A 57,671-nucleotide genomic window follows, 5' to 3' on the forward strand; every position below is an offset into this window, starting at 1 on the left:
ACCGGCTCGCCGCCGACCTCGGCACCAGCCCCTTCGCCCTGCTGCGCGCCTTCCGGGCGGCGTACGGCATGCCGCCGCACACCTGGCTCACCGACGCGCGGGTGCGCCGGGCCATGCACCTCCTGGAGGCGGGCACCACACCCGCGGAGACGGCGACCGCCGTCGGCTTCACCGACCAGCCGCATCTGAACCGGCATTTCACCCGGATCGTGGGGGTCCCACCGGGCGCGTACCAGCGAGAGCGCGCAAAAACGTACAAGACCGGGCGCGGTCGTACCTCGTAGCGTCAGCCGGGTGACAAGGGAACAGACAGTACTCACGGACAACCGTGCAGAACCGGAACCGAGACCGGATTCGGCCGTCATCAGGGACGCGCTGGGCGTCGGTGTCGCGGTCGGGCTCTCCGGGTTCGCCTTCGGCGTGACCTCGGCGGGCTCGGGTATGAGCCTGCTGCAGACCTGTGCCCTCAGCCTGCTGGTTTTCACCGGGGCCTCCCAGTTCGCGCTGGTCGGCGCGCTGGCGGCGGGCGGCAGTCCGTTCGCGGCCGCCGCGGGCGCCTTCTTCCTCGGCGTCCGCAACACCTTCTACGGGCTGCGGCTCTCCCAGCTGCTGGCCCTGCCGCGCGCGGTGCGGCCCTTCGCCGCGCACTGGGTGATCGACGAGACGACGGCCGTCACTCTCGCCCAGCCGACGCGGCGCGCGGCCCGGATCGGGTTCACCGCCACGGGCCTGACCCTGTACGTGCTGTGGAACCTCACCACGCTGCTCGGCGCGCTGGGCGCGGAGGCGCTCGGCGACACCGCCGCCTGGGGCCTCGACGCGGCCGGGCCCGCGGTCTTCCTGGCGCTCCTCGCCCCCATGCTGCGGACGGCGACGGAGCGGGTGGTCGCCGGGCTCGCCGTCGTCCTGGGGCTCGGACTGCTGCCGCTGCTGCCGGGCGGGGTCCCGGTGCTGGTCGCCGCGTTCGCGGCTCCGGCCGTGCTGTTCCTCAAGGGGCGTGCTGCCGGAGGTACGAGCGGCGCGGCGAACGGAAGGACACCGGAGAAGAGGGCACCCGGAAGAGAGGCACCCGGGAAGGACGTATCCGGGAAAGAGGCACCCGGGAAGGACGTATCCGGGAAAGAGGCACCCGGGAAGGACGTATCCGAGAAGGAGACACCGGAGAAGGAGACACCGGGGAAGGGGAAGGAAAGTTGAGCGTCTGGATCGCGATCGGGGCGACGGTCGTCGGCTGCTACCTCGTCAAACTGCTCGGGCTGCTGGTGCCCGCGGGCACGCTCGAACGGCCGGTCGTCAAACGGCTGTCCTCGCTGCTCCCGGTCGCCCTGCTGGCGGCCCTCACCGCTCAGCAGACCTTCGGAAGCGGCCAGCACCTCACACTGGACGCCCGGGGCGCGGGGGTCGCGGCAGCGGCGCTCGCACTGGTACTGCGCGCCCCGTTTCTGGTCGTCGTCGGAGCCGCGGTCGTGGTCACCGCCGGGGTGCGCGCACTGGGCTGAGCCGGCGTGCCGGATCCCCCGCCTGCGCGCCCCCGTGTGCCGTCGCACGCCCTGGGAGTGGGTGAGGGACCGAGGGAGGGGCGCGCGTCAGGCGACCTCGCGGCCGTGGGCCCGCAGCGTCAGCAGCGCCTGGACCGTCACCATGGGCCGCGCCTCGATCTGCGGACCCGGCGCCCAGGAACGCCAGTTGACGGGCCAGCCGCCGTCCTGTCGCTGCTCGTCCGCCAGGAAGTCCAGCGACCGGGACATCTCCTCGTCGGTGAACCAGCCACGGGCCAGCGAACCCGGCCCCCGCGCGTAGTCGTAAGGGAAATGCTGTTCCCCCGGCGCGTACCCCGGCGCGACCGGGTACGACGCGCGGTCCTCCGGATCCAGCACGGCCAGCCGCTGCTCCCGCACCTGCCGGCCCAGCCGGTCGGCCGCCGCCTCGGCCCGCGACCGGTCGGGGACACCGTCCAGGAAGGCGACCGCCGCCTGGATCTCGTACGGGTGGGAGTGCTCCAGCGCGTCGACCGCCTGCCAGCAGAAGTCGGTCGCCCGGAAGAGCCAGGCGTGCCAGACCTCGTTACGGTGCAGCACCCCCACCACGGGCCCGGTGGCCAGCAGCTCGCTCGGCGGGTCGTCGACGACCGGGATGAACGGCGCGCACGGATAGCCGCGCTGCGAGGGGTGGACCGCGGGCAGCGCCCCGTCCCTGGTGGACACCTCGGTCAGATACCGGCACACCCGCTCCACCCGCATCCCGCCGCAGCGCCCTACGGAGTCGAGCACGTGCAGCGCGTGCGCCGTGTGCAGGGGCTGGCTCACCGGCCCGCGCAGATCGGGTTCGAGCCCGTGCCCGTACCCGCCGTCCTCGTTGAGGTGGGCGGCGAGCGCGGCCTCCACGGCATCGGCGCGCCCGTCGAGGAAGTGGTACGCGAACCTCCGCTGTTCCAGCACCCGGGCCGTCAGCCAGATGAAGTGCTCGGCACGTTCGAGAGGAGATGCTCCGGTTCCAGCCATGTTCCGAAGGTAGAGCGGAAAAAGCTCAGGGCAAGGGCGACGGGCGAGGCTGCACTCTCAGGGGCTGGATACTGAAGTCATGCGGTTGACGATTTTCTGGGAGCGGATGGCGGAGCACTTCGGCGAGGCGTACGCCGACTCGTTCGCACGCGACCATGTGATGGCGGAGCTGGGCGGCCGTACGGTGCACGAGGCACTGGCCGCCGGCTGGGAGACGAAGGACGTCTGGCGGGGTGTCTGCGCGGCGGCGGGCATCCCCGAGGACCGGCGCTGAGCACCGGGGGCCAGGGGGCGTGCGGCCGCCCGTCACACGGGTACGCGAGACTGGGCGGGTGCGACCGGCCGGCTGTGCCGCCTACAGGCTGATCCACGTGCGGCCCGTGCCGCGTGCAGCCGTGCCGCCTGCTGTCTGTGCGACCGGCCTTGACGGACCCGGACATGACAGGCGGGCCATGACGGACCGGCCATGACAGCCCTGGCGCATGACCGGTCCGACCGGTCAACCGACCTGACCGCGACCTGACTGATGACCGACTGACCGATGACCGACCTGACCGATGAGACTGCCGAGGACCAGATGACCCCGGACGAGACCGCCACGGACCGGACGACCGGCGACCGGACGACCGCGGACCGGGCCCCCGGCGCCGCCCCGCCCTCTCCCGCCGCCGAGCCCGGCGGGCCCGCGACAGGAAGGGGCCGGGCGTCGATGCCCCGCTGGCTGCCGAAGGCGATGGTGCTCGCCCTCGCTCTCGTGGCCTGCTTCCAGCTGGGCAGCTGGGCGTTCTACCAGCTCATCGGCTTGCTGACGAATATCCTCATCGCGTTCTTCCTGGCTCTGGCGGTCGAGCCGGCGGTGGGGCGCATGGCGGCGCGCGGTATGCGCCGTGGTCTCGCCACCTTCCTGGTCTTCTTCGGGGTGGCGCTCGCGGCCGCCGGATTCGTCTTCCTGCTCGGCTCGATGCTGGCCGGACAGATCGCTGACATGGTCGAGGAGTTCCCCAAGTACCTGGACCTGGTGATCAACTGGACCAACCACACCTTCCACAGCGAGCTGTCCCGGGTGCAGGTCCAGGACAGCGTGCTGCACTCGGACTGGCTGCAGAAGTACGTCCAGAACAGCGCGAGCGGTGTGCTCGACGTGTCGACCACTGTGCTGGGCGGCCTCTTCCGGCTGCTGACGATCTTCCTGTTCGCCTTCTACTTCGCGGCCGACGGGCCACGCCTGCGGCGCGCGCTGTGCTCCGTACTGCCGCCGTCGAAGCAGACCGAGGTGCTGCGGGCCTGGGAGATCGCGGTCGACAAGACCGGCGGCTACCTCTACTCGCGCGGTGTGATGGCGCTGATCTCCGGCGTCGCGCACTACGTCCTGCTGGTCGCGCTGAACGTGCCGTACGCCCCCGCGCTCGCGGTGTGGGTCGGTCTGGTCTCCCAGTTCATCCCGACCATCGGCACCTATCTGGCGGGCGCTCTGCCCATGCTGCTCGCCTTCACGGTGAACCCCTGGTACGCGCTGTGGGTGCTGGTCTTCGTGGTGATCTACCAGCAGTTCGAGAACTACGGACTCCAGCCGAAGCTCACGGCGAAGGCCGTCGACATCCACCCCGCGGTGGCCTTCGGCTCGGTCATCGCGGGGACCGCGCTGCTGGGGGCGGTCGGTGCGCTGATCGCCATCCCGGCGGTGGCGACCCTCCAGGCGTTCCTGGGGGCCTATGTGAAGCGGTACGACGTGACGGACGACCCGCGCGTCCACGGCAGGCGCGGACCGGGGAACGTACGCGGGCTCCGGGACCCGGCCGCGGTGCCCGCGAGGATCAGGAGCTCCCTGCTCCGGGGACGGATCCCGCGGCCGGGGAACAGCGACGAGGACACAGTCGGCTGACACGGTCGGCTGACCCGGCCGCTGGACCACGGCCGCGCCGAGGACGCGCCGGACACGGGGCCGGACTCGGGCCGGACACCCGCGTGGCGCGCTTGACAGTAAAATCGAACAGCCGTTCTTATGGGGTTCTGGCCCGGTACTCGGACGAGTTGTCGACTGTGTTGTCCACCGAGTTGTCCACAGGCGGGACGGGCTTCGGAGCCCATTGTCAGTGGCAGGGGTTAGCGTCATTGACGTGAAGCGATCGACTCAAGCAAATCGGGTGGAACCCATGGCAGCAGGCAACGACCGCGAGAAGGCGCTGGACGCCGCTCTCGCCCAGATTGAACGGCAATTCGGCAAGGGCGCGGTCATGCGCCTGGGCGAGCGGCCCAACGAACCCATCGAGGTCATCCCCACGGGGTCGACCGCGCTCGATGTCGCCCTCGGCGTCGGCGGACTGCCGCGTGGCCGGGTGGTCGAGGTGTACGGTCCGGAGTCCTCCGGCAAGACGACGCTGACGCTGCACGCGGTGGCGAACGCCCAGCGGCTCGGCGGCCAAGTGGCCTTCATCGACGCGGAGCACGCGCTGGACCCCGAGTACGCGAGGAAGCTCGGCGTCGACATCGACAACCTCATCCTGTCCCAGCCGGACAACGGCGAGCAGGCGCTGGAAATCGTCGACATGCTGATCCGTTCCGGCGCGCTCGACCTGGTCGTCATCGACTCCGTCGCGGCTCTGGTGCCGCGTGCGGAGATCGAGGGCGAGATGGGCGACTCGCACGTGGGTCTGCAGGCCCGGCTGATGAGCCAGGCGCTCCGCAAGATCACCGGCGCGATGAACCAGTCCAAGACCACCGCGATCTTCATCAACCAGCTCCGCGAGAAGATCGGCGTCATGTTCGGCTCTCCGGAGACCACCACCGGTGGCCGGGCGCTGAAGTTCTACGCCTCGGTCCGGCTCGACATCCGCCGGATCGAGACCCTGAAGGACGGCACCGACGCGGTCGGCAACCGCACCCGCGTGAAGGTCGTCAAGAACAAGGTTTCGCCGCCCTTCAAGCAGGCCGAGTTCGACATCCTCTACGGCCAGGGCATCAGCCGCGAGGGCGGTCTGATCGACATGGGCGTGGAGAACGGCTTCGTACGCAAGGCGGGCGCCTGGTACACGTACGAGGGCGACCAGCTGGGACAGGGCAAGGAGAACGCGCGGAACTTCCTGAAGGACAACCCCGATCTCGCCAACGAGATCGAGAAGAAGATCCTGGAGAAGCTGGGCATCGGTGTCCGGCGGGAGGCCGAACTCGGAGCCGAGCCGGAGGCGGACGCCGCAGGCGCCGTTGTGGCCGACGAGGCAGCGAAGACGGTTCCCGCTCCGGCGGCCGGTGGCAAGGCCAAGGCGGCCAAGACCGCCGCGGCCAAGAGCTGACCCGTGGTCCGGAGAACCGAATGGCCGGAGGCCAGGAACTCCGGGGGCGGGGACGGACACGGGGACAGCGGCTGCGGGGACGAGTACAGGGACAGCGACGGAGCCGGGGACGGAGGAGCGGGACCGCGGCGCCAGCGGTCACAGCAGAGGCGGTCCCAGCGGACGCGGTCCCAGGACCAGGAACCGCAGAAGCCTCAGGACCCGGCGGAGCAGGCGCGGGCCATCTGCCTGCGCCTGCTCACCGGGACTGCACGCACCCGTAAGCAACTGGCCGAAGCACTGCAGAAGCGGGATATCCCCGACGAGGTGTCCGAGGAGGTGCTGTCCCGCTTCGAAGAGGTCGGGCTCATCAACGACGCGGCTTTCGCGGACGCCTGGGTGGAATCCCGCCACCATGGGCGGGGGCTCGCCAAGCGGGCGCTCGCTCGGGAGCTCCGTACGAAGGGCGTGGACTCCGCGCTCATTGAGGACGCCGTCGGACAGCTGGACTCCGAGCAGGAGGAGGAGACCGCCAGGGAGTTGGTCACCCGCAGGCTCCGTTCGACCCGGGGACTGGAACGTGACAAACGGCTGCGCCGTCTCGCGGGCATGCTCGCCCGCAAGGGATACCCGGAGGGTATGGCCCTGCGGGTGGTGCGGCGGGCGCTGGAGACGGAGGGCGAGGATCTGGCGGACCTGGAACACGGGGGGTTCCAGGACGACGGGTAGCCGGTCGGACCCACCGGCGCGCCTGCCGGGCGACGGCCGGCGCCCGGCAGGCGGACCGGTGGCCATCAGCCCCCGACAGCCGGGCATCCGTGCGGCGGGTGGCACACGGACCGGTGACACGCGGACCGGTGACAGATGGCAGCTCGGTGACAGGTGGCAGGTGACAGCCTCAGGGCCTGTCGACCGGGAGTCCGGCCGCGCGCCACGCCTGGAAGCCGCCGATGAGGTCGGTCGCCCGGTACAGGCCAAGCTGCCGCAGGGACGCTGCGGCGAGGGACGACGCGTATCCCTCGTTGCAGATCACCACGGTCCGCAGACCGTGGCCGGTGGCCTCCGGCGCACGGTGGCTGCCCTGTGGATCGAGCCGCCACTCCAGCTCGTTGCGCTCGACCACCAGTGCCCCGGGGATCAGCCCGTCGCGCTTGCGCAGGGCCGCGTACCGGATGTCCACCAGCAGCGCCCCCTGAGCCGCGGCGTCGAAAGCCTCCCGGGGACCGATCCGGTCGAGCCCCGACCGGACTCGTTCCAGCAGTTCGTCCACAGAGAGCGGTTCGTCCACAGGGTGCCGTTCGGGCGCAGGGTGAGGTTCGGAAACAGGGTGCGGTTCGGAAACAGGGTGCGTCTCGGAAACGGAGTGCGGTTCGGGCGCGGGGAGCGTTTCGGAAACGGGGTGCGGTTCGGGCACGGGGATCTCAGACGTGGGGGTGGGCAGCGGTTCGGGCACGGGGTTGCTCATTCCCATTCCCCGGGGCGCTCGACCTGTTCCAGGCGGAGGAGGGGGCCGCTGCGGCTGTAGCGGCGCATCAGCGGCAGCGGCGGATAGTAGGCATGCACCGAGACCGCGTGCTCGGCGGTCGATTCATTGAGCACCTGGTGCACATGGTGGGCGCCGAAGGCCCGCCCGGCGCCCGGAGTCAGCTGCCGGGTGCGGTCGACCCCGTCGGCGAGTTCGAGGGTCTTCCACCCTTCGGTGGGCAGCCGCGCGGCCAGGGAGTCCTCCTTGAGCACACCCGCCGCCGTGGCGAACGCGCCCCGGGAGCCGCCGTGGTCGTGCCAGCCGGTGCCGGTGCCGGGTGGCCAGCCGATCAGCCATGCCTCGCTCCCGCCCGGACCGTCCAGCCGGATCCAGGTGCGGCCCTCGGGGTCGAGCGGGAGCGAGCGGATGAGTTCGGAGTCGGCGGCGGTCCGGGTGACGAAGTCGAGGAGCCGGCTCGCGGTGGGCGCCGCCGTGCGCGCGGGCGCAGCGGCGGACAGGGGTGCGGAGAGAGACATGATGACCGTCCGGAATGGTTCGCGGGTACGCGCCGCGCGGCACCCCGGAACAGCACGGGGCGGCGCAGGCGCGAAGGGAAAGGGCGAATCAGCTGGACGGACGACACGTGCAGCCCGCATAGCGGACGAGGTCCATATGGACCCTCCGCCACAGGCGCACATCGGTGTCGGTCACGCTCCGCAGTACACCATGTGCGCCTACGACGGTCAATTGACGTCCGCGGTGCTCTCCTCCCGGACCGCCGTCGCCGCCCCGCCCCGCGCGGCGTCGGCCGCTTCGTAGAGTTCGGCGGGGCGCACCCCGTTGAAGGCCGCCACCAGATGTCCGTCCGGACGTACCAGCAGCACCGTGTGTGCCGATGCGCCCGGATAGGTCTCGGCCACCAGGAGTTCGGCCTTGACCGGCAGCGCGCTCACCGCTGCGGCCAGCCTCGGCATGACGCCCGCCTTCATCCAGTGCCGCCGGTCCCACACCCCCGTACCCGGCGCGATCAGCACGACCAGCAGCTGCCCGCCCCCGAGCCGTTCACGCAGCCGCACGGCCGTACCGTCCGGCGCCGTGACCCGTACATCGGCGACCGGCGCGCCGGTCCGGGTGCCCACCGCGGTCTGTGAGGGGGTGTGCGGGGGCGCCAGGGGCGAGTGGGAGTACACCGGGGGCGCGCCCAGCGCACCGCCGCCCAGATGGCCGTCCGCGAGCAGGGCGTCGTGTCCGCGTGCCCTGCCCGGCAGATACGCCCGCAGCCCACCGCCGCCGCGCAGTATCGGCAGTGACTGGTCAGCGGCGCGCAGCCGGGCGGCGACAGCTGTCCGGCGCTCTGCCTGGTAGCTGTCGAGCAGCAGCTCGGACGCCCCGTGGTGCCAGGTCTGTGCCAGCTTCCAGGCGAGGTTGTCGGCGTCCCGCAGCCCCTCGTCCAGCTCCTGGGTCCCGAGCGCGCCCAGCAGATGCGCCGCGTCGCCGGCCAGGAACGCCCGCCCCACCCGCCAGCGCCTGGCGAGCCGGTGGTGCAGGGTGTAGACGCCGGTGTCGATCAGCTCGTACGGGGGTGTCTCGCCGCCGCACCAGCCTGCCAGCGCGGCACGGACCCGCGCCACCAGCGCCTCGGGGGTGACCAGTTCGGCGCGTGGCGGCAGCAGCCAGTCGATCCGCCAGACGTCGTCCGGCAGCGGACGGGCCGTCACCTCTTCGCCTCCGGTCCGCCAGGGCGGCAGCCGGTGCAGCAACGCTTCGCCGGGCCAGGGCAGTTCGGTGCGCAGGGCGGCCACGGCGTGCCGCTCCACCGCGGTACGGCCGGGGAAGCGGATGCCGAGCAGTTTGCGGACGGTGGACCGTGCGCCGTCGCAGCCGACCAGGTGGCTGCCGCGCCACCAGGTGCCCTGCGGGCCCGCCGTGTGCACGGTGACGCCGCTGCCGTCCTGTTCGACGGTGTCCACCCGGCTGCCGGTGACCAGCTTCACCTGTTGCCGCTTCGCCGCCGCGGCCCGCAGCCCGCGGGTCAGTGTGTGCTGGGGCAGATGGAACGGCGATGGCTCGCCCGGGCCGTGACCGGGGCCGTCGAAGCTGTCGTACTCCCTGTACTCCCTGTACTCCTTGTACGCCTCGTGTGCCTCGAACTCGTCGGCCGGACCCGCCCTGTTGGGCCCTCCGGAGCCCCTGGCGCCGTCGGAGCCATTGCTCTCGCCGGTCTCCCCAGCCCCGTGAAACCCGTGCGGGCCCACTGAGCCGGATGGGGCGGCGGTGTCCGAAAGGGCGTCGAACCCACCCGGCCGACCGGCCGCACCGGGGCCGCCGATGCCACCGGCCGGGCCCTGGGCCGCCGATGTGCCGGGTCCGGTGGAGAACCGGCCCGGCTCGTCGAAAACGACCCGCTGCATCTGCTGGCTCCGCCTGACGGACCGCCAGGCGGTCCACCGCGCGGTCTCGCCCGGGGCCGTCGCGCAGCCGATCCGCCCCAGGAAGTCGGCGGTGTCCGGGCGCAGTACGACGGTACGCGCCGGGCGGGGGGCCTGCTCGCCGTCCCCCTCGTCGAGCACGACGGAGGGGACATCGCGGGCGGCGAGTGCCAGGGCCAGCGCGAGCCCGACCGGGCCCGCGCCGACGATGATCACCGGGTCCACGGTGCGGCCCCTCGGACCCGTGCGGAGAAGTGGCTGATGACAGATAGAGCCCGGTGCGCGATCACAGAACGTATGCAACCCACTGCGGGTGCTTGCGTCAAGTGACGGCGGGACAGGGCGCAGCCACCACCCCCGGTCAGCCCCAGGGGCCGCCACCGGTCAAGCCCCAGGGGCTGACCCCGGCCGAGCCATGAGGTCCGCCGCCGGTCAGTCCCAGGGCCCGCCCCCGGCCGAGCCCTGAAGGCCCGCCGCCGGTCAAGTCCAAGGGCCCGCCGCCGGTCAGACCCCGGCCGTGCCGCCCCCGACCGCGTCGGACGCGCCCGTCACCCCCGGGGGTACGGCCGCGGGCCCCACGGCGATCCCCGTCTTCGCCCGCCGCCCGCGCTTCTCGATCCAGGTGGCGAGCGCCGAGAGGAGCAGGCACATCGCCAGATAGATGGCACCGATGACGACGATCGTCGAGACGTACGGGTACTGCCCGTTGACCGGTGTGTTGCTGGCGATCAGGCGTGCGGTCGCCAGCAGCTCCGGATAGAGAATGATGTAGCCGAGCGAGGTGTCCTTCAGCGTGACGACCAGCTGGCTGATGATGGTCGGCAGCATCGCACGGACGGCCTGCGGCATCAGCACCGTCGCCACCACCTGCGACTTCCGCATCCCCAGGGCGTACGCGGCCTCGCGCTGCCCCTTCGGTACGGAGTTGATGCCGGCCCTGAGCACCTCGGCCTGCACACAGCCGTTGTAGACGGCAAGGCCCAGCGCCAGCGCCCACATCGAGTAGTCGGTGAGGAACCCGACCCAGATCGCGTAGATGGTGATCAGCAGCGGGATGGAGCGGAAGACCTCGATGAACGCGGTCGCCACCCACCGCACCGGACGGTGGTCGGAGAGCCGGCCGACGACCAGCACCACACCCAGCACCAGCGACCCCGCCGCGCCCAGGGCGAACGCCTTGAGCGTGGCGACGACGGCGTCGGCGATGTTGGTACGGATGCCGCTGTAGTTGAAGATGTCCCACATGCCGCCGTCGAGGTCCCCCTTGCTGGAGAGCCGTACGACGGCGACGACGATCAGCGCGACGATGGCCGCACTGCCGAGGACCGAGTAGATCCGGTTGCGTACGACGGCCTTGGGGCCGGGTGCGTCGTAGAGCACGCTGGCACTCATCGGGCGACCTCCATACGGCTCTCGACGAGGCGGAAGATGCCGCTGATCGCGAAGGTGATGATCAGGTAGCCGATGGCGACCCAGATGAAGAGGGGGACGATCCCGTACCCCAGGTCGCTCATGGCCTTCTGCCAGCCGAAGAGTTCGGTGACGCTGAAGGCACCGGCGATGGCCGAGTTCTTGGTGAGCGCGATGATGATGCTGCTCAGCGGGGCGATGACGGTGCGCGTCGCCTGCGGCAGCACGATCATCCGCAGGGTCTGGGCGAAGCTCAGACCGAGTGAGCGGGCCGCTTCGGCCTGGCCCACCGGGACCGTGCTGATCCCGGACCTGATGGCTTCGCAGACGAACGACGAGGTGTAGAAGCCGAGCGCGAGCGATGCCAGCAGGAAGGGACTCATCCCCGGGAAGAAGATCTCGGGGACCACGAAGGTGGCGACGAGGAAGAGCAGCGTCAGAGGGGTGTTCCGCAGGATCGTGACCCAGGCCGTCCCGAAGAACCGCAGCGGCGGCACGGGCGAGACCCGGAAGCCGGCGATGACGATGCCGAGGACACAGGCGATGACCGTGCTGATGACGGTGATCTCCAGGGTTCCTATGAAGCCGTCGCGGAACGCCGAAAAGTGGTCGAAAAGTACGTTCATGAGGTCTCCGCGTCGGCGGGCAGCAGCTGGAAGACAGGGGGCCTGGCGCCCCGTACCCGGGTACGGGGCGCTTCGGCGCTTACGGTCAGGCGGTACCGGCGGGCCGATGGGTTGCGGCGCGCGGTGCCCGGTGGATCAGTAGCGCTCGACGGCCGGCGGCGCGACGTACGAGGATCCGGACAGGCCCAGGGTGGCGTCGTAGATCTTCTTGTACGTGCCGTCCTTGACGTGCTTCTCCAGGGCCGAGTCCATGAAGTCGCGCAGCGCCTTGTCGTTCTTGCCCATGCCGACCCCGTACGGCTCCTCGGTGAACGGCTTGCCGACCACCTGGAGCTTCTTCGGGTTCTGGGCCGCGTAGCCCTTGAGGATCGCGTCGTCGGTGGTGACCGCGTCGACCTGCTTCGTCAGCAGCTCCTGCACACAGTCGGAGTACTTGGCCAGCTCGGTGGTCTTCGCGCCGTACTTCGGCTTCTCGATCTCCGCGAGCGGGGTGGAGCCCTTGATCGAGCAGACCTTCTTGCCCTTCAGGGTCTCCGGACCCGTGATGGCCTTCTCGTCCTTGCGGACGAGCAGCGAGGCGCCCGCCTTGTAGTAGGGCCCGGCGAATCCGACGAGCTTCTTGCGCTCGTCGTTGATCGTGTACGTACCGACGAAGTAGTCGACCTGGCCCTTGGCGATCGCGGTCTCACGGATACCGGAGTCCACGGTCTTCCACTCGATCTGGTCCTTCGAGAAGCCCAGGTCCGCGGCGATCATCCGGGCGATCTCGACGTCGAAGCCGGAGCGCTCCTTGGTCGACTGGTCCTCGAAGCCGAGGTACGGCTGGTCGGCCTTCGCGCCGATCACCAGCTTGCCGCGCTTCTTGGCCTTCTTGAACGTGGGGGAGTCGAGGGAGACGTTCTTGGCGACCGTGTAAGTGGGGAGCTTGGGGGCGTCGGCGGCGCCGGGCTTCGCCGCGCCGTTGTCGCCGGCCGAGCCCGACTTGCCGCCGCAGGCGGTACCGGTCAGAGCGAGCACGGCGATCGTCGCGAAGGCGGCGGACTTACGGAACTTCATGCTGAACATCCTCTGTTTCGGCGCCCGTTGGACGTCTGTCTCATCAGTGGTGAAGGATCTTCGACAGGAAGTCCTTGGCGCGGTCACTGCGGGGGTTGCTGAAGAACTGCTCCGGGACGGCCTCTTCGACGATCTTTCCGTCGGCCATGAAGACGACCCGGTTGGCCGCGGAGCGCGCGAATCCCATCTCGTGGGTGACGACGATCATCGTCATGCCGTCACGGGCCAGCTGCTGCATGACCTCGAGGACCTCATTGATCATCTCGGGGTCGAGCGCGGAGGTCGGCTCGTCGAAGAGCATGACCTTCGGGTCCATCGCCAGCGCCCTGGCGATCGCGACACGCTGCTGCTGGCCGCCGGAGAGCTGCGCGGGGAACTTGTCGGCCTGGGCACCGACACCCACCCGGTCCAGCAGCGCACGCGCCTTGTCCTCGGCGGCCTTCTTCTCGGTCTTGCGCACCTTGGTCTGGCCGAGCACCACGTTCTGCAGAACAGTCTTGTGCGCGAAGAGGTTGAACGACTGGAAGACCATGCCGACATCGGCACGCAGCCTGGCCAGCTCCCGTCCCTCGGCGGGGAGGGGCTTGCCGTCGATCGTTATCGCGCCGGAGTCGACTGTCTCCAGACGGTTGATGGTGCGGCACAGCGTGGACTTACCGGACCCCGAGGGCCCGATGACGACCACGACCTCGCCGCGCGCGATGGTCAGGTCGATGTCCTGGAGCACATGCAGCGCGCCGAAGTGCTTGTTGACGTTGCTCAGTACGACCAGGTCGTCCGCTACCGGCAGGGGGTCTTCGGCTGATTCGGCGGACTCGGTCACTGGCACTCCGCTCATCGGCTGTTCGCTCCGTCCTCCTCGACCGCAAGTGCGGTCGTGGTTGGAAGGACAGTAATGAGGCGCTCCTACCAGCGTCATTACATCTGAGCGGAAATTGAGCATCACGATCTGGTTGCACGTGGGCACGGGCCGGACACTCCTGGTGAAGGACGCCGTGATCCGGAGTACCGGGTGCGTAACGGAAACCGCCGGAATCCGGAACCCTCTTGACTGGTGCGGCGGCCATCGGCGTGGATGCCTGGATACGGCTGGATTCTGCCGGGGCACGGAACCGGATCCGGATCATCAGACGTACCGATAACGAGAGGGGCCCATGAGACTGCTGCTCGTCGAGGACGACAACCACGTGGCCGCCGCCCTGTCCGCCGTACTGGCCAGGCACGGCTTCAAAGTCGTGCACGCCCGCAACGGCGAGGAGGCGCTCCGGTGCCTGCTGCCGGACGACCAGGAGCCCTTCGGCGTCATCCTGCTGGACCTCGGCCTGCCCGACCTGGACGGCTACGAGGTCTGCGGCAAGATCCGCAAGCGCACCGACACCCCGGTGATCATGGTGACCGCCCGGGCCGATGTGCGGTCCCGTATCCACGGCCTCAACCTCGGCGCCGACGACTACGTCGTCAAGCCCTACGACACGGGCGAACTGCTCGCCCGCATCCACGCCGTCAGCCGGCGCAAGAGCGCGGGCGACGACACCGGGCCGCTCCCGGCCGCCGCACTCCGGGTCGGCCCCGTCGAGATCCAGTTGCCCACCCGGCGCGTCAGCGTGGAGGGCGGCGAGATACAGCTCACCCGCAAGGAGTTCGACCTGCTGGCGCTGCTCGCCCAGCGCCCCGGCGTCGTCTTCCGCAGGGAGCAGATCATCAGCGAGGTCTGGCAGACCAGCTGGGAGGGGACCGGCCGCACCCTGGAGGTGCACGTCGCCTCGCTGCGCTCCAAACTGCAGCTGCCCGCCCTGATCGAGACCGTGCGCGGCGTCGGCTACCGCCTCGTCGTCCCGGCCTGAGGCGCGTCGGGCCCGTGCGCGCACGACTGCTTCCGCTGCTCATCGTCCTCATGGCCGGGGTGCTGCTCGCGCTCGGCTTCCCGCTCGCGCTGAGCGTGGCGGCCGCCGCACAGCAGAAGGTGGTCGTCGACCGGATCGACGACACCGCGCGGATGGCCGAGGAGGCCCAGTTCGTCACCGAGATACCGGCCAGCGAACAGGAGCGGCACGACACCCTCCAGGAGGAGCTCGACCGCTACCAGACGGTGTACGGCATCCGGGCCGGCGTCTTCTACCGCGACCGCGTCGCCATGGCCGCGGCCCCGCGGTCCTGGCAGGTCCCGGTCAGTGGAGAGGGGCGGACCGCCTTCGAGGACGCGCTGGCCGGACGGCGCAGCCGGGACCCGGCGCAGATCTGGCCCTGGCAGCAGGGGCGGCTGATCGTCGCCTCGCCCGTCGTCAGGAACGGCGATGTGATCGCGGTGGTGGTCACCGACTCGCCCACCGACCAGATGCGTTCGCGCACCGTCCGCGGCTGGCTGCTCATCGGCGCGGGCGAGGCGGGGGCGATGCTGCTCGCCGTGGGCGCCGCCTTCCGGCTCACCGGCTGGGTGCTGCTTCCGGTACGGACCCTGGACGCCGCCACCCACGGCATCGCGACCGGGCTGATGAACTCACGCGTCGCCTCCGGCAGCGGCCCACCCGAACTGCGCCGTCTGGCACGGTCGTTCAACGAGATGGCCGACAACGTCGAGGACGTGCTGGAGCAGCAGCGCGCCTTCGTGGCGGACGCCTCGCACCAGCTGCGCAACCCGCTCGCGGCGCTGCTGCTGCGGATCGAGCTGCTCGCCTTCGAACTCCCGGAGGGCAACGAGGAGATCGCTTCCGTACGCACCGAGGGCAAGCGCCTGGGCCAGGTACTCGACGACCTCCTGGACTTGGCGCTGGCCGAGCACACGGCGGCGGAGCTGCGGGTCACCGACATTGCCGAGCTGGCGGCCGAGCGGGTCGCGGCCTGGCGCCCGGTCGCGGAGGCCAAGGGGGTCCGGCTCACCGAGGGGGGCTCCGCGGCGGTCACCGCCTGGGCCGACCCCGTCGCGCTCTCCAGCGCCCTGGACGCAGTGATCGACAACGCGCTGAAGTTCACCCCGGAGGGCGAGGAGGTGCGGGTCGAGACCGCTTCCGACGGCTCCTCGTCCCGGATCACGGTCGCCGACGGCGGACCGGGCCTCAGCCAGGACGAACTGGCCCGGATCGGCGACCGGTTCTGGCGCAGCGGCCGCCATCAGAACATCAAGGGCTCGGGCCTCGGTCTCTCCATCTCGCGTGCCCTGCTGACGGCGGGCCGCGGCTCGATCGCCTACCGGCAGAACGAACCGCACGGGCTCCGGGTGACCGTGACGGTGCCGCGCACCGCGCCGGACAGCTGACCGTACGGTCAGGGCTTGACCGACCGGTAGTAGCTCCGGGCGCCCTCGTCCAGCTTCAGCGGGTCCGTGTAGATCGCGGTCCGTACGTCGACCAGCTGCGCGGCGTGCACCTGCATGCCGATGCGGTCGCGGCTGCGGATCACGCTGCGGGTGAAGCCCTCGGTCAGCTCCGGGTCCTCGCGGTCGGTGGTGACCAGAACGTTCGCAACCGCGATGGTGGGTACCGGGGCGCCGTTACGGGCCTGGCGGTAGGCGTCGGCCGGCATGACGGCCGAGCGGTAGTAGCGGGTGGTGCCGCCCGCCGCGTGCAGCCGGGTCACGAGATCGTCCAGCGGGACCAGCCGGATCGGATGGCGCGCCGCCAGATCACGTACGGCGTCCGTCGGCAGGCCACCCGACCAGAAGAACGCGTCGATCCTGCCCGCCGCAAGCAGCTCCGGGCTGGTGTCGATCCCCGCAGGTACGGCCGTGATGTCCTTGGCCGGATCGAGCCCGGCGGCCCGCAGCGCCCGGTCCGCTATCAGCCGCACACCGGAGCCGGGCTGGCCCACCGCGACCCGCTTGTGCCGCAGGTCGGCCGCGCGCCTGACCGTGGAGCTGTCGTCGACGGCGAGCTGCACGTAGTCGTCGTACAGCCGCGCGCAGCCGCGCAGCCGGCCGGCGCCCGGCTTGCCGTCCTCGATGTACTTCGCGATCGCGTCGGCGGTCGCGATGGTGAAGTCGGCCTGGCCCGTCGCCACCCTGGCGAGGTTCTGCTGGGAGCCCTCGCTGGGCTGGAGGCGGATGTCCACTCCGGGCAGGTCGTGCGCGAGCGTGGGGCTGAGCAGCTTCCCGTAGAGCTGGTAGACACCGGTCCGCACACCCGTACTGAAGGTCACGGTCCCGCGCGGCGACGGCGGGCCGATGGGCAGCAGCCACCACATCAGCAGCCCGGCGGTCACCAGGACGGCCACCGTGCCCTGGAGGGCGCGACGGCGGCTGATGCGGGACAGGGCCTTGGGCATGCGCGCGATCCTGCCAGTTCACGCCCCCGGCGAACAGGGGAGTGGGACAGCGGACGGGCGGGCCGCTTGCCGCGCCGCCGGCCCCACCGTCCGGAATTATTGAGTCCGGTTCATGGCTGTCACTATTGACCTTGATCACCAGCCGGCAGCCGATTGCCGCTGGACCGTGCCCCGGAGGCCGCAGTGACGTCGAGCCGAACTGTCGGACAGATGATGTCGACCAATGTCGTACGGGTGCAGCGGGGAACGTTCCTCAAGGAGATCGCCCGGCTGCTCACCGAGCACCGTATTTCGGCCGTTCCCGTCGTGGACGACGACGACCGGCCGGTGGGCGTGGTCTCCGAGGCCGATCTGCTCCGCAAACAGCTGGGGCTGACCGCGCTGCTGCCCGCCCTCCGGCAGGAGCCCGACCAGCGCTCCAAGACCGAGGCGACCACCGCGGAAGGGCTGATGACCAGCCCGGCGGTGGTCGCGTACCCGGACTGGACGATCGTCGAGGCCGGGTGGCTGATGCAGGCCAGGAGCGTCAAACGGCTGCCGGTCGTCGACGACACCGGCCGGCTGGCCGGTGTGATCAGCCGCAGTGATCTCCTCCAGGTCTTCCTCCGCCGTGACCGCGCCATCCAGGAGGAAGTACTGGAAGGTGTCCTGACCCGGACCCTGGGCCTGTCGCCCTCCGCGATCACGGTGGACGTCAGCGACGGCCATGTCATGCTCAGCGGCCTGGTCGAGCGGCGGAGCGTGATTCCGGCCGCGGTGCGGCTGTGCCGCGGTGTGGACGGAGTGGTCGAGGTCTCCGAACGCCTGCAGTACGAGGTGGACGACAGCACCGGCGGGAGTTAGCCGGACCGCCGCGGCGCCGGACGGAGCCCGGCGGGCCGGCCCCTCGTACGGCCGGGGCCCGGCCCACGCCCGGCACCGCCTACCCTGGTGACATGACCGCGCAGGACGCCCTGAACCGAAGTTACGAGATCCGCACCTACGGCTGCCAGATGAACGTCCACGACAGCGAACGGCTGTCGGGACTTCTGGAGGACGCCGGATACGTCCGCGCGCCGGAGGGCGCCGACGGGGATGCCGATGTCGTCGTCTTCAACACCTGCGCGGTGCGCGAGAACGCCGACAACAAGCTGTACGGCAACCTCGGCAGGCTCGCGCCGATGAAGACCAGGCGCCCCGGCATGCAGATCGCCGTCGGCGGCTGCCTGGCCCAGAAGGACCGGGACACCATCGTCCGGCGCGCGCCGTGGGTCGATGTCGTCTTCGGCACCCACAACATCGGCAAGCTCCCGGTGCTGCTCGAGCGCTCCCGGATCGAGGGCGAGGCCCAGGTCGAGATCGCCGAGTCGCTCGAAGCGTTTCCCTCGACGCTGCCGACCCGCCGCGAGAGCGCGTACGCCGCGTGGGTCTCGATCTCCGTCGGCTGCAACAACACCTGCACCTTCTGCATCGTCCCGGCGCTGCGCGGCAAGGAGAAGGACCGCAGGCCCGGCGACATCCTCGCCGAGATCGAGGCGCTGGTGGACGAGGGCGTCTCGGAGATCACGCTGCTCGGCCAGAACGTCAACGCGTACGGCTCGGACATCGGCGACCGCGAGGCGTTCTCCAAGCTGCTGAGGGCCTGCGGGAAGATCGAGGGGCTGGAACGGGTCCGCTTCACCTCGCCGCACCCCCGTGACTTCACTGACGACGTGATCGCGGCGATGGCCGAGACGCCGAACGTGATGCCCCAGCTCCACATGCCGATGCAGTCCGGTTCGGACACCGTCCTCAAGGCGATGCGCAGGTCCTACCGGCAGGAGCGTTTCCTCGGGATCATCGACAAGGTGCGGGCCGCCATCCCGCACGCCGCGATCTCCACCGACATCATCGTGGGCTTCCCCGGCGAGACGGAGGAGGACTTCCAGCAGACGATGCACGCGGTCCGCGAGGCGCGCTTCGCGCAGGCGTTCACCTTCCAGTACTCCAAGCGTCCCGGGACCCCGGCCGCGACCATGGAGGGCCAGGTCCCCAAGGAGGTCGTCCAGGAGCGCTACATGCGGCTCTCGGCGCTCCAGGAGGAGATCTCCTGGGAGGAGAACAAGACCCAGGTCGGCCGCACCGTGGACGTCATGGTCGCCGAGGGCGAGGGCCGCAAGGACGGCGCGACGCACCGCCTCTCCGGGCGCGCGCCCGACAGCAGGCTGGTGCACTTCACCAAGCCCGACACCGAGGTGCGCCCCGGCGATGTGGTGACGGTGGAGATCACTTACGCGGCCCCGCACCACCTCCTCGCCGAGGGCCCGGCCAAGGCGGTACGGCGCACCCGGTCCGGGGACGCCTGGGAGAAGCGCAACACCGTGGCGGCTGCCAAGCCTGCCGGTGTGATGCTCGGGCTGCCGGGCATCGGCGCTCCGGCACCGGAGCCCGCCGTGGCCGGAGGCTGTGGCTGCGACTAGGGCCTTTCGTTCGGATCAGGCCGGATCAGTGCCCCCGCGAGCCGGGGCCTTGGCCGGTCGCCGGCCCGGCGGACTAGGCTGCGGATCATGCTCGTAGCCGCCGCCGTGTGCCCCTGCCCGCCCCTGCTCGTGCCCGAGGTGGCCGCGGGTGCGGCGTCCGAACTCGACGCTGCCAGGGCAGCCTGCCTCGACGCCGTAGGGGTGCTCGCCGCGGCCCGGCCCGATCTGCTGATCGTCGTGGGACCCGCAGGTGCCGAGAGCCGGGGCCCGCACCCCGAGGGCGCCACCGGCTCGTTCAGCGGCTTCGGTGTGGACCTCCGGGTCAGGCTGGGTACGTCGGACGCCCGTGGCGGACGGGAACTCCCGCCCTCCCTGTCGGTCGCCGCCTGGCTGCTGAGCCGCGCGGAGTGGGCCGGCGCACCAGTCGAGGGGCTGGGCGTCGGCGAGCCGCTGGAGCCCGCACGCTGCCTGGCGGCCGGACGGGAACTGGCCGGCCGCGCCGAACGGGTCGCCCTGCTGGTCATGGGCGACGGCAGCGCCTGCCGCACCCTCAAGGCACCCGGTTACCTGGACGAACGCGCCGCCGGATTCGACGCCGCCGCCGCGCGGGCCCTGGGCACGGCGGATGTGGCAGCGCTGAAGGGCCTGGACGCCGCGCTGGCGTACGAACTGCAGGCCGCGGGCCGTGCGCCCTGGCAGGTCCTCGCCGGTGCGGCCGAGGGCACGGAGCCGGGCGGACAGCTGCTCTACGACGACGCTCCGTACGGGGTCGGGTACTACGTCGCCACCTGGTCCTGAGGACAGCCGGCTCCGAAACGCGGCGGGCGGCCGTGGAGCGGGATGCTCCACGACCGCCCGCCGCGCGGTGCCGGATCAGGAAGCAGTGGGCGGCTTGGACGTACCGCCGTCGTCCTTGTGCGCGAGCCGCTCCAGGGCCTCCTTGGCCTTGCCGGTGCCCGACTCGATCTTGTCGCTGTACTTGCCGTTGGTCCGGGCGTCGACCGTGTGAGCGGCCTTGTCCAGCCCCTCCCCGATCTTGTCGCCGTGCTGCTCGGCCAGGTCGGAGACCTTTTCCTTGGCCGGTCCGAGCTTGGCTTTCACATTGTCCAGGAATCCCATGGCCTACCTACTTCCCTCTGGAGGGCGGTCTACTTGCGAACGCCCTCGCCGGCTTCATTGTCCGCGGCCGCGGACGCGGACTGCTGACGCGGGATCTCCACACTCTCGACGGTACCGGCCGCGGCGTCCTCCGCGGGCGCCCCCGGCACGGGCTCGTCGGCCAGGTTCTCCGGCGCCGGCTCAGGGGCGGGCGCCTCGACCGGCTCCCCGGCCGGCTCCTGGCCCGGGGCTTCGGTGCCTGCTTCCACAGCCGGCTCCACGACTACGTCCTTCGTCTTCCGGCGAAACACTGCAAAAATACCCATATTCACTCCATAACGTACTCGTGTGAGCGAAATTCCTCGCCGCCCGGAGCGCCTGATTGCGCCGACCGGGGCCACCGGTCGAAAGCCGCCGGCCGGAACCTCGGAAGAGGAAACGAATCCGGGCACCCGGCCGTCACGTAACTCATTCGGGGACAGGCCCCCGGGTTTGCGAGACTGAGCCTGTGAGAAGTGCAGCTCCCGCAGCGCGGGTCATCGCCGTCGTCGGTCCCACCGCGGCCGGAAAGTCCGATCTGGGCGTCGCCATCGCCCGGCATTTCGACGGCGAGGTGGTCAACGCCGACTCCATGCAGCTCTACCGGGGCATGGACATCGGCACCGCCAAGCTGACCCTGGAAGAGCGCGGCGGTGTCCCGCACCACCTCCTGGACATCTGGAGCGTGACCGAGGCGGCCAGCGTCGCCGAGTACCAGCGGCTCGCCCGTGCGGAGATCGACCGGCTCCTCGCCGCGGGCCGGACGCCGGTCCTGGTGGGGGGCTCCGGGCTCTATGTCCGCGGGGCCATCGACGCGCTGGAGTTCCCCGGCACCGACCCCGGCGTACGGGCACGGCTCGAGGAGGAGCTGGAGCGGCACGGCCCCGGAGCGCTCCACGACCGGCTGGCCGCCGCCGACCCGGAGGCCGCTGTGGCGATCCTGCCCAGCAACGGCCGCAGGATCGTCCGGGCCCTGGAGGTCATCGAGATCACCGGGAAACCCTTCACCGCCAATCTGCCGGGCCCCGACCCCGTCTACGACACGGTGCAGATCGGCGTCGACGTCGCCCGCCCCGAGCTGGACGAACGTATCGCCCTGCGCGTCGACCGGATGTGGGACTCCGGCCTGGTGGACGAGGTCCGCGCGCTGGAGGCCCACGGGCTCCGCGAGGGGCGCACCGCATCGCGCGCCCTCGGCTACCAGCAGGTGCTCGCGGCGCTCGCGGGGGAGTGCACCGACGACGAGGCGCGCGCCGAGACCGTGCGCGCCACGAAGCGCTTCGCGCGCCGCCAGGATTCATGGTTCCGGCGTGATCCACGGGTGCACTGGCTCAGCGGCGCGGCCGCCGACCGGACGGAACTTCCCGGGCGGGCGCTGGCCTTGGTCGAACGGGCGGTCACAGCCTGATCACGTGATGGCATCGGGACGCTCAGCCCGTCAGTTCGCGGTCGGGGGGCGTGCCATCATCGATTTGCGATCGACAGTGGAGTCCGAGTGGGGAGGGCGTGTGGCGATGGAGGCCGGCCCTCGCGACAGCGAACGCGACGTGGAACGTGCCGACGCCCCGGGACACCCCGAAGAGGGCCCGCGGCTCAGCCCCGACGGACCCGACGCCCAGGACATCTCCGATGCGGCCCCCGAGGTCGAGGTCGAACTGCGGCCGCAGCGCAGGCTGCGCATCTGGCAGCTCGCCCCGATCGTGGTGCTGGCCGCCGTCGGATCACTGATGTTCGCGTTCCCGCTCGCCTTCGAGTTCGGTGACGGCGGCCCGGTGGTCGCCATGCTCGGGCTGCTGATCAGCTGCTGCGCCGCGGGCTGGGGCATGATGGCGGCCCGCCGCGTCGGCTACACCTGGCCCGGTCTGCCCGCCAGAGGCTCGGGGGCGCGCCCCGACTGGCGGATGGCCGGCCTCTACGTCCTGGCCTTCTGTGTGATCGTGGCGCTCGCCGTGGGGCGCGTGGCCCGGCTGCGCTGAGCGCACCCGGCCGCCCCGGTCCGGGCCCACCTCGTACGATGGCGGGGTGACCACCTCGCAGATCGCCTTCCTCAAGGGCCACGGGACCGAGAACGACTTCGTGATCGTCCCCGACCCGGACAACGTCATCGACCTGTCCGCGTCCGCCGTCGCCGTGCTCTGCGACCGCCGGGCGGGGATCGGCGGCGACGGCCTGCTGCACGTCGTACGGTCAGCCGCGCACCCGGAGGCCCAGGCGATGGCCGGCGAGGCCGAGTGGTTCATGGACTACCGCAACGGAGACGGATCCACCGCCGAGATGTGCGGCAACGGCGTCCGTGTCTTCGCCCGGTACCTCCAGCGCGCCCAACTGGTGGAGGACGGGGGCCTGGCCATCGCGACGCGCGGCGGAGTGAAGCGGGTCCACCTCGCGAAGAACGGCGACATCACCGTCTCCATGGGCCGGGCCGTGCTCCCCGCCGACGGGGTGACCGTCACGGTCGGCGACCGGGCCTGGCCCGCGCTGAACGTGAACATGGGCAATCCGCACGCCGTCGCCTTCGTCGACGACCTGGACGACGCCGGACCCCTGCTCTCCGTACCGCAGTTCGAGCCCGCGTCCGTCTACCCGGACGGTGTCAACGTCGAGTTCGTCGTGGACCGGGGCGAACGCCACGTCGCCATGCGGGTGCACGAGCGCGGCTCCGGCGAGACCCGGTCCTGCGGTACGGGCGCCTGCGCCGTCGCTGTCGCTGCGGCCCGCAGGGACGGCACCGACCCCGCGCTCACCGGCGAGCCCGTCACGTACACCGTCGACCTCCCCGGCGGACGTCTGGTGATCACGGAGCTGCCGGACGGCGGGATCGAGATGACGGGCCCCGCGGTGATCGTCGCCGAGGGCACCATCGACGGCCTGTTCAGGGAGACCGCCCTTTCACGCGGGGAAACGGAAACGGCCCCCTCCTAGACTTCGCTCGAATGGGTGATCCGTTTCACGCTGGGCGGGAGCGGGCGGGCACCACGTGGTGGGCTCGGTAGCATCAAGCACCGGCCCGGAGCGCCCAGTCGCAGCCAGTCCACCGCCGGTCGACACTGCCGGAGGTGCCATGAGTGCAGAGGCCGCCAGCCCCAACGGTGCGTCCCCGGAGACCCGTCCGGTGGACAACCCGGGCCGCAGACGCGGCCGCGCCCGCATCGATCTGCGCAGACTGGGCCGTGCAGCACTGTTCGGGCCCGCCTCGCGCGGCGGGCTGCCCGATGCCATCGGCCATGTCGCCGACGCGCACCGGGCGCACTTCCCCGATGCGGACCTCGCCGTCCTGCGCCGGGCGTACGTCCTTGCTGAAACGTCCCACCGCGGTCAGATGCGCAAGAGCGGCGAGCCCTACATCACGCATCCCCTCGCGGTGACCCTGATCCTCGCCGAACTCGGCGCCGAGACCACCACATTGACCGCATCGCTCCTGCACGACACCGTCGAGGACACCGAGGTGACGCTCGATCAGGTGCGTGCGGGATTCGGCGACGAGGTCTGCTATCTGGTCGACGGCGTGACCAAACTGGAGAAGGTCGACTACGGGGCCGCCGCCGAGCCCGAGACCTTCCGCAAGATGCTGGTGGCCACCGGCGACGACGTCCGGGTCATGTCGATCAAGCTCGCCGACCGGCTGCACAACATGCGCACGCTCGGCGTGATGCGCCCCGAGAAACAGGTCAGGATCGCCAAGGTCACCAGTGACGTCCTGATCCCGCTGGCCGAACGGCTCGGTGTACAGGCGCTCAAGACCGAGCTGGAGGATCTGGTCTTCGCGATCCTGCACCCGGCGGAGTACGAGATCACCCGTGCCCTCATCGCCGCCCAGGACGCGGCCGCCGACCCGCTCGCCGTCATCGCCGACGACGTCAGAAGGGTCCTGAGGGACGCGGGCATCGCCGCCGAAGTCCTCATCAGGCCACGCCACTTCGTCTCCGTCCACCGGGTCAGGACGAAACGCGGCGAGCTGTGCCCCACCGACTTCGGCCGGCTCCTGGTGCTCGTCGGTGAGGACGCCGACTGCTACGGAGCACTGGGCGAGCTGCACACCTGTTTCACACCGGTCGTCTCCGAGTTCAAGGACTTCATCGCCTCGCCCAAGTTCAACCTCTACCAGTCGCTGCACACAGCCGTCGCCACGCCCGGCGGGGACGTCGCCGAAGTCCTCATCCGCACCCACCTGATGCACAAGGTCGCCGAGGCCGGGGTCGTCGCGCTCGGCAACCCGTACGTGCCGCTCGACGGCCCGCAGTCCGCCGCCACCATCGCCCGCGCCGCCGCCGGCACCACGGACGGCGAACGCGCCGACCCCACCCGTCCCGGCTGGCTCTCCAGGCTCCTCGCATGGCAGGAGTCGGCGCCCGACCCCGACACGTTCTGGTCCACCCTCCGCGCCGACCTCGCGCAGGACCGGGAGATCACGGTCTTCAGGGCCGACGGCGGCACCCTCGGCCTGCCCGCGGGGGCGAGCTGTGTGGACGCCGCCTACGCCCAGCACGGCGAGAAGGCACACGCCTGCATCGGCGCCCGGGTCAACGGCCGTCTGGCGACGCTCAGTACGGTGCTCAGCGACGGCGACACGGTCCAGCTGCTGCTCGCCGAGGACACCGCGTCCGGGCCCTCACCCGACTGGCTCGGCCACGTACGCACCCCGGCCGCGCGCATCGCGATCACCGGCTGGCTCGACGCCCACCCGGAAGGCACCGCCGTGCCCGCGGCGGCACCCAGGCCGAGCGCATCGGTGACCGGCGGGGCGATGCGCAGAGCGGCCGCCGGAGCCGTCGTGGGCGTGCCGAACGCGACAGTACGGCTGGCCGGCTGCTGTACGCCGGTGCCGCCCGACGCCGTCACCGGATTCACCGTGCGGGGCGGCGCCGTCACCGTCCACCGCGAAGGGTGCCCTTCGGTGACCAGGATGCTGTCCCTGGGGCGGCCGCCCGTCGAGGTCAACTGGGGTGCGACGGGCGACTGCAGAGTCACCCTGGTCGCCGAGGCATTCGGACGGCCGCAGCTGCTCGCCGACCTCACCGAGGCCATCGCGACAGCGGGTGTCGCGGTCGTCTCGGCCACCGTGGAACCGCCGTCCGAGCAACGCGTACGCCACACCTACACGCTGCAACTCCCGGACGCGGCCGGGCTCCCCGCCCTGATGCGCACCATGCGGGACGTGCCGGGCGTCTACGACGTGAGCCGCGCCCAGCACCCCGCCACCGCCTGACCGGTATCCCGCCCGGCGCCCGTCGGCACGACCGCCTGACGACACGTTCGGGTGGCCCGGCGCGCTGCGCCGGGGCCTGCGCGGCAGGGGCTGATAGCCGTAGTCCATGCTGTTCATCTCCCGGCGCACGCGAGCCGTGCTGCTCGCGACCGCATCGGCGACCCTCGTCGCCGCCACGCTGCCCGCACCCGTCCCCCTCGGTATCGGCGACCCGCTCTTCCCACACCTGGGCAACCCGGGGTATGACGTCCTCTCGTACGACATCGGCCTCACCTACCCCGGCAGCAACACCAGACCGCTGGAGGCCGTCACCACGATCGACGCCAGGACCACGGCGTCACTGCGGCGCATCAACCTCGACTTCGCCCGCGGCACCGTCCACTCCGTGGAGGTGAACGGCAGGCGGGCCGGCTTCGCCTCCGCCGACGAGGACCTGGTCGTGACCCCGCGCAGCGCGGTCGGCGCCGGACGCCCGCTGCGGATCACCGTGCGGCACACCAGCGACCCGCGCGGCGCGGCGGACGGCGGCTGGATCAGGACCCCCGACGGTCTGGCCATGGCCAACCAGGCGGACGCCGCCCACCGGGTCTTCCCCTGCAACGACCACCCCAGCGACAAGGCGTTCTTCACCTTCCGGATCACCGCGCCGCGGAAACTGACCGTCGTCGCCAACGGCCTGCCGGGACCGCGCACCACCCGGGCCGGGCGCACCACCTGGACCTACCGCACCCGTCACCCCATGGCCACCGAACTGGCCCAGGTGTCGATCGGGGACTCGGCCGTCCTCCACAGGACCGGCCCGCACGGACTGCCGGTCCGCGACGTCGTACCGGCGGCCGACCGCAAGAAACTCGAACCCTGGCTGCGGAAGACACCCGCCCAGCTGGCCTGGATGGAGTCGAAGGCCGGACGCTTCCCCTTCGAGACGTACGGGGTTCTCATCGCCGACACGGACACCGGCTTCGAGCTGGAGACCCAGACCCTGTCGCTCTTCGAACGGCGGATGTTCACCGGGGAGTCCTTCCCGGAGTGGTACGTCGACTCCGTCATGGTCCATGAGCTCGCCCACCAGTGGTTCGGCGACAGCGTCTCGCCGCACAGCTGGTCCGATCTCTGGCTGAACGAGGGCCACGCCACCTGGTACGAAGCGCTCTACGCGGACGAGCACGACGGGAAGCCGCTGGACACCCGGATGCGCGACGCCTACCGCCAGTCCGACGGCTGGCGGGCGAGCGACGGCCCGCCGGCCGCTCCCAAGCCCCCCGTGCAGGGGCAGAAGATCAGCATCTTCCGCCCGGTGGTCTACGACGGCAGCGCGCTCGTGCTCTACGCGCTGCGCCAGGAGATCGGCGCGGCAGCCTTCTCGGCGGTGGAGCACGGCTGGGTCAGCGACTACCGCGACAAGTCGGCCACCAGCGCCGACTTCGCCGCACTCGCCTCACGGGTGTCAGGACGCGACCTCTCGGGATTCTTCCGGGGCTGGCTGTACGGGAAGAAGACCCCGCCCATGCCGGGCCACCCGGACTGGCGCAGCGCCGCGCCGTCGAAGCAGAGCGCCGCCCCGCCTACGAAGGCGCACAAGGGCTGAAACCCGGGTGACGGACGTGAGCGCACCATGTCACTATCGACGCGTCGGCGGCGCTGGCGGACCCGGTGCGGCCTCAGGGAATCATCGGCGGCCGTCACGCGTTGTGACTGACGAACGAAACTTTCTACCGGTTCGACGTAAGGATCCAATGACCTCCTCTTCTTCCACTTCCCAGGACGCGCACGAGCAGGAAGCGCACGAGCACGAAGCCCAGAGCTTCAACGAGAGCCTTCGGGCCGATGCCCTGATGGAAGAGGACGTCGCCTGGAGCCACTCGATCGACGGTGAGCGGGACGGCGATCAGTACGACCGCTCGGAGCGCGCCGCCCTCCGGCGGGTGGCCGGTCTCTCCACCGAGCTCGAAGACGTCACCGAGGTCGAGTACCGGCAGCTGCGCTTGGAGCGCGTCGTGCTGGTCGGCGTCTGGACCTCGGGCACCGCACAGGACGCGGAGAACTCCCTCGCGGAGCTGGCGGCCCTCGCAGAGACAGCGGGCGCGCTCGTCCTCGACGGCGTGGTGCAGCGCCGGGACAAGCCGGACCCCGCCACCTACATCGGGTCGGGCAAGGCGCAGGAGCTGCGGGACATCGTGCTCGAATCGGGCGCGGACACCGTGGTCTGTGACGGTGAGCTCAGCCCCGGCCAGCTGATCCACCTGGAAGACGTCGTCAAGGTCAAGGTCGTGGACCGCACGGCGCTGATCCTGGACATCTTCGCCCAGCACGCCAAGTCCCGGGAGGGCAAGGCGCAGGTCGCACTCGCGCAGATGCAGTACATGCTGCCCAGGCTGCGCGGCTGGGGCCAGTCGCTCTCCCGGCAGATGGGCGGCGCCGGTGCGGGCGGCGGTGGCGGTATGGCCACGCGTGGTCCCGGTGAGACCAAGATCGAGACGGACCGGCGCCGGATCCGCGAGAAGATGGCGAAGATGCGCCGGGAGATCGTGGAGATGAAGACCGGGCGCGACATCAAGCGCCAGGAACGCAAGCGCCACAGGGTGCCGTCGGTCGCTATCGCCGGGTACACCAACGCCGGCAAGTCCTCCCTGCTGAACCGGCTGACGGGCGCGGGGGTGCTGGTGGAGAACTCCCTGTTCGCCACCCTGGACCCGACCGTCCGCAAGGCCGAGACACCGAGCGGACGGCTCTACACGCTCGCGGACACCGTCGGATTCGTCCGGCATCTGCCGCACCACCTGGTCGAGGCGTTCCGCTCCACCATGGAGGAGGTCGGCGAGTCCGACCTGATCCTGCACGTGGTGGACGGTGCGCACCCGGCTCCGGAGGAGCAGCTCGCAGCCGTACGCGAGGTGATCAGGGAGGTCGGGGCCACCGATGTGCCGGAGATCGTAGTGATCAACAAGGCGGACGCGGCCGACCCCCTCGTCCTGCAGCGGCTGCTGCGCATCGAGCGCCGCGCCATCGCGGTGTCGGCCCGCTCGGGACAGGGCATCGTCGAACTGCTCGCGCTGATCGACGAACAGCTGCCCCGGCCGCAGGTCGCGGTGGAGGTGCTCGTGCCCTACACACACGGACAGCTCGTCGCCCGTGCGCACTCCGACGGCGAGGTCATCTCCGAGGAGCACACCCCGGAGGGCACTCTGCTGAAGGCACTGGTGCACGAGGAACTGGCCGCCGATCTGGCGCCCTACGTACCCGTGGCTTCCTGACGCACGCCAGGAGCGCTCCGCTCCGGCGCGCCGCGGAGCTTGCGGTGCGTCCGCCCGTACGCACAACGGCCGAGGGCCCGTCGTTCTCCCCTCGGGGGAACGACGGGCCCTCGCCCATTGCCGGCTGTACGGCCGGTGGACCGCCGACCGTACAGCCGGCGCGCCCTTACTGGTTCGCGTACCGGTCGCTCATCGCCCGGTAGAGCTGCTCCGCACCCTGGCCGAGCCGCGGGCCCGCCAGCCAGCCCGAGGTGACCGGACCTATGGAGGTGTTGGAGACCAGCTCCGACTTGCCGTCAGGGCCGGCGATGAACCAGCCACCGCCCGACGAACCACCGGTCATGGTGCAGCCGATGCGCCACATCGCCGGTGTACCGGGACCGACGGACAGCCGGCCCGGCCGGTCGACGCACTTGTTCATCAGCTGCCCGTTGAACGGCGGGGCCGCCGGGTAACCCCAGGCGCCCATCGCGGAGATGCCGCTGGGCGCGGGGGCGTTGAAGTCGACCGTCAGCGCATTGCCGACGGTCTCCTCCAGGGACTTGCCCCCGTTCTCCGGCTTCACATGGAGCAGGGCGTAGTCGTACGCCGCTCCCTGGCCGCCGGCGGGGCCCCCGTCCTTGATCCAGGCGTTGGACGTCATGGCCCAGTCCGCCCAGTAGTCGCCGTACGGGGCGACCTCCTGCGGCTGCGCGTTCCGCAGCTGGGCGACCGACTTGCCCTGGTCGTTGTAGGACGGCACGAACATGATGTTCCGGTACCAGCCGCCCTTGCCGCCCGCGTGGACACAGTGACCGGCCGTCCACACCAGATTGGACTTGCCCGGGTGCTCCGGGTCCTTGACGACCGTGCCCGAGCAGACCATGGAGCCTTCGGGGGAGTCGAAGAAGACCTTCCCGACGGGCGCCGCGTACCGGTGGTACGGGCGCTTCTCCTCCTGGGCCTTGACCGGGGCGGGCTCGGGGTCGGTCACGTTCTGATCGCCCGAACTGTCGCCGTAGGCCATGGTCTTCTGCGGATCCTTGGCCGTCTTCATCCGGTCGGGCTTCCACAGCCCCTTGATCACCGGATTGGCGAAGTCCTTGGCATCACGGAGCCACTTGTCCTTGTCCCAGTTCTTCCACTGGCCGCTCTTCCACTTCGCCAGATCGACGCCGTGGCGCTTGAGAGCGTCCGCCACACCGGCCGCGGCGTCGGCACCGGACGACGCCGGTGCCGCCGTGGACGCCGAGGAGCTGTCGGCCGCCGGAGCAGCCGCCTTGTCGTCACCGCCGCCACACGCGGTGGCCGTCAGCGCAAGGGCTGCGGCCACCCCGGTAGCGGTCAGTATCGGACGGATGGATCGCATGGAGCTGTTCCCCCTGATGGTGCATGAACGTTGTCGTTGTCTGCCTGACACCGGTTGGCGGGACACCTGCGTGCAGGTGTGGAACCGGGGCCGCGTCTACTGGCCCGCGTACTTCTTGCTGACCGAGTCGTAGACACCCTTGGCCACCTTGCCGAGGCGCGGACCCGCCAGCCAGCCTGCGGTCACCGGGCCTATGGAGGTGTTGGACACCAGCGCGGGCTTGCCGTCGGCGCCCTTGGCGATCCAGCCACCGCCGGAGGAACCGCCGGTCATGGTGCACCCGACGCGGTACATCGTCGGGTCGGCAGCCGACAGCGAGAGACGGCCCGGCCGGTCGGAGCACTGGAACAGCTTCTGGCCGTCGAACGGCGGCGCAGCGGGGTAACCGGTCGCCGTCAGGCTCGGGATCTTGGGCACGGCAGGCGCGTTGAAGTTCACCGGAAGCGCGCCACCGACCGTCTCCTCCAGGGACTTGGTGCTGCCCTTCTCCGGAGTGACGTGCAGAACCGCGAAGTCGTACGGGGCACCCTGGCCGCCGGTGGGGCCGCCGTCGTTGATCCACTGCTCGGAGGTCTGGGCCCAGTCCGCCCAGAAGACGCCGTACGGGGCGACTTCCTCCTTCTTGGCGTTCTGCAACTGGGCGGCGGACTCACCGCTGTTGTTGTACGAGGGAACAAAGGCGATGTTCCGGTACCAGCCGCCCTTCTTGCCGGCGTGCACGCAGTGACCGGCCGTCCACACCAGGTTGGACTTCCCGGGGTGTGCGGGGTCCTCCACGACCGTAGCGGAGCAGACCATCGAGCCCTCGGGGCTGTCGAAGAAGACCTTGCCCGCCTCAGGGATGCTCTGGTGGTACGGCGCGTTCACGCCCTGCGCGGTCACCGGCGACGGAGTCGGGTCGGTCACCCCCTTGTCACCCGAGATGTCGTTGTCGACGGGCTTCTCCGGGGGCTTGGAGGCGTGCCGCATCCTGGACGGGTCCCAGAGCCCGGAGATGACCGGATTGACGAAGTCCTGCGCCTCACGCAGCCACTTGTCCTTGTTCCAGTCCTTCCACTCGCCGTGCTTCCACTTGTCCAGATCGATGCCGTGCTTCTTGAGCGCGTTCCGCACGTTGTCCGGTATGACCACCTTGCCGTCCGAGGACGACGACGTGGTGGCAGCCGGTTTGTTGCTCGCGTTGTCGTCGCCGGGACCACAGGCGGTCACGGTCAGGGCGAGAGCCGCCGTGAGGCCAACCGCGGCCATGGCGGGGAGGGTTCGCCGTGATGCGCGCCTCCCGCGGCGTTCGGTGGAAGTCGGGCGTAGCGATCGCATGTGGTGATTCCCCCTGGTACTTCGGACTGGGACTCCGGGCTGGGACTCCGGAGCCGGACTTCGGAACATCCGGAACAACGGATTTCGGCACTGTGGAACTGTGCGGGACCAAAGTGCGGGCCCCACTATGCCGGTGCCGATGTGGACGGCATAAGGCAGGGCAGTGGTTCCGCCGCCCAAATGACCTTCCAGCCCGGCCGTGATTCCCGGGCGACTTCGTCGTTGGTACGGACGGGGGGCCTTTGGGCTGCGTTCAGTGCCGGGGCGACGGTCGTGTGACGAGCGGCGCCACGGCTGATCCGTACAGCGGGAGGACCGACAGCAGTGGCCGTGACCGAAACCGCACCGTCGGCGGTGACGACAGCGCATGCGGGGATCCTGCGCCGGCAGTCGATGCGTGAATCCGCGGCCCGCACCTACGCGCGGTCGCTGCCGATCGTTCCGGTACGCGCCCGCGGGCTGACCATCGAGGGTGCGGACGGGCGCCGCTATCTCGACTGCCTGTCCGGGGCGGGGACCCTGGCGCTCGGGCACAACCATCCGGTCGTCCTCGAAGCGATCAAGAAGGTGATCGACTCGGGAGCGCCCCTGCAGGTGCTGGATCTCGCAACGCCGGTCAAGGACGCTTTCATCACAGAGCTGTTCGAGACACTGCCGCGCGCCTTCGCGGACCGAGCCCGGGTTCGGTTCTGCGGTCCGGCCGGTACGGACGCGGTGGAAGCGGCTCTCAAGCTCGTCCGCACAGCCACCGGCCGCAGCGGGATCCTCGCCTTCACCGGTGCCTGCCACGGTATGACGGCCGGTGCGCTTGCGGTGTCCGGCGGAGCCCGCGATGCGCGGGTGACCCGGCTTCCGTATCCGCAGGACTACCGCTCCCCGTTCGGCGTCGGCGGCGCCCTCGGCTCGGAGCTCGCCGCTGACTGGACCGAGAATCTGCTCGACGATCCCAGGAGCGGAGCCGTGCAGCCGGCCGGGATGATCCTCGAACCGGTGCAGGGCGAGGGCGGGGTGATCCCCGGACCGGACAGCTGGATGCGCCGGATGCGGAAGATCACCGCCGACCGGTCCATTCCGCTCATCGCGGACGAGGTACAGACCGGGGTCGGCCGCACCGGTGCCTTCTGGGCCGTCGAGCACAGCGGAATCGTGCCCGACGTGATGGTGATGTCCAAGGCCATCGGCGGTTCCCTCCCGCTCGCTGTCATCGTCTACCGCTCGGAACTGGACTGCTGGGAGCCCGGAGCCCACGCGGGTACCTTCCGCGGCAATCAGCTCGCCATGGCCGCCGGTGCCGCGACCCTCGCCCATGTCCGTGAGAACCGCCTGGCCGAGCGAGCAGCCGACCTGGGCGCGCGAATGATCGCCAGGCTGCGGGGTCTGGCCGCCGACCACCCGGTCATCGGGGACGTCCGCGGCCGGGGCCTGATGATCGGCCTGGAGTTCGTCGACCCGGAAACCGCCGGTAGGACCAAATCCGCCGAAGCCATAGAGGCCCTGGAGGCCACCGAAGCCACCGAGGCCGCAGGCGTCGCGCATCCCCCGGGCCCCGGCGCCGCGGGCCCCTCGCCTGCTGACCACGTGGTCGCGGCCGCCGTGCAGCGGGAGTGTCTGGCCAGGGGGCTCATTGTCGAACTCGGCGGCCGTCACACAAGCGTCGTGCGGCTGCTGCCTCCCCTCACCCTCACCGACGAGCAGGCGGAGGCGGTTCTGGACCGGCTGGCCGATGCCCTGTCCGCCGCCGAACGCGCCATCCATGGCCGTCGTGAAAAACGTGTCCCGCACTGAAGCCACCTCCCCCCATTCCCCCCGGCCGCGCAAGGAAGCACCCGTGAACCCCACGCCCGACCCCGATGCCCCCGAGACCGGTGACCCCGCAGTCCCCAACAGCCGTGCGGCAGGTCCGCTGTCGGCCCACCCGTCCCGGGCCGACGCCCTCACCGTCGGCCCGGTGTCGACCGGTTCGCTCTCGGCCGGCCCGGAAACGGTGCCGCGCCAGATGAGGGCGGACCGTACCCCGGACGGTCACCCGGCACCCGGTCTCTTCGAGGACCCCGTCGACGCACCCGATCCCAGCGCGGCCGCCGAAGCCGCGGCCGTGGAGAACCTGCTCCGCTGCTGGGTGCGGGAGAAGAACCTGTCCGCGCCCACCGGGCGCACCCTGCGCATCCCCCTGAACGCCAGTGGTATCGCGCTGCTCGTCCCTGTCCTGTACTGGTCGGTCACCGGCTGGCACCGGTTCGGCAAGCCGGTGATCGAGGGCGGATCGATCGGCGCACCACGCGCCGACGCCGTCACCGTCGCCGCTCTGCTCGGCAGGGAGGCCGGACAGAGCGACAGCACCGAACTCGTCGGCAGGGTCGCCGACTCGGTGAACCGGACCGCCGTCTTCATCACGGAGCGCCGCCGGAGCCCCGAGCCGTCCAGTGAGGCGGACCCCTTCCTCACCGCCGAGCAGTCTCTCCTGCTCGGCCACCCGCTGCACCCCACACCGAAGAGCCGCGAGGGTCTCTCGGACGCCGAATTCAGCCTGTACTCTCCCGAGTTGCACGGCTCCTTCGCCCTGCACTGGATGGCAGTCGACCGGTCCGTACTCGCGCAGGACTCGGCGTGGACCGAGGGAGGACGCACCCTGCCCGCCGCCCGGCTGACCGCCCGGCTCTCGGGCGGTGTCCAGCACCCCGACAACACGGCCCTGCTGCCGCTCCACCCCTGGCAGGCCCGGGACCTGGCCCACCGGCCCGCGGTGGCCTCCCTCCTCGACGCGGGCCTGCTGCACGACCTCGGCCGGCACGGCGACCGCTGGTATCCCACCTCGTCCGTACGCACCGTCCACAGGCCGGGCGGCGAAGCGATGCTGAAGCTGTCCCTGAGGGTCCGCATCACCAACTCCCGCCGGGAGAACCTCCGCAAAGAACTCCACCGCGGGGTGGAGGTCCACCGGGTCCTGCGCAGCGGCCTCGGCGGGGAATGGCAGGCGGCCCACCCCGGCTTCGACATCATCCGTGATCCGGCCTGGCTGGCCGTGAACACCCCTGAGGGCGAACCGCTTCCCGGCTTCGATGTCGTCCTGCGCCACAATCCGTTCGGTGTCAACGACGACGCCGTCTGCGTCGCCGGTCTCACCGCGGTCCACCCCCGCCCCGGCGCAGCCGCCATGCGTTCGCGTCTCGCCGACATCGTGACCGCGCTCGCAGCCAGGACCGGGCGGTCCACCGGAGCTGTCGCCACCGAGTGGTTCCTGCGCTATCTCGACCACGTCGTACGCCCGGTGCTGTGGCTGGACGGCACCGCGGGCATCGCACTCGAAGCCCATCAGCAGAACACCATCGTCATCCTCGGCCCCGGAGGCTGGCCCGTCGGCGGCCGCTACCGCGACAACCAGGGCTACTACTTCCGGGAGTCCCACCGCACTGCGCTGGAGAAGCGCCTTCCCGGCATCGGGGCCGTCAGCGACACATTCGTGGCCGACGACGTCACCGACGAACGCTTCGCCTACTACCTCGCCATCAACAACGTCTTCGGACTGATCGGCGCTTTCGGCTCCCAGCAACTCGCCGACGAGCGGCTGCTGATCGCGGCCTTTCGGCAGTTCCTCGCCCGGGCGACCGCACTCGGTTCTCCTTTGCCCGCTCAACTTCTGGACACCCCCGTCCTGCGTACCAAAGCCAACCTGCTGACCCGGCTCCACGGGCTCGACGAACTCGTCGGTCCGGTCGACACCCAGTCCGTATACGTCCGTCTCTCCAACCCCCTTCACCCCACTGGGGCATGACCCGACCGATAGCTGAGCAGAGAAAGAGGAGCGTGGCCGTGCCCTCCACGGATGCGAGCACCGACACCGGGTCAGAACCTGTCCCGCGGACCGACGACGGGGCCGAGGACACCCTCGATCTGCAGCTGCCCGAGGATCTGCTGTCGCTGCTGCGCACCGGGGACCCGTGGCCCGTCGACCCCAGCCCCCCGGGAGGCGAGCTGTTGGACGGCCCCGGTGCCTGGAAGCCCGTCTCCACCCCGGTAGGCGTCTTCCAGCTCGTGCCCGTGGACATCGAACGCGACCTCTCTCTCCTCAGCCACTGGATGAACGACCCCGCCGTCGCCGCCTTCTGGGAACTCTCGGGCCCCGAGTCCGTCACCCGCGCGCACCTGCGTCCCCAGCTGGACGGCGACGGCCGGAGCGTCCCCTGCCTCGGAGTGCTCCAAGGCACCCCGATGAGCTACTGGGAGATCTACCGCGCCGACCTCGATCCGCTCGCCCGGCACTATCCGGCCCGCCCCCACGACACCGGTCTGCACCTGCTGATCGGTGGCGTCGCCGACCGCGGGCGAGGCACCGGCACCACCCTGCTGCGTACCGTTTCCGACCTCGTACTGGACAACCGCCCCCAATGCCCCCGGGTCGTGGCCGAGCCCGACCTGCGCAACACCCCTTCCGTATCGGCCTTTCTCGGCGCTGGATTCCGCTATGCGGCCGAAGTCGACCTCCCCGACAAACGGGCGGCCCTGATGATCCGCGACCGCGCCTTCCGCGACCTGATGTGAACAGCTCCCGACGACCACCCGCAGCGAAAACACCCCGTGCTCCTGTCCGTACATCCCTGCCCCTGACGACCTGCTGCTTTTGATACACCGCCCGCCCCGAATCGGTTCCACCCCGAGGAGTCCCCGTGCTGAACCCGTCTGCTGGCTTCGACTCCGAAGCAGAACCGAAGCTGCTCGCCCCCGCCGAGCTGAACCCCGAGAACTGGGACCGCGCGGCCCGCCGCCTTCTCGCCAAGATGCTCAGCGCCTTCGCCTACGAGGAGATCGTCGAGCCGGTGGCGCGGACCGGCGGTCATCACACGCTCACGCTCGACGACGACCTGCCGCTGACCTTCCGGGCCCGGCGTGGCGCCTACGGGCACTGGCACATCGACCCCGACACCATCGCGCTCCAGGGCGAACCCTTCAGCGACCCGCTCCGCTTCCTCGTCCTGGCCCGCAGGCTCCTCGAACTGGACGGAGCGACGCTCGGGCACCTGGTCCGTGAGCTCACCACCACTCTCGCCGCCGACGCGCGCATCGACCACACCGCGCTCTCCGCCGCCGAACTCGCCGAACTCGACTACGCGCAGCTGGAAGGCCATCAGACCGGCCACCCGTGGCTCGTTCTCAACAAGGGCCGGATCGGATTCTCGGCCGCCGACGCCGCCCGCTGGACCCCCGAGTCCCGCAGGCCCGCCCGGCTGCCGTGGATCGCGGTCAGCACGGACCTCGCGCAGTACCGGGGCGTCACCGGGCTCGCCACGCCCGACCGGCTCTACCGGCGGGAACTCGACGCCGGCGTCCGGGAGTCCTTCGCCGCCGAGTTAAGGGCCCGTGGGCTGGACCCGGACGGATATCTCTACCTCCCCGTGCACCCCTGGCAGTGGGACGAAGTGATCCTCCCCCTCTATGCGCCGGCCATCGCCCACCACCGGATCGTCCCACTCCACGCCGATACCGATCCCCGTCTGCCGCAGCAGTCCATCCGCACCTTCCTCAACCTGGCACACCCCGAGCGGCACACCGTGAAACTGCCGCTGTCCATCCTCAACACCCTGGTCTGGCGCGGTCTCCCCACCGAGCGCACGCTCGCCGCTCCGGCCGTCACCGCCTGGGTCCAGGGGCTGCGGGACAGCGACGCGTTCCTGCGCGACGAGTGCGGGGTCATCCTGCTGGGAGAAGTCGCGTCCGTCGCGGTGGAGCACCCGCTGTACGACCAGCTCCCCGAAGTCCCGTACCAGTACCGGGAACTCCTCGGCGCCATCTGGCGTGAGCCGCTCGGCGTGCAGCTGGCCGCCGGTGAGGGGGCCCGTACGCTCGCCTCCCTGCTGCACACCGACGTCCAGGGACGCTCCTTCACCGCGGAGCTCGTCGCCAGGTCGGGACTCGCACCCACCGTCTGGCTCGGGCGGCTCTTCGCCGCGCTGCTTCCTCCGCTGCTGCGCTTCCTCTACCGCTACGGCACGGTCTTCTCCCCGCACGGTGAGAACGCCATCGTCGTCTTCGACAGCCACGATGTCCCGGTCCGGCTGGCGATCAAGGACTTCGTCGACGACGTCAACATCAGCGCCGAGCCGCTCCCGGAGCACGACGCGATGCCCGACGATGTCCGGGACGTCCTGCTGACCGAGGAACCGGCCTTCCTGACGCAGTTCATCCACTCCGGACTCTTCATCGGGGTGTTCCGGTACCTCGCGCCCCTCTGCGAAGATCAACTAGGAGTGCCGGAGGCTGAATTCTGGCGGCTGGTACGTGCTGAGATCCTCCGCCATCAAGCCCGCTTCCCCGAGCTGAAGGAACGCTACGAGACCTTCGACCTGCTGACCGCGCGGATCGAGCGGCTCTGTCTGAACCGCAACCGGCTCCACCTCGACGGCTACCGCGACCGTCCGAACCGGCCGCACGCCGCCGTGCACGGGACGGTCGCCAACCCTCTGCACGAGGTGTGACCCCGATTGTCAGTGCTGCACCGTAGGGTGGTTCCGCTATGACGAAGCCCTCCCTCCCCGAGCTCCTGCACGCCGCCGTCACCGCTGTGGGCGGTACGGAGCGGCCCGGCCAGGTCACCATGGCCGAGGCTGTTGCCGAAGCCGTTGACGACAACGCCCACCTGCTGGTCCAGGCCGGCACCGGTACCGGAAAGTCGCTGGGGTATCTGGTCCCCGCGCTGGCCCACGGTGAGCGCGTCGTGGTGGCCACCGCGACGCTCGCACTCCAGCGGCAGCTCGTGGAGCGGGACCTCCCGCGTACGGTCGAAGCCCTGCACCCACTGCTGCGGCGGCGGCCTCAGTTCGCCATGCTGAAGGGGCGGTCGAACTACCTGTGTCTGCACCGCCTCCATGAGGGCGTGCCGCAGGAAGAGGACGACGGGCTGTTCGACCAGTTCGAGGCGGCTGCGCCCACCAGCAAGCTCGGCCAGGACCTGCTGCGTATGCGGGACTGGGCGGACGAGACGGAGACGGGCGACCGTGACGATCTCACTCCGGGCGTCTCCGACCGTGCCTGGGGCCAGATCTCGGTCTCCTCGCGGGAATGTCTCGGGGCGAGCAAATGCGCCTACGGCGCCGAGTGCTTCGCCGAGGCGGCGCGCGAGCGGGCCAAGCTCGCCGACGTCGTCGTGACCAACCACGCCCTGCTTGCCATCGACGCGATCGAGGGCGCGCCGGTCCTCCCGCAGCACGAGGTGCTGATCGTGGACGAGGCCCATGAGCTGGTCTCGCGGGTCACCGGAGTCGCCACGGGCGAGCTCACTCCGGGCCAGGTCAACAGGGCTGTAAGGCGTGCTGCGAAGCTCGTCAACGAGAAAGCGGCGGACTCGCTCCAGACCGCTTCCGAGACCTTCGAACGGGTGATGGAGCTGGCGCTCCCCGGCCGGCTTGAGGAGATCCCGGAGGACCTCGGATATGCGCTGATGTCCCTGCGGGACGCGGCCCGAACGGTCATCTCGGCCATCGGCGCCACCCGGGACAAGTCCGTGCAGGACGAGGACGTCGTACGGAAGCAGGCACTGGCGTCCGTCGAGTCCATCCACGATGTCGCCGAGCGGATCACTCTCGGATCGGAGTACGACGTCGTCTGGTACGAGCGTCATGACCGTTTCGGCGCTTCGCTGCGGGTCGCTCCGCTCTCCGTTTCGGGGCTGCTCCGGGAGAAGCTCTTCGCCGAGCGCTCGGTGGTCCTCACCTCGGCGACGCTGAAATTCGGCGGCGATTTCAACGGGGTGGGTGCTTCGCTCGGACTCTCCCCCGAGGGCACGGAAGGGGAGGACGCCCCGCAGTGGAAGGGCCTGGATGTCGGCTCGCCCTTCGACTATGCGAAGCAAGGCATTCTGTATGTCGCCAAACACCTCTCGGCACCTGGCCGGGAGGGATCGCGTACGGACATGCTGGACGAGCTCGCTGAACTGGTCGAGTCGGCGGGCGGCCGCACGCTCGGTCTCTTCTCGTCCATGAGGGCCGCGCAGGCAGCCGCCGAGGAGCTGCGCAGCAGGCAGGACAGGCGAGTGCTGCTCCAGGGCGAGGAGACACTCGGTGAGCTGATCAAGAATTTCGCGGCCGACCCGGAGACCTGCCTCTTCGGAACGCTGTCGCTCTGGCAGGGAGTCGATGTGCCGGGGCCCAGCTGCCAGCTCGTGGTGATGGACCGTATTCCCTTCCCGCGCCCGGACGACCCGCTGATGAGCGCGCGGCAGAAGGCGGTCGAGGAGGGCGGTGGCAATGGGTTCATGGCCGTTGCCGCGACGCATGCCGCTCTGCTCATGGCGCAGGGCGCCGGCCGGCTGGTCAGGGCAATGGGGGACCGCGGTGTCGTCGCGGTGCTGGATCCCCGGCTGGCCACCGCGCGCTACGGCAGCTATCTGAGGGCTTCGCTGCCCGACTTCTGGTTCACCACGGACCGTAATCAGGTCCGTCGGTCACTGGCCGCGATCGACGCGGTGGCCAAGGAGACCGGCCAGTAGTGGTCAGCAGCGGAATGGTCAGCAGCCGTCAGTAGGGTGCGCGGACCAGACGCGCGGGGAAAATGAGGTCCGGAGAAAGGGGTCCTCCGGAGAAAGCAGGGCCCCGGAACCGGCGCAGTGAGTTCCGGAGCCCTGTCCAGGGCCGACGCGGTACTCACACGCGTCGGAGCACAGCCACCACCTTGCCGAGGATGGTGGCTTCGTCACCGGGGATCGGCTGGTAGGCGGCATTGTGCGGCAGCAGCCAGACATGGCCGTCCTCGCGCTTGAAGCGCTTGACCGTGGCCTCGCCTTCCAGCATGGCCGCCACGATGTCGCCGTTCTCCGCGACGGGCTGGCGGCGCACCGTGACCCAGTCGCCGTCACAGATGGCGGCCTCGATCATGGAGTCGCCCACGACCTTCAGGACGAAGAGCTCGCCGTCGCCGACCAGCTGCCGGGGGAGCGGGAAGACGTCCTCGACCGACTCCTCGGCCAGGATCGGCCCACCGGCGGCGATCCGGCCGACCAGCGGCACATACGACGCGGCGGGCTTGCCCGTGGTGTCGGTGGTCTGGGTGCTCGGCTGGTCCGAGCCCCTGACCTCGTACGCCCGGGGACGGTGCGGGTCCCGGCGCAGGAAGCCCTTGCGCTCCAGGGCCATGAGCTGATGGGCGACGGACGAGGTGCTGGACAGCCCGACCGCCTGACCGATCTCGCGCATCGACGGCGGATACCCACGCCGCTGCACGGAGTCCCTGATCACCTCGATCACCCGCCGCTGCCGGTCCGTGAGCCCTGAGCTGTCCGCCCGGATACCGGGAGGCCGTCCGGGCAGCGAGCGTGTGGGGCGCGGGGGCAGCTGGCCCTCCGGGTCCGTGGCTGCGTCATTCATGGCATGCACCGGCTCGAGTCGGTTCTGCGAACGGTCCTGGGCGGTGATGGTGGCGGTGTCTGCGGTCGTGGTCACGTCGTCGGCCCCTCTCGAGATGTTCTCTCCCTGGTTGGACAACGGTAGTGGGTTTCGAAAGGTTGCGCCAAACACACGTTCGAGTGAAAAAATGAAATATCCTTCACATGAGCGTGGTAGCGGGTGTATGAGCGACAGTCGCGGTCGAAACCGGGGCCGAAAGGTGATCCCGTCCTGCCGAAAGGCAATTCGGTCGATTACGGTACCGTCCGCCGCTGGTGTCCGGAGCTGCGGGTCCGGCCGCGGGGTGGCCGGTCCCGAGTGTCGCAACCCGGGAATCGCTCGGTCGCCGTCCGTACTCCGGTCGCGGCCGCCCGTCGCTGCCCCTCCTGTGCCGTCCCTCCTGGGGTGCTGTCGGCCGGTGACTTCCGGGAGGGCCGGGATCCGGCCGCCGAAGCGCTTCCCGTACCCTCTTGCGAGCCGGACTGCTCGGCGGCCGGGTGCGACACGCGCTGCTGTGAAAGCGGAGCTGAACCCCAGATCTAGTGGTTGGATTGAAACAGCCGCCCAGAAGTTGTGGTCCCTGGTCCCTCGCGTCCCGGGTCATCGCCTATGCTTGGTGCTGCTTCGAGGGGCTCGATCCGGCCCCGGCGAGGCTATTCAGTCGTACCGCGAAGGAGGCTCGGGAACCATGCACTGCCCCTTCTGCAGGCACCCTGACAGCCGCGTCGTCGACAGCCGCACCACGGACGACGGCACGTCGATCCGGCGGCGCCGGCAGTGTCCCGACTGCTCCCGCCGTTTCACGACGGTCGAGACGGCTTCGCTGATGGTGATCAAGCGCAGCGGGGTCACCGAACCGTTCAGCCGTACGAAGGTCATCTCGGGCGTGCGGAAGGCGTGCCAGGGACGGCCGGTCACCGAGGACGCCCTCGCCAAACTCGGCCAGCAGGTCGAGGAGGCGCTGCGCGCCACCGGGGGCGCCGAGCTCACCACTCACGACGTCGGGCTGGCCATACTCGGCCCGTTGCAGGAACTCGACCTTGTCGCGTATCTGCGCTTCGCGTCCGTCTACCGGGCTTTCAACTCGCTCGAAGACTTCGAGGCCGCCATCGCGGAACTCCGCGACGCGCAGCCCCCCGCAGTGGGATGCGAGTGCGGAGGGGCCCCCGCGGTCCCCGTGCCCGCCACTGCCACCGACTGACCCTCCGGGGCAGGCGGACAGAGACCTGCCTGTGGTGCTTCCTGCGCCACAGGTGTCAGACAGACACAGTGCCATGGGAAGAACTGGGCACTTTTGGGCGTTTTAGCCCGCATATGGGAGGCGGCATGACAGAGACGGCGAGCGGCCCGGCACGAGGTTCCCGTACGAAGGGCGCCAAGGCGGCTGCTAATCGGCAGGGGCTGCGCAGCGAGCGCATCCACACCACTCCCGGTGTGCATCCGTACGACGAGGTCGTCTGGGAGCGCCGCGATGTCGTCATGACCAACTGGCGCGACGGCTCGGTCAACTTCGAGCAGCGTGGCGTCGAGTTCCCCGACTTCTGGTCGGTGAACGCGGTCAACATCGTCACCAGCAAGTACTTCCGCGGAGCTGTCGGCGCGGACAACCGTGAGAACAGCCTCAAGCAGCTCATCGACCGTGTGGTGAAGACGTACCGCAAGGCCGGCGAGGAGAACGGTTACTTCGCCTCCCCGGCGGACGCCGAGCTCTTCGACCACGAGCTCACGTACGCGCTGCTCCACCAGGTCTTCAGCTTCAACTCGCCGGTCTGGTTCAACGTCGGCACGGCTCAGCCCCAGCAGGTCAGCGCCTGTTTCATCCTGTCGGTCGACGACTCCATGGAGTCCATCCTCGACTGGTACAAGGAAGAGGGGATGATCTTCAAGGGCGGCTCGGGCGCCGGCCTGAACCTCTCCCGTATCCGCTCCTCCAAGGAGCTGCTCTCCTCCGGCGGCAACGCGTCGGGTCCGGTCTCCTTCATGCGCGGGGCCGACGCCTCCGCGGGAACGATCAAGTCGGGCGGTGCCACCCGCCGCGCGGCCAAGATGGTCGTCCTCGACGTCGACCACCCGGACGTCGAAGCCTTCATCGAGACCAAGGTGAAGGAGGAGGAGAAGATCCGCGCCCTGCGCGACGCGGGCTTCGACATGGACCTCGGCGGCGACGACATCACGTCCGTCCAGTACCAGAACGCGAACAACTCGGTCCGCGTGAACGACGAGTTCATGCACGCGGTCGAGTCCGGCTCCCCGTTCGGCCTGCGCTCGCGCATGACCGGCGAGGTCATCGAGAAGGTCGACGCCAAGGCGCTCTTCCGCAAGATGGCCGAGGCCGCGCACGTCTGTGCCGACCCCGGGATCCAGTACGACGACATCATCAACCGGTGGCACACCTCGCCCGAGACGGGCCGGATCACCGCGTCCAACCCGTGCAGCGAGTACATGCACCTGGACAACTCGTCGTGCAACCTCGCCTCGCTCAACCTCATGAAGTTCCTGCGCGACGACGACCAGGGCAACCAGTCGTTCGACGCCGAGCGCTTCGCCAAGGTCGTCGAGCTGGTCATCACCGCGATGGACATCTCGATCTGCTTCGCCGACTTCCCCACCGAGAAGATCGGCGAGACGACCCGCGCCTTCCGTCAGCTGGGCATCGGCTACGCCAACCTCGGCGCGCTCCTCATGGCGACCGGCCACGCGTACGACAGTGACGGCGGCCGCGCACTGGCCGGCTCCATCACCTCGCTGATGACCGGTACCTCGTACAAGCGGTCCGCGGAGCTCGCCGCGGTCGTCGGCCCGTACGACGGTTACGCCCGCAATGCGGACGCCCACAAGCGCGTCATGAAGCAGCACTCGGACGCCAACGCGTCGGCCAAGCGCACCGATGACCTGGACAGCCCGGTCTGGGCCGCTGCCACTGAGGCATGGCAGGACGTTCTGCGCCTCGGTGAGAAGAACGGTTTCCGCAACGCGCAGGCGTCGGTGCTGGCACCGACCGGCACCATCGGCCTGATGATGGACTGCGACACCACGGGCGTCGAGCCGGACCTGGCCCTGGTCAAGTTCAAGAAGCTCGTCGGCGGCGGCTCGATGCAGATCGTGAACAACACGGTCCCCAAGGCCCTCAAGCGCCTCGGTTACCAGCCGGAGCAGGTCGAGGCGATCGTCGCCCACATCGCCGACCACGGCAATGTCGTCGACGCCCCCGGCCTCAAGCTGGAGCACTACTCGGTCTTCGACTGCGCCATGGGCGAGCGCTCCATCGCTCCCATGGGGCACGTGCGGATGATGGCGGCCGCTCAGCCGTTCCTGTCCGGTGCCATCTCCAAGACGGTCAACATGCCGGCGTCCAGCACGGTCGAGGACGTCGAGGAGATCTACCTCCAGGGCTGGAAGCTCGGCACCAAGGCGCTCGCCGTCTACGTCGAGAACTCCAAGGTCGGCCAGCCGCTCTCGGCCAAGTCCAAGTCCGCCGACGACGCCGAGAAGGCGGAGCCGAAGACCGAGAAGGTCATCGAGTACCGTCCGGTCCGCAAGCGCCTGCCGAAGGGCCGTCCCGGCATCACCACCTCCTTCACGGTGGGTGGCGCCGAGGGGTACATGACCGCCAACTCCTACCCGGACGACGGTCTCGGTGAGGTCTTCCTGAAGATGTCCAAGCAGGGGTCCACCCTCGCGGGCATGATGGACGCCTTCTCGATCGCGGTCTCGGTCGGTATGCAGTACGGCGTCCCGCTGGAGACGTACGTCTCGAAGTTCACCAACATGCGCTTCGAGCCTGCCGGTATGACGGACGACCCCGACGTGCGGATGGCGCAGTCGATCGTCGACTACATCTTCCGCCGTCTGGCGCTCGACTTCCTGCCCTTCGAGACGCGTTCCGCGCTGGGCATCCACTCGGCGGCGGAGCGCCAGCGTCACCTGGACACCGGGTCGTACGAGCCGGGCGACGACGACGTCGATGTGGAGGGCCTGTCCCAGTCCGCACCGCGCCAGGCCGAGGCGCCGAAGGCGGCTTCACCGCAGCCGGAGGCCGCTGCGGAGGTGCCCGCTCCCAAGCAGGCGCACAACTCGACGGAACTGATGGAGATCACGCTGGGCCTGAACGCCGATGCCCCGCTCTGCTTCTCCTGCGGTACGAAGATGCGCCGTGCGGGCAGCTGCTACCTCTGCGAGGGATGCGGTTCGACCAGCGGCTGCAGCTGATTCTGGGCACCGCTGAGGCATAGATTGCCTGGTCAGGGCGGTGGAGTCGGTCTTGAGGCTCCACCGCCTTCGGCGCATGTGACGCCTGGCTGTTGTGTTTGATGCAAAGCGCTGCCGCGTCGAGGGCTTGTCGCTGCGATCGCTGTCGTGGCATCCTCCGGGACATGATCAAGAGAATCGAGTCCCCCGTCCGCCGATGAGCGAGACGACCGGGATAGGACTGCCCGGATCACCGACAACACTGTTCGACCATGCCCTCCGGCTGCATCAGCTGGCTCCGGGGGAGCCGCTTCATCGCGACGGGGAGCCGTACCCCGACGACGGGTCGCACCGTCACCGGAAAGGCCCGCGAGTACCTGAGGACCGGCGCTCGGTCGGCAAGGACGCGGCGTTCATCCTCGATGCACATTTCGCGCGGGCCTCTGCCCTTCCGGGTGCATTGGCCGATGCCTTCCACGACGTCTACATCCCAATCCACCCCAACGAGCACATCGCCGCTGCAGCCGAGCAGGCGGACAGAGAGCGCGTTCGCCAAACGGGCCGCTGGCTGGTGCGACATGGCACCGACCGATGCTCGGTCACCGTGGGACTGGCCCTGCTCGCTGCCGTGGGAACAGCCGATGACATCCCGTTGATTCAAACGATCGGCCTGCTCTCCAACCGCTTCGGGCCACTGGCGGCGCATGCTTTCGAGAGTCGGCCAGGAGGAGTTGAGGCCCTGCTCTGGCTTGCCGAGCGAGTCACCGGCTGGGGACGCGTCTATGTCGTCGAAGCTCTCTGCAGACTCGACGACCCGGCTGCCCGACCGTGGCTGCTTCGCAGGGCCTGCGACGGCGACTTCCTCAACGGATATTTCGCCGGCCAGGTCGCCACAGTCGCCAGACTCCATGAGGCGCTTGCAGACCTTGATACCGACAGCGAGATGGTCGACCACATCGGTCGACTGCTCCATCTGATGAGCGACTGCGGGGGAATGGGGCTCACCCTCGCTCACTACCCCCATTCGAGAGCGGTCCTAGAAGCTCATGCTCGCCATGTCGGTGCGCTCAGCCCGACGATCGAGCGCTACTTTACGGCCGCGGTGCTCACTCAACACCTGACCACGGAGCCTCCCGAGGCTGCGGGGTGCACTGCGACTCAGCAGGAAGCGCTCCGAGAGACGTACCTCGAAGTCCTCGACCGAGAGGAGTGGACCGAGACGGCACGCGCCGGGTTCACGGCGGATGACAACCGGATGCGATGGCTCGCCGACCACCGGGCGCCGCGGTTGAGGCTGCGTGCGTTCCCCGATCGAGAGCCGGATGCCGAGGAATAGCGCACATCAGGAATAAGTGCCCTCCGCCAGTACAGCGGACGGCGCCGCGTCGGATCCAGGTCCTGCGTAGCCCGCGCGCACAGCTGAGCAGTGGCTCACCGAAGGGGACCGGCCCGCAGGCCGGTCCCCTTCGGCGTCCCCGCACACCCGGTGCCGCGACGCCCGCCCGGACACGGCGCCGGAACGGAGGCCGCATCCTTGTGGCTTCTGCCAGTACGACGGTGTGCCGGGGGGCGCGGAAGACTGCCCGCCAGAGGCCGCGGAGTGCCCCGGGAACGGGAGCGGGGCCGTGGTCACAGGCATCGTGACGCACAGGGGGACAGCAGGGTGAGCGTGCAGAGGACCGGCAGCCGCTCGGAGTGCGCTACGAGGTGGGCGGTGTGTCCGGACTGCGGCCCGTCGAGCAGCCGGCCGGGCATCCCGGGGCGCTCCGCCCCGGGCGCGGAAGAGGGTGAACAGACCGCTGTGGCCGCCTGGATGACCGGTTTCCTTGGCTATCTGACCGGCATTGAAAGCGCTGCGGATGTTTACGGCAGCTGATCGGGGTGTGGTCCACAGGACCATGACCGACGTCACTCTCCTGGCCGTACGATGGCGCGGTGCTGGTCAAGTGGATTCGCTGCACGGTGACAGACCCCAGAGGGTTCGAACAGGGGCAGCGGAGGTGGGCGGGGCTGCTGGGTGAGCCGGGATTCCGGGGACAGGGGGGCGGTTGGAGCCGCAGTCGGCAGAGCGTGGCGAATGTCTTCGCCTTCTGGGAGAGCCGGCCGTTCTACGACTCGTTCATGGCCCGTGCGCACGACAGGCTCGCTGCGGCTCAGGCCGGCACGTTCAAGGACATGCAGGCCAAACTCTTCGAGTACCGCTTCGACGTGAGAACGGGGTTCGAACCCCGCTTCGCCGACGCGGATGTGGTCAGGGTCGCGCACTGCCGGGTGCACGCCGAGCGGGCCGAGCACTTCGCGCTGATGCAGGAGAAGGTCTGGAACCCGGCGATGGCGGGCTCGCCCGGGATGCTGCGCGGGATGTTCGGGGAGGCGCCCGGTGACGAGTTCCTCGTGCTCTCGATGTGGCAGTCCGCGGCCGAGCGCGGCAAATACCGGCCGGAGCGCATCGAGCGGCTGTCGCTGCGGGCCCGGACCGACGCGGATGTGGCAGCGCTGACGGGCGACGTCGTACAGCTGGAACCGTCCTGGACGGTATAGCCGCAGAGGGGGGGCATCGGGGCACCCGGCATCGATCCGATCTAGTGTCTTGGCATGGCACGACCACAACGCATCGTTCTTGTCCGGCACGGGGAGTCGGAGGGAAACGCCGATGACACGGTGTACGAGCGCGAACCCGACCACGCCCTGAAGCTCACCCCGAGCGGCTGGAGCCAGGCGGAGGAGACCGGGGCGCGGCTGCGTGAGCTGTTCGGGCGCGAACCCGTGAGCGCCTATGTCTCGCCCTACCGCCGTACCCACGAGACCTTCCGCGCCTTCGGTCTCGATCCGGACCTGGTACGGGTGAGGGAGGAGCCGAGGCTGCGCGAGCAGGACTGGGGGAACTGGCAGGACCGTGACGACGTGCGGCTGCAGAAGGCGTACCGCGATGCCTACGGTCACTTCTTCTACCGCTTCGCGCAGGGGGAGTCCGGGGCCGATGTCTACGACCGTGTCGGGTCGTTCCTGGAGAGCCTCCATCGGAGCTTCGAGGCGCCCGACCATCCGCCGAACGTCCTGCTGGTCACTCATGGGCTGACGATGAGGCTCTTCTGTATGCGCTGGTTCCACTGGTCGGTCGCCGAGTTCGAGGCGCTGTCCAACCCGGGGAACGGGGAGTCCAGGACGCTGGTGCTGGGGGAGGACGGCAAGTACACGCTGGATCGGCCTTTCGACCACTGGCGCGTACCGGAGCCGTACGGCGTCACCGGTTAGAGTGGAGGTGAGATGACCGCTGACTCCGCTTTTCACCCCGTTTCCGGGTCTCTTGCCGACGCTTTCGGACGGGCTCGGGCCAGCCTGCGCGGCCTCTCCGTCGGAGATGCCCTGGGATCCCGGTTCTTCGAGCCCGACAACTATCCGCTGCTGGCCCGCCGTGAGGTGCCCGTGGGCCCCTGGCGGTGGACCGACGACACCGAGATGGCCTGTTCCGTACTGGCTGTTCTGGTCGCCGAAGGCCGGATCGACCAGGACGCACTCGCCGCTTCCTTCGCCGCGCACCACGACGTCGACCGGGACTACGGTCCTGCGGTCAACCGGATGCTGCGGCTGGTCGGAGAAGGGGGCGACTGGCGGGAACTGGCCAGTGCCGTCTTCAACGGCCAGGGCTCCTGGGGGAACGGCGCCGCGATGCGGATCGCGCCACTCGGAGCCTGGTACGCACACGATCCGGAGCAGGCCACCCATCAGGCCGAGATCTCCGCGTACACGACACATCAGCACCGGGAAGCGGTAGTGGGGAGCATGGCGGTGGCCGCCGCTGCTGCTCTGGTGGCCGGTCCCGCGGGGCCTCCGTCGGCCGCCGATCTGCTGGACGGCGTGATCGCACTCGTCCCGCGCAGTGCCGTGGGGGCGGGGCTGCGCAGGGCCAAGGACATGCTGGACTACGACGACGCGGGTACGGTCGCCGCGGTGCTGGGCTGCGGCCGGCGGACCACCGCGCACGACACGGTGCCGTTCGCCCTGTGGTCGGCCGCGCGGGGCCTGGGCGATTTCGAGCGGACCTTCTGGACGACGGCACAGGTGGGCGGCGACATCGACACGACCTGTGCGATCGCGGGCGGCGTCGTGGCTGCGGGAGCCGGCGGTGTGCCGCCCGCCGGGTGGCTGGAGCGGACCGAGGAACTTCCCGTGTGGGCGCCGTCGCGCCTGCCGTGACGTGACGGAGTGCGCGGCCATCGGCCATGTCCAAGGGCCGTGAACGCGTTCTTCTCCGCGGCGGAGTTTGCGCTGTGTGCCGTGGTTCCCGAATGCGATGGTCTCTCACTGAACGGGTGCATGAACTCGCGGCCAGGCGCCCCGTCGTGCGTCCGATCGGTTCCTCAAGGAGGTTGTGCGACCCTGGAATCAAGCGTAGTGGTGTGCAGTTCGACACGGGCGTGCGCTCCGGTACGCGAGGGATCTCCGGGCCGACAGCGCATCGGCGAAGGTGCGCGTATGCAAATCCGTGGACGTCGGCGCTGCCCGGATCGCCGACGCTGTGAGGGCGGCGCTGCCGCGTCGCCGATGCCACTGAATCCGAGGGCGGTACCGGGGTGTCGCAGGAGGTGTCCGGCGGCGTACCCTGACTGGCGCCATGCCGTACGAACCACCCACGCACACCGTCGAGCGCTCACTGCGCGCCACGACGGGTGCCAAGACCGTCGCCGGCGTCGACGAGGTCGGACGCGGGGCCTGGGCCGGCCCTGTCACCGTCTGCGCCGCAGTCACCGGACTGCGGCGACCGCCGCCCGGACTCACCGACTCCAAGCTGATCACTCCCAAGCGCCGCACGGAGCTGGCCGGGGTGCTGGAGTCCTGGGTCACCGCCTTCGCACTCGGGCATGCCTCTCCGCAGGAGATCGATGACCTGGGGATGACGGCGGCGCTGCGGCTCGCCGCCGTACGGGCGCTCGATGTGCTTCCCGTCCGCCCCGACGCGGTGATCCTCGACGGCAAGCACGACTACCTCGGCGTTCCCTGGCGCGTCCGTACGGTGATCAAGGGCGACCAGTCCTGTGTCGCTGTCGCGGCCGCTTCGGTGATCGCCAAGGTGCGCAGGGACGCGATGATGGCGGAGCTCGCCTCGGCGGAATCCGATGTGTGCGAGGGGTTCGCCTTCGAGAACAACGCGGGCTATCCCTCACCTGTGCACAAAGCGACGCTGGCGGAGCGGGGGCCCACACCGCACCACCGGCTCTCCTGGTCCTATCTCGACGGGCTGCCCCAGTGGCGGCACTTGAAGAAGATCCGTCCACTCGCGGAGGCCGTCGCGCTGGAAACCGGGGGCCAACTCGGCTTCGACTTCTGAACTTTCAGTGCACCGGCGGAGGCAACTCCGTCCGGATCGCACTGACGTGCCCACCCGGTGGTGCCTCGTGTGCCGCCGTTTGATAGACATCCATTCATGCCTCTCATCCCCGAGGAGTCTCAGATTCACGAGAGTGCCCAGGGTCCCCGCGTAGCTCCGGCCGCCGGCCGTACTGCGTCGACCCCTCGTCCCGTACCCGGACCGCGTCCCGCGGCCGTACCACGCCCCGCTCGTCCGGGGCCCCGTCCTGCTGCCAGGCCCGCGCCCACCGCGCCTCCCGCGCAGCGGACATCCTCTTCCCAGCGTTCGGACAACCGGCCGGGCAACCGTCCGGATGCCCGGCCAGAGACCCCCGCGGGAGACTCTTCCGCCCCGCAGATCCAGCTGATCCCCGCTTCGGCGGACGGTGCGCTGGACGCGGCGGAGGAAGCGGTCGATCTGCTGCTCGACACCGGTCGCACACCGGGCGATGTCCTGGTGTTCACCACCGGCGATCAGCATCCGTGGGCGGCGCACGAGCTGTCCTTCGGTGAAGCGGCCTACTGGGCGCAGCACGATGCCCGCGAGGACGTTTTCTACGCGGGTGCCGACGCGGTGAGCAGGGCCAAGGCCCGGCCCGTCGTGGTGGTGGCGCTCAACGGCGGAACCGATGAGTCCGTGGCCCAGGTGCTGCCTGCGGCCAGGGAGTTCGCCGGAGCCCTGCTGATCGTCTGCGGCGATCCGCAGCGCGTCAACACCGTGCTCGGCGCCGGCGTCTGAACCGTACGTCCCGTCCGCCCGGCCGTCTCCCGTGAGGAGCAGGCCGGGCGGTGGCATGTCCGGGTACGTCCACCGGCCGTCGCACCTCGGTGAGCCTGGTTCCGCTGCGGCGGTTGCCGGCCGCACTCCAGGCCGCGCGTTCAGCGGGCCGCGACCCGTCGGAGCGCGGCGGGCGCACCCGAACGGAGTGCTGCCGGGGGCGTGTCGGCGGTGCTGCGGCCGATGCCGGCCGGACGGGACAGCAGGTTGGGCCGGCGCCCGCCGCGTCCTTCGCCGAGTACCTGCCAACCGCCACGGGTGAGCGTGATGTACGCGCCGCAGCGCAGCCCGTGCAAAGTGCAGGCATCACGCAGCCCCCACATCCAGGCGCCGTCCTCCTCGGTCCATCGTTCGTCCCCCTCGCGGCAGTAGAGCAGTACGGCGGTGCGAACCGGCGTACGCCGGCGCAGGTCATGGGGGACGATGCGGCGCAGATGGTCGAGAAGCGCGTTGCGGAGGACCCAGCCGTCCGTCGGCTGGGCATGGCGGGTGAACGAGGCGCTGGCGACCAGCCGTTCCTCGTGGTTGAGGACGGCCACGACGGCGGTCGAAGCGCTGGGGCGGTGCCTGGAATGCAGGCCGACCACGACGTCGCGCGGGCTGCGGAGCAGGGGGATGCCCGCGGCAGCCCACTCGGCAGGTTCGAGCAGGCGCCCGGTCCTGTGGCCCGAGTCGGCGGACTTGAAGGTGGAAGAGGGTGTCAGGGCTGCGGACGGAGCGAATCCGAAGGTCACGGTCCTCCCTTCGCATACGCGCCCATGAAGCGGGCAGGGCGGGTGAGGCGCACCGGGGCACAACCCTTCCGGACCTCGGGAGGACCGTGCGGGGGAGCAGTCCCAATTCTTCCTGCCGGACGGGCGGGCGGCAACGAGCAATTCATGCGACGGACGAGAATCTTCGGGTATGACCCGCATATCCCTGCCCAGGGGCGTCACGGGCGACGCTTTTCGTCCCGCCTGTTGTCCTGTCTGAACGGCGTGGAGCGGTGGTTCCGGGCGGGTACGGGGAGCTGACCTGGGCAGACGCGCTGACCGGTGCCGGCCGGGTCGCGGCCCGCGGATGCCGGCAGTCCCTGAACGAGCCTTCGCCACGGTGGATGGATTGGCCGATTGTCAGTGGCATCGGGTTGCATGGGGGACATGGACCATCTGGAGCTCCGCACCGAAGCCGACACCATCCTCGCTGAGCTCGTCGGTGACCCGGGGGGCTCGGCGAGGCTGCGGGAGGACCAGTGGCAGGCGGTGGCGGCCCTGGTGGAGGAGCGCCGGCGTGCGCTGGTGGTGCAGCGCACCGGCTGGGGAAAGTCGGCGGTGTACTTCGTGGCCACCGCCCTGCTGCGCCGGCGCGGCGCCGGGCCGACAGTGATCATTTCGCCGCTGCTGGCGCTGATGCGGAACCAGGTCGAGTCGGCGGCGCGGGCCGGAATCCAGGCGCGCACCATCAATTCCGCCAACCCGGAGGAATGGGAGACGATCTACGGAGAGGTCGAGCGCGGCGAGACCGACGTCCTCCTCGTCAGTCCGGAACGGCTGAACTCCGTGGACTTCCGCGATCAGGTGCTGCCCAGGCTGGCGGCCACGACCGGTCTGCTGGTCGTGGACGAGGCGCACTGCATCTCCGACTGGGGCCACGACTTCCGTCCCGACTACCGCCGGCTGCGGGCGATGCTGGCCGAGCTGCCCGCCGGGGTGCCGGTGCTGGCCACGACGGCGACCGCCAACGCGCGGGTGACGGCGGACGTGGCGGAGCAGCTGGGCACCGGCACGGGCGAGGCGCTGGTCCTGCGCGGCCGGCTGGACCGGGAGAGCCTGCGGCTCGGGGTGGTCCAGCTGCCGGACGCCGCGCACCGTCTGGCGTGGCTCGCCGAACACCTGGATGACCTTCCGGGTTCCGGAATCGTCTACACCCTCACCGTCGCCGCGGCCGAGGAGGCCACCGCGTTCCTGCGCCAGCGCGGCTTCAAGGTGGCCTCGTACACCGGGAAGACGGAGAACGCCGACCGGCTGCAGGCCGAGGTCGACCTCAAGGAGAACCGGGTCAAGGCCCTGGTGGCGACATCGGCGCTCGGCATGGGGTACGACAAGCCTGACCTGGGCTTCGTGGTGCATCTGGGCTCGCCCTCGTCGCCGATCGCCTACTACCAGCAGGTGGGGCGTGCGGGGCGTGGTGTGGCGCACGCCGATGTGCTGCTGCTGCCGGGCAGGGAGGACGAGGCCATCTGGCGGTATTTCGCGGATACGGCCTTCCCGCCCGAGACCCAGGTGCGACAGACCCTCGCGGCGCTCACCGAAGCGGGCCGGCCGCTGTCCGTGCCGGCTCTGGAGGCGGCTGTGGATCTCCGGCGCAGCCGGCTGGAGTCGATGCTGAAGGTGCTGGATGTCGACGGCGCGGTGAAGCGGGTGAAGGGCGGCTGGACGGCCACCGGAGCCGAGTGGGTGTACGAGGCGGACCGCTATGCGTGGGTCGCCAAGCAACGGGCCGCCGAGCAGCAGGCCATGCGGGACTACGCGAGCACGTCCCAGTGCCGGATGGAGTTCCTGCGCCGGCAACTGGACGACGAGGGGGCGGTCCCGTGCGGCCGTTGTGACAACTGCGCGGGAGCCTGGGCCGATTCCGCTGTCTCGGCGGAGGTGCTGACGGGGGCGGCGAAGGAACTGGACCGTCCCGGGGTCGAAGTCGAGCCGCGCAGGATGTGGCCGACCGGGATGCCCGCGCTGGGCATCGACCTCAAGGGGCGTATCCCGGCCAAGGAGCAGTGCGCCACGGGGCGAGCGCTGGGGCGGCTCTCCGACATCGGCTGGGGCAACCGGCTGCGCCCGCTGCTGGCGGAGACCGCACCTGACGGGCCGGTTCCCGACGATGTCCTGCGGGCAGCGGTGGCGGTCCTCGCTGACTGGGCGCGCTCCCCGGGCGGCTGGGCGTCGAACACCCCGGACGCCGCCCCCCGGCCGGTGGGCGTCGTCGCTGTGCCGTCCCTGTCCCGGCCGCAACTGGTCGGTTCCCTCGCTCAGGGGATTGCGGCCGTGGGCCGTCTTCCCTTCCTCGGCACCCTGACGTACACGGAGCCGGACGGTGCGCACGCGGCGCGCCGCAGCAACTCCGCCCAACGGCTGAGGGCGCTGTCCGGCGCCTTCAGCGTCCCGGAGGGGGTGGCCGGTGCCTCCGGTCCTGTCCTCCTCGTGGACGACTACACCGACTCGGGCTGGACCCTCGCGGTCGCTGCCCGGCTTCTCCGCCAGGCCGGCAGCGAGCAGGTCCTTCCGTTGGTCCTCGCAGCGGCGGGCTGACGCGGGGGCGGCCCCGGCCTGGCTGCCGCCGAACCGGCAGATCGGGTGCCCGCTCCACGTGAGCTCTCCGGGTACCCACTCGCGAGTGTTCCCAGCACCGAAAAGGCCCCCGCTCGTCCACCGTGGGGGTGGGGACGCTGCAGGGGCCTTCGGGGTACCGCACCGGTGGGCACGGTGCACAACACAGTGCCGGGCGCTGTCTGCTCAGCGGGTGACTTCGGTGACCGAATCAGTGGCGAATCAGTGGGCGAAGCCCCAGTCGAGCATCTTGGTGGCGTCGTCGAACCGCGCCTTGTCAGTGGTGTCCCCGAGGACCACACCGACCAGAGTGCGGTTGTCACGCTTGGCGGCGAAGACGACGCAGTAGCCGTCCTCCGGGCCGCTGCCGGTCTTGACGCCCAGGGCTCCGTCGTAGCTGCCCAGCAGCTCGTTGGTGGTGTTCCAGGTGTAGTACCGGGTGTGGCCGTTGGCCGCCGGAGCCTCCGTCTTGTACTGCTTGTCCTTCACGATGTCGGCGAACACCGGCTGCAGCATTGCGCGCTGGCCGAGCTTGGCCAGGTCACGGGCGTTGCTGTGGTTGTTGCCGTGCGAGATGCCGTCGAAGGTGTCGAAGTGCGTGCCGGTCAGGCCCAGCTGCTGCGCTTCGACGTTCATCTGGTTCACGAAGTCGGCGATCCGCGCGTCCTGGGTGTCGCCGGCGCCGAAGTTGTCGGCCAGCGCCATTGCGGCGTCGTCGCCGGACGGGATCAGCATGGCGTGCAGCATCTGCTCGACCGTCAGAGTGTCGCCGGTCTGCAGGTCGGCGGTGCTGCCGCCGGCCTTCTGCACGTAGTCCCGGTAGTCCTGCTTGACCACGACCGGCCGGTTCAGCCACTCCGGGTGCTTGAGCACCACCAGGGCGGTCATGATCTTGGTGGTGCTCGCCATCGGCACGCTCTCGTCGGCCTTGGCCCCGGCCCACATCTCCCGCTCCTGGCTGCCGTCGCGGGCGTCCAGCAGATAGGCGTGATCGGCGCTGATGCTGGGGACGGCCTGGTCCTTCGGGTCCTGCGTGCCGGCGGCCCGGGCCTTGACGGAGTGCTGTGCCGTCTGGGCAGGCTGGGACTGCTGCGCGGCCTGCTTCTGTCCGGCCGGAGCCGTGGCCTCGCTGCCGCCCTGGCCGTTGTCGTCGGCGGAGTGCGTGGCACCGGGGGTGGCTGCCTCGGCGAGGCCACCGGCGGTGATCGGCAGGGCGACTCCGACGAGGGCGGCCGTCGCGATCCGGACCCCGGTGCGGTGTATCCGGTTGGGGCGGGCGTGGGAACCCATGAACGTCCCTTCTCCCGGCGTGGGCACGCCGGCAGGTAGTAGAAACTCGGTTTATACCGAACCTACTTGCGCGATGACAGTGACTGTCAAGCTGGCTATGTCATAGCCACGTAACGAGGTCCACCGCTGTGGAGATGTTGTGGAAGTGCCTGGTGGGGCCAGTGACTCCACTCGCGCATGGTGGCCGTACGACTCCCCTGGGGCATCGGTGCTCCCGACTGGGTGTGCTCCCGGGCCGCCCGCCAACTCGCGGATGAACGAACAGTTTTGCGGCTCGCTCTGCTGCTCGCTCTGCGGTGCGGCCGGTGTGCGGTGGCGAGTGACGGGGGTGTGGCGTGGCGTGGGCCCATGCCCTCGGGGACGAGCGGTGTGAGTTGGCATGGCGTCATGTAACCCGAGCGAACCGACAACACGCGAACGAGACGTCCGGCCTGTGGATAACTGTTATCCACAGGGGTCGCGGAGCCGTGCGGATCGCGGGATCTTCGAGCCATGAAAACGCACGACGAATCCAACGGTCCTTCGCCCGTCCAGGAACAGGTCACACTGCGCGGCCCTGCCGAACTCGCCGACGCACTGCCCTATCTGCTGGGATTCCACCCGACCGACTCGGTCGTGATGGTCGCGCTGCACGGCCCGCGCGGCCGTTTCGGCGGACGGCTCAGGCTCGGGATCCCCCGCTCGCCCCAGGAGTGGCAGCCGGTCGCCGACCAGCTCGCCGACGGGCTGGTCACCGGCAGCGAGAAGCGGGGCAGGCGGCCGGAGGGCATCATCGTCTTCCTGTGCCAGGACCCGGGCCAGGGGGAGACCCCGGCGGACGTCATGGAGCGGCTGCGCCCGTTCGCCCAGCATCTGCGTACGGCGTGCGGCGCCCGGGACGTGCCCGTGCCCGAAGCCCTCTGCATCTCCGACGGGAGGTTCTTCTCGTACTGCTGCCCGGACACCCGGTGCTGCCCGCCGGACGGCAACCCTCTGGCCCTGCCCGGCACTTCGGTGATGGCCGCGGCCGCGGCGTACGCCGGGATCCAGGTGCGAGGGTCCCTCCAGGAGATGGAAGCCAGGCTGGCCCCACGGCAGCCACCTCGCACGGCCACGCAGGAACGCGCACTGGACGAGGCGGCAGGTGCTCTGGTGCCGCGAATCCTGGCCGGCACCGACCGCGAACAGGTCGGACAGGAGACCCTGGACGCGGCCCGGCGGCTCGTCCGCCGCATCGGACGGACGCCGCAGGCTCCGGGCTGGGCCGAGGCCGATGCGGCAGACGACGAACTCATCGCCGACGAGGAGGCGGCTCTGGTTCTCCTCGGGCTCCAGGACCGCACCACCCGTGACCGTGCGGCCGAGTGGATGGAAGGGCCGTCCACGGGACCGGTCTTGCGTCTCTGGCGTGCCCTGGCCCGCCGCTGTGTCGGCCCGTACGCCGAATATGCCGCGGCGCCCCTGACCCTTGCCGGTTGGGTGGCCTGGTCGACGGGGGACGAACCGGGCGCCCGGGTGGCCCTCGGGCGGGCTCTCGCCCTCGATCCCGACTACGTCTTTGCCCGGCTGCTTCACCAGGCGTGCAACGAAGGTCTCGATCCCGAGGCGCTGCGGCACTGTCTGCGGCGGGAGCGGAGCAACCGGTTGACGGCGGGAAAACCATCCGCGCAGAGCGGCCGTCCTGCCCGTCCCGGGCCG

Annotated in this window: 49 protein-coding genes (1 of these 49 running past the window's edge); 33 read left to right on the forward strand and 16 right to left on the reverse strand. The window is 70.2% G+C overall.

From position 1 onward, the window contains the following. From G3I19_RS02575 to G3I19_RS02590, 3 genes are all read left to right on the forward strand, one after another. A partial coding sequence (locus G3I19_RS02575) for a helix-turn-helix transcriptional regulator (RefSeq protein WP_164258996.1) occupies window positions 1–284 on the forward strand: 284 nt, incomplete at its 5' end. 10 nt (window positions 285–294) lie between these two features. Further along, window positions 295–1,197 (forward strand): AzlC family ABC transporter permease, encoded by a 903-nt coding sequence (locus G3I19_RS02580; RefSeq protein ID WP_343234960.1) that lies wholly within the window; start codon window positions 295–297, stop codon window positions 1,195–1,197. Beyond that, the gene (locus G3I19_RS02590) at window positions 1,194–1,499 is read left to right on the forward strand and encodes an AzlD domain-containing protein (protein ID WP_164258998.1); all 306 of its coding nucleotides are present in this window, start codon (window positions 1,194–1,196) and stop codon (window positions 1,497–1,499) included. Before G3I19_RS02580 ends, G3I19_RS02590 begins: the two co-directional genes overlap by 4 nt. An 87-nt stretch (window positions 1,500–1,586) precedes the next feature. Here the strand turns inward: G3I19_RS02590 and G3I19_RS02595 are convergent, their stop codons facing one another. Continuing rightward, a complete protein-coding gene (locus G3I19_RS02595) occupies window positions 1,587–2,501 on the reverse strand; it encodes a hypothetical protein (RefSeq protein ID WP_164259000.1) in 915 nt (304 codons plus the stop codon). A gap of 79 nt (window positions 2,502–2,580) precedes the next feature. Between G3I19_RS02595 and G3I19_RS02600 the strand changes: the two genes are divergently transcribed. From G3I19_RS02600 to recX, 4 genes are all read left to right on the forward strand, one after another. Beyond that, the gene (locus G3I19_RS02600; protein ID WP_164259002.1) at window positions 2,581–2,775 is read left to right on the forward strand and encodes a DUF3046 domain-containing protein; all 195 of its coding nucleotides are present in this window, start codon (window positions 2,581–2,583) and stop codon (window positions 2,773–2,775) included. 435 nt (window positions 2,776–3,210) lie between these two features. Further along, window positions 3,211–4,383: an AI-2E family transporter gene (locus G3I19_RS02605; protein ID WP_203599066.1), complete on the forward strand. Its 1,173-nt coding sequence runs from the start codon at window positions 3,211–3,213 to the stop codon at window positions 4,381–4,383. A gap of 271 nt (window positions 4,384–4,654) precedes the next feature. After that, window positions 4,655–5,791 (forward strand): recombinase RecA, encoded by a 1,137-nt coding sequence (gene recA / locus G3I19_RS02610; protein ID WP_164259006.1) that lies wholly within the window; start codon window positions 4,655–4,657, stop codon window positions 5,789–5,791. Between the two features lie 3 nt (window positions 5,792–5,794). Then, on the forward strand, window positions 5,795–6,499 hold the full coding sequence (gene recX, locus G3I19_RS02615; RefSeq protein ID WP_164259008.1) for a recombination regulator RecX: 705 nt from the start codon (window positions 5,795–5,797) through the stop codon (window positions 6,497–6,499). Window positions 6,500–6,668: 169 nt separating this feature from the next. Here the strand turns inward: recX and G3I19_RS02620 are convergent, their stop codons facing one another. From G3I19_RS02620 to G3I19_RS02650, 7 genes are all read right to left on the reverse strand, one after another. Then, on the reverse strand, window positions 6,669–7,058 hold the full coding sequence (locus G3I19_RS02620) for a rhodanese-like domain-containing protein (RefSeq protein ID WP_164259010.1): 390 nt from the start codon (window positions 7,056–7,058) through the stop codon (window positions 6,669–6,671). 173 nt (window positions 7,059–7,231) lie between these two features. Further along, window positions 7,232–7,771 (reverse strand): cysteine dioxygenase, encoded by a 540-nt coding sequence (locus G3I19_RS02625; protein WP_164259012.1) that lies wholly within the window; start codon window positions 7,769–7,771, stop codon window positions 7,232–7,234. Between the two features lie 207 nt (window positions 7,772–7,978). Beyond that, window positions 7,979–9,889, reverse strand: coding sequence for an FAD-dependent monooxygenase (locus tag G3I19_RS02630; protein ID WP_164259014.1), 1,911 nt, complete (start codon window positions 9,887–9,889; stop codon window positions 7,979–7,981). Between the two features lie 279 nt (window positions 9,890–10,168). Further along, window positions 10,169–11,056: an amino acid ABC transporter permease gene (locus G3I19_RS02635; protein WP_164259016.1), complete on the reverse strand. Its 888-nt coding sequence runs from the start codon at window positions 11,054–11,056 to the stop codon at window positions 10,169–10,171. Next, window positions 11,053–11,700: an amino acid ABC transporter permease gene (locus G3I19_RS02640; protein WP_164259018.1), complete on the reverse strand. Its 648-nt coding sequence runs from the start codon at window positions 11,698–11,700 to the stop codon at window positions 11,053–11,055. The genes G3I19_RS02635 and G3I19_RS02640 overlap by 4 nt, the downstream gene beginning before the upstream one ends. 135 nt (window positions 11,701–11,835) lie before the next feature. Beyond that, the gene (locus G3I19_RS02645) at window positions 11,836–12,756 is read right to left on the reverse strand and encodes a glutamate ABC transporter substrate-binding protein (protein ID WP_164259019.1); all 921 of its coding nucleotides are present in this window, start codon (window positions 12,754–12,756) and stop codon (window positions 11,836–11,838) included. Window positions 12,757–12,799: 43 nt separating this feature from the next. Then, entirely contained in the window at window positions 12,800–13,594 is a 795-nt protein-coding gene (locus G3I19_RS02650) for an amino acid ABC transporter ATP-binding protein (protein WP_164259021.1), read from the reverse strand. Between the two features lie 316 nt (window positions 13,595–13,910). Here G3I19_RS02650 and G3I19_RS02655 point away from each other — a divergent pair, with 316 nt between their 5' ends. Together G3I19_RS02655 and G3I19_RS02660 are read left to right on the forward strand one after the other, a co-directional pair. Continuing rightward, window positions 13,911–14,600 carry a response regulator transcription factor gene (locus G3I19_RS02655; RefSeq protein ID WP_164259023.1) on the forward strand — a complete coding sequence of 230 codons (690 nt, stop codon included), beginning with the start codon at window positions 13,911–13,913 and terminating at the stop codon, window positions 14,598–14,600. Window positions 14,601–14,614: 14 nt separating this feature from the next. Further along, the gene (locus G3I19_RS02660) at window positions 14,615–16,009 is read left to right on the forward strand and encodes a HAMP domain-containing sensor histidine kinase (protein ID WP_164259025.1); all 1,395 of its coding nucleotides are present in this window, start codon (window positions 14,615–14,617) and stop codon (window positions 16,007–16,009) included. 8 nt (window positions 16,010–16,017) lie between these two features. Here G3I19_RS02660 and G3I19_RS02665 read toward each other — a convergent pair whose 3' ends face one another. Then, entirely contained in the window at window positions 16,018–17,013 is a 996-nt protein-coding gene (locus tag G3I19_RS02665) for a TAXI family TRAP transporter solute-binding subunit (protein WP_164259027.1), read from the reverse strand. A gap of 210 nt (window positions 17,014–17,223) precedes the next feature. Here G3I19_RS02665 and G3I19_RS02670 point away from each other — a divergent pair, with 210 nt between their 5' ends. From G3I19_RS02670 to G3I19_RS02680, 3 genes are all read left to right on the forward strand, one after another. Further along, entirely contained in the window at window positions 17,224–17,856 is a 633-nt protein-coding gene (locus tag G3I19_RS02670) for a CBS domain-containing protein (RefSeq protein ID WP_164259030.1), read from the forward strand. Between the two features lie 92 nt (window positions 17,857–17,948). After that, a complete protein-coding gene (gene miaB / locus G3I19_RS02675) occupies window positions 17,949–19,451 on the forward strand; it encodes a tRNA (N6-isopentenyl adenosine(37)-C2)-methylthiotransferase MiaB (protein ID WP_164259032.1) in 1,503 nt (500 codons plus the stop codon). 87 nt (window positions 19,452–19,538) lie between these two features. Next, window positions 19,539–20,249 (forward strand): class III extradiol dioxygenase subunit B-like domain-containing protein, encoded by a 711-nt coding sequence (locus G3I19_RS02680; protein WP_164259034.1) that lies wholly within the window; start codon window positions 19,539–19,541, stop codon window positions 20,247–20,249. Window positions 20,250–20,324: 75 nt separating this feature from the next. Here the strand turns inward: G3I19_RS02680 and G3I19_RS02685 are convergent, their stop codons facing one another. Together G3I19_RS02685 and G3I19_RS02690 are read right to left on the reverse strand one after the other, a co-directional pair. Further along, complete coding sequence (locus G3I19_RS02685; RefSeq protein ID WP_164259036.1) at window positions 20,325–20,570, reverse strand: antitoxin; 246 nt, start codon at window positions 20,568–20,570, stop codon at window positions 20,325–20,327. Between the two features lie 29 nt (window positions 20,571–20,599). Next, a complete protein-coding gene (locus G3I19_RS02690) occupies window positions 20,600–20,830 on the reverse strand; it encodes a gliding motility protein (protein ID WP_343234961.1) in 231 nt (76 codons plus the stop codon). A gap of 227 nt (window positions 20,831–21,057) precedes the next feature. Between G3I19_RS02690 and miaA the strand changes: the two genes are divergently transcribed. The 6 genes from miaA (at window position 21,058) to hflX (ending at window position 29,048) form a co-directional block, all read left to right on the forward strand. Further along, entirely contained in the window at window positions 21,058–21,996 is a 939-nt protein-coding gene (gene miaA, locus G3I19_RS02695) for a tRNA (adenosine(37)-N6)-dimethylallyltransferase MiaA (protein WP_164259040.1), read from the forward strand. A 106-nt stretch (window positions 21,997–22,102) separates the two neighbouring features. Further along, entirely contained in the window at window positions 22,103–22,564 is a 462-nt protein-coding gene (locus G3I19_RS02700) for a hypothetical protein (protein ID WP_164259115.1), read from the forward strand. A 46-nt stretch (window positions 22,565–22,610) separates the two neighbouring features. Next, complete coding sequence (gene dapF, locus G3I19_RS02705) at window positions 22,611–23,510, forward strand: diaminopimelate epimerase (RefSeq protein ID WP_164259042.1); 900 nt, start codon at window positions 22,611–22,613, stop codon at window positions 23,508–23,510. Between the two features lie 139 nt (window positions 23,511–23,649). After that, the gene (locus G3I19_RS02710; RefSeq protein WP_164259044.1) at window positions 23,650–25,794 is read left to right on the forward strand and encodes an HD domain-containing protein; all 2,145 of its coding nucleotides are present in this window, start codon (window positions 23,650–23,652) and stop codon (window positions 25,792–25,794) included. Between the two features lie 106 nt (window positions 25,795–25,900). Then, window positions 25,901–27,382, forward strand: a complete 1,482-nt coding sequence (locus G3I19_RS02715) for a M1 family metallopeptidase (protein WP_164259046.1) — start codon at window positions 25,901–25,903, stop codon at window positions 27,380–27,382. Between the two features lie 148 nt (window positions 27,383–27,530). Further along, window positions 27,531–29,048: a GTPase HflX gene (gene hflX, locus G3I19_RS02720; protein ID WP_164259048.1), complete on the forward strand. Its 1,518-nt coding sequence runs from the start codon at window positions 27,531–27,533 to the stop codon at window positions 29,046–29,048. Window positions 29,049–29,214: 166 nt separating this feature from the next. On the opposite strand, the gene G3I19_RS02725 is transcribed toward hflX, so the two are convergent. Both G3I19_RS02725 and G3I19_RS02730 read right to left on the reverse strand, forming a co-directional pair. Beyond that, window positions 29,215–30,396: a hypothetical protein gene (locus tag G3I19_RS02725; RefSeq protein WP_164259049.1), complete on the reverse strand. Its 1,182-nt coding sequence runs from the start codon at window positions 30,394–30,396 to the stop codon at window positions 29,215–29,217. A gap of 96 nt (window positions 30,397–30,492) precedes the next feature. After that, the gene (locus G3I19_RS02730; RefSeq protein ID WP_164259051.1) at window positions 30,493–31,713 is read right to left on the reverse strand and encodes a hypothetical protein; all 1,221 of its coding nucleotides are present in this window, start codon (window positions 31,711–31,713) and stop codon (window positions 30,493–30,495) included. 324 nt (window positions 31,714–32,037) lie between these two features. Between G3I19_RS02730 and G3I19_RS02735 the strand changes: the two genes are divergently transcribed. The 5 genes from G3I19_RS02735 (at window position 32,038) to G3I19_RS02755 (ending at window position 40,192) form a co-directional block, all read left to right on the forward strand. Further along, on the forward strand, window positions 32,038–33,498 hold the full coding sequence (locus G3I19_RS02735) for a diaminobutyrate--2-oxoglutarate transaminase family protein (protein WP_164259053.1): 1,461 nt from the start codon (window positions 32,038–32,040) through the stop codon (window positions 33,496–33,498). 43 nt (window positions 33,499–33,541) lie between these two features. Next, on the forward strand, window positions 33,542–35,485 hold the full coding sequence (locus tag G3I19_RS02740) for an IucA/IucC family protein (protein ID WP_343234962.1): 1,944 nt from the start codon (window positions 33,542–33,544) through the stop codon (window positions 35,483–35,485). 38 nt (window positions 35,486–35,523) lie between these two features. Continuing rightward, window positions 35,524–36,252 (forward strand): GNAT family N-acetyltransferase, encoded by a 729-nt coding sequence (locus G3I19_RS02745; protein WP_343234963.1) that lies wholly within the window; start codon window positions 35,524–35,526, stop codon window positions 36,250–36,252. 125 nt (window positions 36,253–36,377) lie between these two features. Beyond that, window positions 36,378–38,183, forward strand: a complete 1,806-nt coding sequence (locus tag G3I19_RS02750; protein ID WP_343234964.1) for an IucA/IucC family siderophore biosynthesis protein — start codon at window positions 36,378–36,380, stop codon at window positions 38,181–38,183. Between the two features lie 38 nt (window positions 38,184–38,221). Then, window positions 38,222–40,192, forward strand: coding sequence for an ATP-dependent DNA helicase (locus tag G3I19_RS02755; RefSeq protein WP_164259059.1), 1,971 nt, complete (start codon window positions 38,222–38,224; stop codon window positions 40,190–40,192). A 154-nt stretch (window positions 40,193–40,346) separates the two neighbouring features. Here the strand turns inward: G3I19_RS02755 and lexA are convergent, their stop codons facing one another. Continuing rightward, complete coding sequence (gene lexA / locus G3I19_RS02760) at window positions 40,347–41,141, reverse strand: transcriptional repressor LexA (RefSeq protein ID WP_164259061.1); 795 nt, start codon at window positions 41,139–41,141, stop codon at window positions 40,347–40,349. Window positions 41,142–41,772: 631 nt separating this feature from the next. Between lexA and nrdR the strand changes: the two genes are divergently transcribed. The 8 genes from nrdR to G3I19_RS02800 all read left to right on the forward strand — a co-directional run bounded on the left by nrdR (window position 41,773) and on the right by G3I19_RS02800 (window position 51,360). Then, window positions 41,773–42,285, forward strand: a complete 513-nt coding sequence (nrdR, locus tag G3I19_RS02765) for a transcriptional regulator NrdR (RefSeq protein ID WP_164259063.1) — start codon at window positions 41,773–41,775, stop codon at window positions 42,283–42,285. A gap of 125 nt (window positions 42,286–42,410) precedes the next feature. Continuing rightward, window positions 42,411–45,293, forward strand: coding sequence for a vitamin B12-dependent ribonucleotide reductase (locus tag G3I19_RS02770; RefSeq protein WP_164259065.1), 2,883 nt, complete (start codon window positions 42,411–42,413; stop codon window positions 45,291–45,293). Between the two features lie 196 nt (window positions 45,294–45,489). Continuing rightward, complete coding sequence (locus G3I19_RS02775; RefSeq protein WP_203599064.1) at window positions 45,490–46,608, forward strand: hypothetical protein; 1,119 nt, start codon at window positions 45,490–45,492, stop codon at window positions 46,606–46,608. Between the two features lie 599 nt (window positions 46,609–47,207). Then, window positions 47,208–47,813 (forward strand): YdbC family protein, encoded by a 606-nt coding sequence (locus tag G3I19_RS02780; protein ID WP_164259067.1) that lies wholly within the window; start codon window positions 47,208–47,210, stop codon window positions 47,811–47,813. A gap of 54 nt (window positions 47,814–47,867) precedes the next feature. Continuing rightward, the gene (locus G3I19_RS02785) at window positions 47,868–48,527 is read left to right on the forward strand and encodes a histidine phosphatase family protein (RefSeq protein ID WP_164259069.1); all 660 of its coding nucleotides are present in this window, start codon (window positions 47,868–47,870) and stop codon (window positions 48,525–48,527) included. Window positions 48,528–48,539: 12 nt separating this feature from the next. Further along, window positions 48,540–49,469: an ADP-ribosylglycohydrolase family protein gene (locus G3I19_RS02790; protein WP_164259071.1), complete on the forward strand. Its 930-nt coding sequence runs from the start codon at window positions 48,540–48,542 to the stop codon at window positions 49,467–49,469. Between the two features lie 418 nt (window positions 49,470–49,887). Then, window positions 49,888–50,601, forward strand: a complete 714-nt coding sequence (locus tag G3I19_RS02795; RefSeq protein ID WP_164259072.1) for a ribonuclease HII — start codon at window positions 49,888–49,890, stop codon at window positions 50,599–50,601. 96 nt (window positions 50,602–50,697) lie between these two features. Then, on the forward strand, window positions 50,698–51,360 hold the full coding sequence (locus tag G3I19_RS02800; RefSeq protein ID WP_164259074.1) for a hypothetical protein: 663 nt from the start codon (window positions 50,698–50,700) through the stop codon (window positions 51,358–51,360). 140 nt (window positions 51,361–51,500) lie between these two features. Here G3I19_RS02800 and G3I19_RS02805 read toward each other — a convergent pair whose 3' ends face one another. Then, on the reverse strand, window positions 51,501–52,133 hold the full coding sequence (locus G3I19_RS02805) for a hypothetical protein (RefSeq protein ID WP_164259076.1): 633 nt from the start codon (window positions 52,131–52,133) through the stop codon (window positions 51,501–51,503). A gap of 405 nt (window positions 52,134–52,538) precedes the next feature. Between G3I19_RS02805 and G3I19_RS02810 the strand changes: the two genes are divergently transcribed. After that, window positions 52,539–54,686 carry a RecQ family ATP-dependent DNA helicase gene (locus tag G3I19_RS02810; RefSeq protein WP_164259078.1) on the forward strand — a complete coding sequence of 716 codons (2,148 nt, stop codon included), beginning with the start codon at window positions 52,539–52,541 and terminating at the stop codon, window positions 54,684–54,686. Between the two features lie 240 nt (window positions 54,687–54,926). On the opposite strand, the gene G3I19_RS02815 is transcribed toward G3I19_RS02810, so the two are convergent. Then, on the reverse strand, window positions 54,927–55,994 hold the full coding sequence (locus G3I19_RS02815; RefSeq protein ID WP_164259080.1) for a serine hydrolase: 1,068 nt from the start codon (window positions 55,992–55,994) through the stop codon (window positions 54,927–54,929). Between the two features lie 492 nt (window positions 55,995–56,486). On the opposite strand from G3I19_RS02815, the gene G3I19_RS02820 reads away from it, so the two are divergent. Continuing rightward, window positions 56,487–57,671, forward strand: the 5' portion of a protein-coding gene (locus tag G3I19_RS02820; protein WP_164259082.1) for a DUF4192 domain-containing protein. Its footprint extends 111 nt past the window's final position; only the first 1,185 of its 1,296 coding nucleotides appear in the window; its start codon is at window positions 56,487–56,489; its stop codon lies off the right edge, out of view.

It is taken from the genome of Streptomyces sp. SID10853 (assembly GCF_010548145.1).
Classification (GTDB): Bacteria; Actinomycetota; Actinomycetes; order Streptomycetales; family Streptomycetaceae; genus Streptomyces.

Coding starts and splice junctions, on each gene's coding strand:
- G3I19_RS02595 (WP_164259000.1), bottom strand. CDS start 2,501: ATGGCTGGAACCGGAGCATCTCCTCTCGAACGTGCCGAGCACTTCATC.
- G3I19_RS02600 (WP_164259002.1), top strand. CDS start 2,581: ATGCGGTTGACGATTTTCTGGGAGCGGATGGCGGAGCACTTCGGCGAG.
- G3I19_RS02605 (WP_203599066.1), top strand. CDS start 3,211: ATGCCCCGCTGGCTGCCGAAGGCGATGGTGCTCGCCCTCGCTCTCGTG.
- recA (WP_164259006.1), top strand. CDS start 4,655: ATGGCAGCAGGCAACGACCGCGAGAAGGCGCTGGACGCCGCTCTCGCC.
- G3I19_RS02625 (WP_164259012.1), bottom strand. CDS start 7,771: ATGTCTCTCTCCGCACCCCTGTCCGCCGCTGCGCCCGCGCGCACGGCG.
- G3I19_RS02635 (WP_164259016.1), bottom strand. CDS start 11,056: ATGAGTGCCAGCGTGCTCTACGACGCACCCGGCCCCAAGGCCGTCGTA.
- G3I19_RS02640 (WP_164259018.1), bottom strand. CDS start 11,700: ATGAACGTACTTTTCGACCACTTTTCGGCGTTCCGCGACGGCTTCATA.
- G3I19_RS02645 (WP_164259019.1), bottom strand. CDS start 12,756: ATGAAGTTCCGTAAGTCCGCCGCCTTCGCGACGATCGCCGTGCTCGCT.
- G3I19_RS02650 (WP_164259021.1), bottom strand. CDS start 13,594: ATGAGCGGAGTGCCAGTGACCGAGTCCGCCGAATCAGCCGAAGACCCC.
- G3I19_RS02655 (WP_164259023.1), top strand. CDS start 13,911: ATGAGACTGCTGCTCGTCGAGGACGACAACCACGTGGCCGCCGCCCTG.
- G3I19_RS02665 (WP_164259027.1), bottom strand. CDS start 17,013: ATGCCCAAGGCCCTGTCCCGCATCAGCCGCCGTCGCGCCCTCCAGGGC.
- G3I19_RS02670 (WP_164259030.1), top strand. CDS start 17,224: ATGATGTCGACCAATGTCGTACGGGTGCAGCGGGGAACGTTCCTCAAG.
- miaB (WP_164259032.1), top strand. CDS start 17,949: ATGACCGCGCAGGACGCCCTGAACCGAAGTTACGAGATCCGCACCTAC.
- G3I19_RS02680 (WP_164259034.1), top strand. CDS start 19,539: ATGCTCGTAGCCGCCGCCGTGTGCCCCTGCCCGCCCCTGCTCGTGCCC.
- G3I19_RS02685 (WP_164259036.1), bottom strand. CDS start 20,570: ATGGGATTCCTGGACAATGTGAAAGCCAAGCTCGGACCGGCCAAGGAA.
- G3I19_RS02700 (WP_164259115.1), top strand. CDS start 22,103: ATGGAGGCCGGCCCTCGCGACAGCGAACGCGACGTGGAACGTGCCGAC.
- G3I19_RS02710 (WP_164259044.1), top strand. CDS start 23,650: ATGAGTGCAGAGGCCGCCAGCCCCAACGGTGCGTCCCCGGAGACCCGT.
- G3I19_RS02715 (WP_164259046.1), top strand. CDS start 25,901: ATGCTGTTCATCTCCCGGCGCACGCGAGCCGTGCTGCTCGCGACCGCA.
- hflX (WP_164259048.1), top strand. CDS start 27,531: ATGACCTCCTCTTCTTCCACTTCCCAGGACGCGCACGAGCAGGAAGCG.
- G3I19_RS02725 (WP_164259049.1), bottom strand. CDS start 30,396: ATGCGATCCATCCGTCCGATACTGACCGCTACCGGGGTGGCCGCAGCC.
- G3I19_RS02730 (WP_164259051.1), bottom strand. CDS start 31,713: ATGCGATCGCTACGCCCGACTTCCACCGAACGCCGCGGGAGGCGCGCA.
- G3I19_RS02755 (WP_164259059.1), top strand. CDS start 38,222: ATGACGAAGCCCTCCCTCCCCGAGCTCCTGCACGCCGCCGTCACCGCT.
- nrdR (WP_164259063.1), top strand. CDS start 41,773: ATGCACTGCCCCTTCTGCAGGCACCCTGACAGCCGCGTCGTCGACAGC.
- G3I19_RS02770 (WP_164259065.1), top strand. CDS start 42,411: ATGACAGAGACGGCGAGCGGCCCGGCACGAGGTTCCCGTACGAAGGGC.
- G3I19_RS02775 (WP_203599064.1), top strand. CDS start 45,490: ATGAGCGAGACGACCGGGATAGGACTGCCCGGATCACCGACAACACTG.
- G3I19_RS02785 (WP_164259069.1), top strand. CDS start 47,868: ATGGCACGACCACAACGCATCGTTCTTGTCCGGCACGGGGAGTCGGAG.
- G3I19_RS02790 (WP_164259071.1), top strand. CDS start 48,540: ATGACCGCTGACTCCGCTTTTCACCCCGTTTCCGGGTCTCTTGCCGAC.
- G3I19_RS02795 (WP_164259072.1), top strand. CDS start 49,888: ATGCCGTACGAACCACCCACGCACACCGTCGAGCGCTCACTGCGCGCC.
- G3I19_RS02800 (WP_164259074.1), top strand. CDS start 50,698: ATGCCTCTCATCCCCGAGGAGTCTCAGATTCACGAGAGTGCCCAGGGT.
- G3I19_RS02810 (WP_164259078.1), top strand. CDS start 52,539: ATGGACCATCTGGAGCTCCGCACCGAAGCCGACACCATCCTCGCTGAG.
- G3I19_RS02815 (WP_164259080.1), bottom strand. CDS start 55,994: ATGGGTTCCCACGCCCGCCCCAACCGGATACACCGCACCGGGGTCCGG.